This window comes from Acidovorax sp. CCYZU-2555 (assembly GCF_018413525.1).
In the GTDB taxonomy this organism is placed as follows: domain Bacteria; phylum Pseudomonadota; class Gammaproteobacteria; order Burkholderiales; family Burkholderiaceae_C; genus Comamonas.
Genome location: NZ_JAHCDD010000024.1, coordinates 1 through 55,298, shown reverse-complemented (window position 1 = coordinate 55,298; position 55,298 = coordinate 1). Strand labels below are relative to the sequence as shown.

Genomic DNA, 55,298 nt, shown 5'->3' with positions numbered 1-55,298 from the left:
GGGCCAGCACTGCACCTTCTCGGGCGCGACCAGCCGGTACTCGAGCAACTCGGGCGACAACCGCACCTGGCCCGTCGCCTCCACATGGTAGGCAATGATGACCTGGTTCATGCGCAGGAACTCATAGGCACCGATCAGCTGATGCGACTGCACCACCAGACCGGTTTCCTCCAGCACTTCACGCGCAATCCCCTGCTCGGGCGATTCGCCGGCCTCCATGAACCCGGTGATCAGCCCGAAGACTTTCTCGGGCCAGGCCGCATTGCGCGCCAACAGCACCCGGCCCTCATGCTCGACGATGGCCGCGAGCACCGGCGTAGGATTGTTCCAGTGCGTCCAGCCACAGGCCGCGCAGCGCAGACGCTGCACGTCGCCGCCATCTTCAGCGACTGTGAGCCACTGCAGCGGCGTCGCGCAATGGCTGCAAAACCGGGTTTCATACTGCATGCGCAGATCCTTGGACAGAAACGCTGCCAGCGCAGCAAAGACCGGCGCGCGCCCGGATCAGGCCGGGAAGACGCCGGTGGACAGGTAACGATCGCCGCGATCGCAGACCACGAACACGATGGTCGCGTTTTTCTCGCGCTTGGCAATCTCCTGCGCGACCCAGCAGGCACCAGCCGCCGAAATGCCCGCAAAAATACCCTCTTCGCGCGCCAGACGGCGGCACAGGTCTTCGGCGTCGTCCTGGCTCACCGACACCGTCTCATCGACCAGCGAAGCGTCGTAGATCTTGGGCATGTATTCCTCGGGCCACTTGCGAATGCCCGGAATGCGCGAGCCTTCCTGGGGCTGGGCGCCGATGATGCGGATCGCGGGATTCTTTTCCTTGAGGTACTTGGCGACACCGGTGATGGTGCCGGTCGTGCCCATCGCGCTCACGAAGTGGGTGATCTCGCCGCCGGTCTGCTCCCACAGCTCGGGGCCCGTGGTCTCATAGTGGGCGCGCGGATTGTCGGGATTGGCGAACTGGTCCAGGATGCGGCCCTTGCCCTGCAGCACCATCTGGTCGGCCAGATCGCGCGCATATTCCATGCCGCCGCTCTTGGGCGTGAGGATCAACTCGGCGCCATAGGCCTTCATGGTCTGCGCACGCTCGACAGACAGGTCTTCGGGCATGACCAGCACCATGCGGTAGCCCTTGATGGCCGCGGCCATGGCCAGCGCAATACCCGTGTTGCCCGAAGTCGCCTCGATCAGCGTATCGCCGGGCTTGATTTCGCCACGCTCCTCGGCGCGACGGATCATGGACACCGCCGGTCGATCCTTGACCGAACCCGCCGGATTGTTGCCCTCCAGCTTGCCAAGAATCACGTTGCCGCGTTCCTTGTTGTCCTCAGCGCCAATACGTTGCAGCGCAACCAGGGGCGTCTGGCCGATTGCGTCTTCGATGGTCAAATACGTTTTCATAAGCCTCAAATGTGCCATAATTCGCGTCTGCACAAATTCAAGCCCGGGTGGTGAAATTGGTAGACGCAGGGGACTCAAAATCCCCCACCGAAAGGTGTGCCGGTTCGATTCCGGCCCCGGGCACCAAACGCAAAAAGCCGTTAAGTTTCAAGAACTTAACGGCTTTTTTCATGTTCTTTTCTGCCTGCGCAGCAGAGAGATTGAGGCGCACAAACCCCAAATGCCCACCATGGGGGCATGGAAAAACGGGGCCTGCATGAGCCAGCGCGACCTTCGTCAAAGGCCCCCGTCCGTTCGTCAAGCCATGGCAACCAGGTCACGCACGTATCCTGAAGCGAACTGCACTGACCGGAATTCATATCGTTAAAACACTATGAACAAGCGTCTGAGTAAAGCGGGACTCATCGTACCAACGAATGCCGAAGATGCTGCAATCAATAGCGGCATTGCAGTTGACCCGGAAACGATGGAAATCATAGCGGGCCTGGCAGCCAGGATGAAGCCACTCATGCGCCGCGGTCGGCCAACGGCGCAGCGGCCCAAGACCCCCATCACAACGCGCATTGATGCGGATGTACTCGATGGCATGAAGGAAGCGGCAAGGGCTGGCAAACCCGCGTCAAGAGGTTCGGCATGAAGCCGTGAACGAGGGAAAATTCAAGACAGCGATGTAGTCATCAGCGCTGTCCGACGTGCATCGCTGCAACTTGAAAAACGCAAGAAGCCAGTTTTTGTCTGCGAGGCACAGAGCCTTATGGATTTGACCGGCAGACCTTGCCCAAAAACGGCTGGTAAATAACGGCTATGCGTTTGCGACAACCCTGCACAACCTCGAATGTGGCGCTCGCTTGGCTGGCTCGGCAGCCGTGGATTTGATGGTTTTTTCGCAACGGCAGCTTCGCGCTCTGCGGCGATTCCAACGGCAGCACTCCATCCTCAGCGAAATTGCATGTAAAATTTACTTACATAGTTTGCAAAAGTATGCATATCATCGTGCAAAAACTTCAGACGAAACTCGACAAAAACGACAACTTGCACCAGCACAAAGAGGTTCTCATGAGGTGGGTTCTGTTTATCGCAGCATTGCTGTCCTCGAATGCACAAGCCATGGCAATGCTTGGAGTTTCAGAATCGGCATGGAGTGTCCTGGAACCTCAGGAACGCGCGGAAATTCAGCGAACCTATCTCATTGAAGTTTTTCGAAATGATTCATTCGGTCTTTTGATCGATAACCAGGGTGTGGACCGATCAACGCCCGGCTCGGTGGGCGGCACCGTGCTTGGGAGCGCCATAGCAGACGCCGCCTATATAGACAGAGCTTTCAGCGGTGGCAGCTATTCAGCCAAAACCCATTTAGGCGTAGCCTTGCTAGGCGGTCTGATTGGCTCTGCTCTCAATAAACCGGCGCAACAGCGGTATCAATTCCGATATACCATCAGACTGCAGAACGGCAATATCATCAATAGAGATGTATATTCGACCGAGCCCTTTCGCCACACTGCAGGGCTTTGCATAATTCTGCCTGACATCACTGTGGCACCAAGCCAGGAACTTTGTACGCTGACGCCTGAAACCTTGAGAAGTCGCTACCTGGCCCAGACAGCGGTCCAGCACGAAAAACTGATGCCATCCTATCAGGCAGCGAATGGCGTCAAACAGCCTGTGGGGCTTGAAAATCCACAACCGGACGTCACCCAAAGGTCCGACGAAAGCACCGTGAGTTGCAAATTAGGCTCTCTTGCGCCCGTGCAAACCACTTTGAAGAAATGCAACTCCATTAATGGGAAGATTATTCATGAATAAAATGATATGGGCTTTATTGGCGGTCGGCGTTCTTGCTGGATGCGCAAACACCTACAACCTCGACGGTAAAAATTACAAAGGCGAAAAGCGCTTCCAGGCAGCTGTCGAGAAAACAAATTCAGGCACCCTTGCGCAAGTGAGCAAACTGCCGGCACCGTTGACAGAGAAAAAATTGGTGGCCATACTGCCTGGCGAGATGGCGCTATTCGCTGAAAACATAAAGCGTGTCACAGCTGCAAATCGCAACACGCCACCACAGGGTAAATCTGTAGTTCTCATCGAAAATCTGAGCAAGTCGAATTACAAGCTCACACGCGCCATGTTCGAAGGCGTGGAAAAACGTGGAATTTACAAAGAAGTCGAAATTCGGGATGCGTCCAGCATGAATGTTTCCGCAGAGCCATCGCCTGACTACGATGTGCTTTTTTACACCGAACCCGCAGCAAATTCCGGTCAATATTTCTATTCATCGAGCAAGCATGGAAAACAGGTGTTTGCTTATGACCGCTCCGGCATAGGCCCGGCGGAAAAAATAAACGCGTTCATCGAGGCCGTGCAGTCAATGGCCATACGAAACTGAAGCAGGCCACAGCGCTTGGCGAAGGCCGACAGGCTCGCGTTTTTTCGTCAGCCTGCGGGCACTTCAACTCCTGCGAAAGCCGCCTTCGGGTGGCTTTTTTCTTTCACCATTCCCCTGACCGCAGCAGAAAACAAGCTAGTCAACATGGCGACAGTGCTGCTTGGTCCATACGTCCCCCATCGCAGCACAAACAGCCAGCGACCCCGCCCAGCGGCACGACCGCCGGCAACTCCACAGGAGGCAGCGGCCGGCACCAGCTGTATGGCCGAAGAAAAAATGTGCAAGGCAGGGTGTCAACAGTGCGATCGGCGCTCCGTCCAACGCCCCAAAGCCAAGCACACCCGATGCGCCCATGCATTGATATCCGCCAAAGATACGCCACAAATATTTGTCAAATATGCGACATAAATGCAACAAAGACAAATGTAAATAGGTGCAACCGCTGGGTAAGCTTCTGTAGCATTGCGACCGTCTTACCCCCCGTTGAAAACCCATCCATGCCCTCCCTGTCCCTACGCCAGAAACTTCTGGCCCCTCTGGCTTTCTGTCTGCTGGCCCTGCTGACGCTGACGCTTTTCAACGCCTATCAGGCGCGCGACAAGGCCTATGAGGCACGCCAGCAGGCGCTGCGCGATTTCGTCGATTCGGCTGACAGCATGATTGCCGGCATCGCGGCCGAGGCCAAGGCGGGCAAGCTGTCGGAAGAAGACGCCAAGGCCACGGCCATTGTCCGCGTGGGACAGCTGCGCTATGCCGGCGGCAACGGCTACATCACCAACATCACCACGGGCTCGGTGGTGCTGAACAATCCATCCACGCCGAAGTTCAACGGCAAGTTCATGGGCGATTTCCAGGACGCCAAGGGCGGTTACCTGTATCGCACCATTGCCGCCGTGGGCTCCTCGGCCCAGGGCAACGGCATCATCTCGTACTGGTGGCCGCGCCCCGGCGCGAAGGAGCCCAGCGAGAAGATTGCCTATGTCAAGCGCTCCACCTCATGGAACTGGGATCTGGTCGCGGGCGACTATGTGGACGACATACAGCAGGCGTTTGTCGCCTCGCTGATCAAGTCGCTGGTGGTGCTGGCGGTGCTGGCCGCCTTGCTCGCGGTGATCGCCTGGCTGACCATGCGCAGCGTGCTCAACGCGATCGGCGGCGAGCCCGCATTCGCCGCCGAGATCGCCAACCGCATCGCGGGCGGTGACCTGTCGCAGTCTGGCTTGGAAGCAGCATCGCGCGCGCCTGAAGGCAGCGTGATTGCGGCCGTGGAACGCATGAGCGCGCAGCTGCGCCAGCTCGTGACGCGCATCCACGAGACTGCCGGCGTGATCCACCATTCGGCCGGCGAGATTGCCACGGGCGGACTGGACTTGTCGCAGCGCACCGAACAGCAGGCCAGCTCGCTGGAGGAAACCGCTGCGTCCATGGAAGAGCTGACGGCCACCGTGCAACAGAACGCGGAAAACGCGCAGCGCGCCAGCCAGATCGCCACCGGCGCCTGCACGGTCGCCGAGCGCGGCGGCGCGGTGGTGGAGCAAGTGGTCGCGACCATGGGCGAGATCAACACGTCTTCGCGCCGGGTGGTGGACATCATCGGCGTGATCGACGGCATCGCTTTCCAAACCAATATCCTCGCCCTCAATGCCGCGGTGGAAGCCGCGCGTGCGGGTGAAAACGGCCGCGGCTTCGCCGTGGTCGCAGGTGAAGTGCGCACGCTGGCGCAACGCAGCGCCTCGGCGGCGCGCGAGATCAAGACGCTGATCCAGGCATCGGTGGAGCGCGCGGACGCGGGCGCCACGCTGGTCAACCAGGCGGGTCAGACCATGCGCGAAGTGGTTTCCACGGTGCGCAACATCACGGAGATCGTGACGGAAATCGCTTCGGCAAGCCGCGAGCAGAGCAGCGGCATTCAGCAGGTCGGTCAGGCCGTGACCGACATGGACCGCGTGACCCAGCAGAACGCTGCCCTGGTCGAAGAGTCGTCGGCCGCGACCCAGGTCTTGCAGGACGAGTCGGAAAAGCTGTCGCGCCTCACCGCGTCGTTCAAGCTCTAAGCCGTCGTCAAGCGCAAAAAAAGCCCGCCGGCGCAAGGCCAGGCGGGCAAGTGCAGGCAGGAGCCGGCACGGAGACATCGCGAAAGAAAAAGGCGTCAGGGCTGTTTTTTGACGGCTTCTGACGATGGATCGGAATCGACGGCGGCCGAACCCGCGGCAGCGCCGCCCAAGGCGCCCGCCACGCTGCCGACCACGCCCCCAACAACCACGCCCGCCGGCCCGGCGATCGCGGCCCCCACTGCGGCGCCCGCGGCCGCACCCGCCACCAGCCCCCCGCCCATCAGCACGGAACCCGACTCACGCTCGGCGTCTTCAGGCGACAGCCGCACCTGGGCCGCGGGATCGGGGTCCTGCGAAGGCACGCCATGGCCAGGCTTGGCCTGCTCGGCGAGATCAGGGTCGGTGGAATGTTCGGATGGGCGTGGGTTGATCGGTGTGGTCATGCGGCTCTCCTTGGACAAGTGACTGCGGGCTGCGCGCCCGCTGTCACTCGGTTGTACCGCGCGCGCCGCGCGCCGGCCGCCGTCAGGATGGCCGCGACGCTGTCAGCCGATGCCTTGCCCGCAGCCGATACGCGCAGTGACCGCATGCCGCCGCGAACCGGCTGCGGCACACGGCGTTCACTGGCAAGAAGTCTCCCCGCACAACGTTATCTTTGATTCGCAACGGCGTGCCGCGGCCCACCGCGCTGCGCGGCCACCCATCGACCTGTTTCAAGGACTGTGCCATGCCAAAGTCTTGCCCCACCCTCCCCTTGAGCCCCTGGCTGGCACGACTGTGTCTTGGCGGCGCCGTGGTCGCGCTCGCGGCCTGCGGCGGCGGGGGCGGGGGCGGCTTTGAGGAGGTTGGTCCAGGCACGCACCTCGGGCCGCCCGAAACCTCGGGCCCGCCGAGCTTTCCGTCCACTGTCGCGGACTGGGTCGCAGGGCTGTTTCGTCCCACCGCATCCCAGGCCCACCGCTGCGCTGCGCCGCGCACCGGCATAGACCCCTACACCGGAGAGCACTACCCCGACGGCTGGGGCAGCACGCTGGATGAAAACCACTGGCTGCGCTCCTGGACCCACGACAACTACCTCTGGTACAACGAAGTCGAGGACCGCAACCCCGCGCTCCACACCACGCCCGAATACTTCGCGCTGCTCAAGACAACGGCGCTCACACCGTCGGGCGCGCCTAAAGACCAGTTCCACTTCTTCTACCGTACGGAAGAATGGAATGCGGTCTCGATGGCCGGCGCATATCCGGGTTATGGAATGCGATGGGTGGTGCGGCAAAACGCTACGCCCAGGGAATTGGTCGTGGTCTACACCGAGCCCGGCTCACCGGCGGCCGCACCCGGAAACGGCATTGCGCGCGGTGCCAGGGTACTGAAGGTCAATGGCATCGATCTGGTGAACGAGACGCAGCCCGAACGCCTGCAAGCCCTGGTCAAGGCGCTGCAACCCAGAAGCGCAGGCGTGCGCACCGAGTTCACCCTCCTCGACGCCGGCGCGACCGAGCCGCGCACCGTCACAATGGCGTCCGCGCAGGTGACTTCGTCGCCGGTGCAGAACGTCAAGACTTTTGCCGGCCCGAACGGCCGCATGGTCGGCTACCTGCAGTTCAACGCGCATATCCGCACAGCGGAACTGCAGTTGGCGCAGGCCATATATCAACTGCGCGACGAAGGCGCGACAGAACTGATCGTCGACCTGCGCTACAACGGCGGTGGCTACGTATACCTCGCGAGCCAGCTCGCCTACATGATCGCCGGGGAACAGAGCAGCCGAGACAAGGTGTTCGAGCGTGCGATCTTCAATGACAAGATCCAGAAAAGCGGGCGGGGCCTGCCGCCCCTGCCGTTTCTTGCCACGGGCAGCGGCAACGCCTTGCCCACGGGCCTGCCCCTGCCCAGCCTCGACCTGCGCCGTGTCTATGTGCTGACCGGTTCCGACACCTGTTCGGCCAGCGAATCGCTGATCAATGGCTTGCAGGGCATCGACATCGACGTGGTGAGGATAGGTGCCACCACCTGCGGCAAGCCCTACGGATTCTTTCCCGTGGAGAACTGCGGCAACACCTATTTCAGCATCCAGATCCAGACCGAGAACGCCAAGGGATTCGGCGACTATGCCAACGGCATGCCGCCCACTTGCAGCGTGCCCGACGACTTCGAACACGCGCTGGGCGATCCACGCGAGGCCCGCATGGCCGCAGCGCTAAGCTACATTGCGAGCGGGACCTGCCCGGCGGCCGTGGCCGGAACCGAGCCTGCGCGCCACAATGCATCGGAGCAAGCGGGTGCCGTTCCCCTGCTGCGCGAGTCTTATGGGCTGAGCAACCGCATTATGCAGGCGCGTTGAAGACGGGGACGCCCTTGCGCAGGCTGATGCTTTTTTTCCACAGATGCCAAGAACAAAGCTGTGGACAAGCTGTGACCAGCATGTGAAAAAGCGCGCCAAGTCCTTGACTAGATTGCCCACGGGCTATCTTGCCGCAATTTGAGGCATAGGGAGAACCCGCAGGCCGCGGGTGCGTTGTCGCCGCGGTTTGCGTCTCGTGTTCAGTGCGTTGCGCAGGCCAATATATCAGCCCGCGCCCGCATCAATCTTCCTGTCGGCGTATCAGGTCACGTCCCAACGGGGTGATGGACCACTTTTTCGCCGCATCCTGATGGGCCAGCCCAAATTCGAGCAAGCGCTTGGAAATATGTTCGCGCGCCGCGGATTCAAGCGAAATCGCTTCACCCATCTCGAGCTTCTTGAGCGCAGCCAACTCGTCCACGGTAGGCTCGAAATGCAGCAGGTGGTCACTGGTGGTCATGGCACTCTCCTGGCCGCGAACTGGCAGCCGGTTGATAGGGACGCGCTAACAGATGCCAGCGTATTCTCTTGAGCACGGATGCGCAAGCGTCCGCGAGCACTTTCTGCGCCGTCCTGCGATGATCGGGCTGGCCGCGCTGCGACTGCGCGGGCCTTCCTGATCTTTTTTCCTTGCCCATGCTTTACGCCATTACCGCCCTGTTCGCGCTTCAACTGCTGGGAGAAGCCATTGTCCACATCACCCACCTGCCGCTGCCCGGGGCGCTGGTCGGCACACTCCTATTGCTCGCGGCGCTGATCGTCCACGGCCGCACGCCGCAGGCGCTCGAACGCGTGGGCTCGGTGCTGCTGCAGAACATGATGCTGTTGTTCATTCCCGTGATCGCCGGCGTCATGCTCGAGTTCGACAATCTGGCGAGCCAATGGCAGCCGTTCGTGCTGGCCTGCATTCTCGGCGCCGCGCTCACCTTCGTCGCGACGCTGCTGAGCTTTCGCTGGATGCTGCGCTGGCAGGCGCGCAAGGACCAGTCATGAGCGCCTCCATTGGATCCTGGCTCGCGGCTTCGCCCCTGCCCTGGCTGGTGCTGACGCTGGGCTGCTACCTCGCCGCAATGGCGCTGTATCGGCGCAGCGGCTGCCATCCTTTGCTGATTCCGGTGTTCACCGCCGTGATTGTCGTTGTCGGCGTGCTGCTGATCACCGACACGCCCTACGCGACTTACCGCAGCGGCGTCGCGTTCCTGGGCCTGCTCATAGGCCCGGCCACCGTGGCGCTCGCGCTGCCGCTGTATGCGCAGCGCGCGCGCATCCGTGCGCTGTGGCTGCCGCTGACCGTGGCCTTGCTCGTGGGCTGCGTCGTGGCCCTGCTCTCGGCGCTGGGCCTGGGCTGGGTGTTCGGCGCAAACGATGCCACGCTGATGGCGCTGGCTCCCAAGTCGGCCACAATACCGATTGCGCTGCCCATGGCCGAGCGCTATGGCGGCACGGCCTCGCTGGCCGCGGTCGCCGTGGCGATCACCGGCATCGCGGGCGCGATGCTCGCGCCGCTGCTGCTGCGCCTGCTGCGCTCGAGCGACCCGGCCGAGCAAGGCTTTGCGCTGGGCCTGACCGCGCACGCGATAGGCACGGCGCGCGCGCTGCAGATTCATCCGACCATGGGCGCATTCGCCGCCCTGGCCATGGGCTTGAACGGCGTCGCCACCGCGCTGTTGATGCCGCTGTGCCTGGCGCTGCTCGGACGTTGACCGCCACAGGGAGTTATCCCAGCGCCAGGCCCCCAAGCATGTGGACAAGTGCCTCCCTTGCCGGGGATAAGCGACCCAAGTGCTTGTCGGGAAAAGGAAATTCAATGGCTGCCTGATTTTTAGGCAGCCATTGCAAGCCAGGCCTCAGCTTTTCCAGCGCGCGCCGGCCCAGGCGCACCACAGCAGTCCGGCCAGCGCCAGCGCGCCACCCGCCCAGCCTATGTGTTCCAGCGACGCATGCTGGATGACCTGGTTGCCCAGCAGCGCGCCGTCGCCTATGCCGATGTTGTAGATACCCGAGAACATCGCCATGCCCACATCGGTCGCATCCGACGCCTGGCGCAGCACCTGCGACTGCATCGCCAGGCCGAAGCAGATCATGCCTATGCCCCAGAACGACACCACGGCGTACAGACTCAGCGCATGGCTTGCCGCGGGCAGCAGCAGCCACAGACACAGCACCAGCCCGGCACAGGCGCTGAGCAGGAAGCGGCGCGGATAGCGCATGCCCCAGCGGCTGAACAGCAGACTGCCGACCAGGCCCATGCCGCCGAACAGCAGCAGCGCCAGCGTGATGCTTTCGCTGCCCAGGCCCGCGACATCCTGCACGAACGGCTCGATGTAGCTGTAGCCGGTGAACTGCGCGGTGACCACCACGGCCAGCAACACGTACAGCCAGGCCAGCGACCTGCGCCGCAGCAGCATGGGCACGCTGCTCAGCGATCCCGCGTTCTCGCTGGGCAGCAAGGGCAGCAGGCGGAACAGGCACAGCATGGCCAGGGCCGCGACCGCGCCAATCGCCATGAAGGTGGTGCGCCAGCCCAGCAGTTCGCCGACCACGCGGCCCAGCGGAATGCCCAGCACCATGGCCAGCGAAGTGCCGACCGCGAGCAGGCTCAGTGCCTGCGCCTTCTTGCCCGCGGGCGCGAGGCGCACCGCGAGCGACGCCGTGATGGACCAGAAGATCGCGTGCGACAAGGCCACGCCGACGCGGCTGACCAGCAGCAGCGCATAGCTGGTGGCGATGCCCGACAGCATGTGGCTCACGATGAACACCAGCAGCACGCCCATCAGCAGCTTGCGCCGCTCGATGTGGCGCGTCAGCAGCATGCAGGGCAGCGAGGCCAGCGCGACGATCCAGGCGTAAAGCGTCAGCATCAGCCCGACCTGTTCGGCCGGCAGGCCAAAGCTCGCGCCTATGCCGCTGAGCAGGCCTACCGGCACGAATTCACTGGTATTGAAAACAAAGGCTGCAATAGCCAAAGCGACCACCGCCAGCCAGGAGGTGGGTTGTTGAGAAGAAGGAGTGGGCATGGGGAGCGCGCGCTGCACGCATTAGAGACGCAAGGGAGCGTGGACGCCCCCCTGCGCCGGAGGGCTTGTCAACCACGGCCCGGAGCATAGCCGCCCGACCGTACTTGCGCGCCCGCGCAGCGAGTGCCCTTATGCCGCTCCGGGGCAGCCCCGGCCCGGTGTCTCAATGCGCGATCGTGAAACGTGCGCGCACATGCGCTGGGCGCTCGAGTTCGTCGACCACGGCAACCGCCAGATCGGCCGCCGAAATGCTGCCCGGCTGGTCGCCGTTCATCAGCGGCTGGTCCTTGCCCACGCGGTACTTGCCGGTGCGCTCGGTGCCTACACCCGGATGGAAGCCGATGGGCGGGCTCAGGAAAGTCCACTCGAGCTGCTGTTCCTGCTCCTGCAATTCCTTGAGCAGGTCGCGCGCCGCACGCGCGCCGTCGCGGATCGCGGCCGGAAACTCGGGCGTGTCGACGATCTGCACGCCGGGCGCCGCATACAGGCTGCCCGCGCCGCCGACGACGATGTAGCGCTTGATGCCCGCGGCCCTGGTGCCGTCCTGGATCGCATGCGAGCCTTTCATGAAGTCGGCATAGATGTCGGGGTTGGCCCAGCCGGCGTTGAAACCGCTGACCACGGCGTCGCTGCCGGCCACGGCCTGCTGCACCTGCTGTGCGTCCTGCACATCGGCACGCACCACGGTCAGGCCCGCGCGCGGCGTGTATTTCTGCGGATCGCGCGCCAGCGCCACGACCTCATGACCGCGCTGCAGCAACTCGTCCAGAAGCGCCGAACCGACAAAGCCCGTGCCACCAATCAATGCGACTTTCATATCTGTTCCCAAGAAGACTGTGAAGAAGGCCTCAGCTTAAGCCTGGCCGCCGCACCGCGGTAGTCCTGGCCTGCGACAATCACCTTGAAGCTGGGCTTCACAATCAAAGGCGCTAATGGACGATTTCAAACGCATGGCGATCTTCGCCCAGGTGGTCGAGCATGGTTCGATGAGCGGCGCGGCGCGCGCGCTGGGCATGAGCCCGTCGGCCGTGAGCCAGCAGCTGCGCCAGCTCGAACGCGCGGGCGGCGTCACGCTGCTGCACCGCACCACGCGCCAGTTGACGCTGACCGATGCGGGCAGCCGCTTCTATGCCCAATGCGCGGCGATGTGCGCGGCCGCAGCCCAGGCGCGTTTCGAACTCGCGGCCGAGCGCGACGCGCCCAGCGGCGAATTGCGCATCGCCGCGCCCGTGGGTTTTGCGCGCCATATCGCGCCCGCGCTGGGCAGCTGGCTCGCCAGCCATCCGGCGCTGCGCCTGCTGCTGCTGGTCGACGACGCGCCCATCGATCTGGTGCAGGGGCGTGTAGACCTGGCGATACGCTTCGGCGATCTGCGCGACTCGGGCTGGGCCGCGCGCCGTCTGGGCCATATGCCCTGGTGGCTGTGCGCCGCGCCGCAGTGGGTCGCGCAGCATGGCGCGCCCGACCATCCCGCGCAGCTCGCGGGCGCGCGCTGGCTGGGAATGAACGGTCGCCTCGAATGGGAATGCCGCCACCCGACCGAAGCCGCCTACCAGTGGCGGCTGCAGCCGCTGATCGCGAGCAACAACCACTGGTCGCTGCAGCAGATGTGCGAAGCCGGGCTGGGCCCCGCGCTGCTGGCGGCAATGGATGTCAGCGAAGCCATTGCGCAAGGCCGGCTCGCGCGGCTGCTGCCGCAGTGGACGCTGGGCGGGCTCGACATCTGGGCCATGACGCCGCAGCGCGACGCCCAGCCCGCCAAGGTGCGCCAGGCGATCGCCGCGCTGCAGGACTATCTGGCGCAGCTGCCGGGCGTGCAGACGGCCAGCAGGCCGGCGTCTTAACTTTGCGAAAAGCCCGAGCGGCGCAGGGCCGCACCTCGGCGGCCCCCCCAAGCCGCGAGCGCCCCCTCGGGGGGCAGCGGCTACGCGAAGCGAGCAAGCGTGGGGGCCTTGTTACTCCACGCGTTGCAACTGGGCGATGGCGCTCAGGCACGATTGCGCGACTTCGACGCCCTTCTTGACGAAGTGGGCGCGGAAGAACTCGAGGTGATCGGCATGCTCGTGGAAGTCGCGCGGCGTGAGCACGGCCGACAGCACGGGGACGTCGGTGTCGAGTTGCACGCGCATCAGGCCATCGATCACGGCGCTGGAGACGAACTCGTGGCGGTAGATGCCGCCATTGACCACCAGCGCGCAGCCGATGATCGCGTCAAAGCGGCCGCTGAGCGCCAGGCGCTTGGCCATCAAGGGAATCTCGAACGCACCGGGCACGTCGAAATGCGCGATCTGCGTGGCGGGCATGCCATGCTGGGTCAGCTCGCCGACCAGCGCATCGCGGGCCTGGTGCACGACATCGGTGTGCCAGCTCGCGCAGATGACCGCGACGCGGCTGTTGCGCGCCACGCCGGCCCAGGCAGGGGCGGTGGCAACGGCGGAAGAAATGGAGGAAACGACAGCAGTGGAAGTCTGATTCATGACAAGTGGATAAACGTTGACAACATGAATCAGGGCGCGCGCGAAGCTGCGCGGCCACAGGGCCGAAATTCGGGCGCACTGCGGCTGCGAGGAAATGCGCGATCTCTTTCATCCGGACTATGACCGTCGGCCCTGGAGTCTCACCAGGTCTGCTGACCCTGCGGCCTGGACGGCCGCAGGCGCTCGCGGGCTGCTGTGGTCGAGCCACAGATACCGCCGGTGGGGAATTGCACCCCGCCCTGAGAACGCTGGCCCCACGCGGGGGCCGTTGTTGATTCTATCGGCACTTGGCGCGGTCCGTTCGCAAGCCGGGCGCAAAACTGTTCTGCACAACATGGATGATCCAGCTACATCTGGCTACAACCATGGCGGCAAGGCAAAGCTTCTGTGGACGGCCTCTATTCCGTCAACCAAAAGCATAGGCCGCGCGTATAACAAGAAAGCATCGCGGTTCCCACCGCATTGCGCCCAGGCCAGCGACGCAGGGCGCCCACCGCATCCGCGGCGCGCAGCCGCGCTGCCAGGGATGCACCACCTGACGGAGACCTATGCGCACCATTTCCATACGCCTGCTGGCCGCGAGCACCCTGGCCATTCTGGTCACGGGCTGCGTGCTGCCGCCAGAGCCTTATTACGACGGCCCGGGCCCGGTCTACCAAAGTCCAGGCCGGGTTTACAGCGCTCCCGGTACGATTGTGTATGACCAGCCCACGACCATCTACCGCAGCGCGCCGATCTATGTCGTGCCCGACCGGCGCGACGAACGCGCCTGGCGCGAACATGAGCGCCGCGAAATGGAACGCATGCGCATGGACCGCGAACGGGAACGTGACCGTGACCGCATGCAACGCGAGCGCCAGCGCGATCAGTTCGAGCGCCAGCGTGACCAGCAACGCGATCAGCAGCGCGCGCAAGCCGAACGCGAGCGCCACCAGAACGACCGCCAGCAAGCCGAGCGCCAGCGTGATCAGCAACGCGCCCAGGCGGAACGCCAGCGCGATCAGCAGCGCGATCAGCAACGCGCCCAGGCCGAACGCCAGCGTGCGCAGCAGCAGCAGCAGCAGCAGCAGCAGCAGCCACCGCGCGAACGGCCGCAACGCGACCGCGATGACGACCGCCGCGGCCCGCGCGATGGCGATCGCCCCGGCGTGCCGCGCGGTGACCGCGGAAGCTGAGGCTTCTAGGCCATGACGCGGCGCATGCCTGCCCATCACGGCCGCGCTCTGGGCGCGGTCCTGTTCGCGCTATGCCTTGGCGCAGCGTCGGCCCATGGCCAGGTGCTGCGCTGCACCGATGCGCGCACCGGTGCGGTCACCTACACCGACGGCAGCTGCGACAGCGGCCGCCAGGCCGAGCAGGTGCTGCCCGCGCGCAGCCCCGAAGCGCTGGCGCGTGAACGCGAGGAGGCCGCACAGGCCATTGCGCGCAAGGAACAGCGCCTGCGCGAGGAAGCCGCGGCGGCGGCATTGGCTCCCGCACCCGCTGCGCCCGCGGCGCCGGTCTCACCGGCCGAAAGCGCGCGCTGCGCCGATTCACGCCAGCAACTGCAGGACCTGCTCAACCGCCCTGGTCGCGCCACTTCGCCGGCCTATGCCGAACAGCGCGCGGCCGCGCGCCAGCAGATGGAACTCGACTGCCTGGGCCCGAAAGCCTATGGAGAACTCGAACAGTCGCGCGCCCAGTCAGCTGTGCCGTCGGCCCCGGTGATCATCGTGCAGCCGCCGCGCCCGCAACGCCCGCTGCCGCCACAGGTGCAGCCGCCGCGCCCGCAGATCACGCATTGCAACGTGTTCCGCTGCTACGACCGCAACGGCAACATCTATCCGCGTTAACGCACCGGCTGGCCTTGCAGCCCCTGCGCCACCGTGGGGTAGCGCAGCGCGATGCGCAACTCGCGCGCCATGCGCGTGGTGCGCAGCCGGCGCGATTCGCCCATGAAGCTCAGCAAAGTCAGCGGCAGCTCGCCCTGGGCCTGGCTGCGCGAGACGCGCGGCGGCCGCGGCAGGCCGTACAGATCGGCAGCGAAGTCGAAGTAATCGCCCATGTGCATGGCGCTCGCATCGGCGACGTTGTAGACGCGCTGCGCGCTGCCGCGCCACAGCGCCGCCTGGCAGGCACGCGCCAGATCGTCGGCATGGATATGGTTGGTATAGACATCGTCTTCGCGTCGCAGCACCGGCGTGCCGCGCAGCAGCCGCGCGCGCGGCGTGCCGCCCACGCGATCGGGCGCATAGATGCCGGGAATGCGCAGAATGCTCGCACGCAGGCCCTGACGGCCCGCAAAGCGCAGCGTGCGCTCGGCGTTGACGCGGCGCATCGCGCGCCCGGTATGCGCCGCGGGCGGGCGGCTTTCGTCGACCCAGGCGCCGCCGCAGTCGCCATAGACGCCGCTGGTCGAGGCATAGACCAGGGCCTGCGGCAGGGCGCGCCGGCGCAATGCCTGCACCAGCGCTGTGGTGCGCGGATCCAGCCACCAGCGCGGCGTCTCCTCGGATGCGGCCGGCGGCGGCGCGAGGTGCAGCACGCGCGTGCCCAGGCCCGCGAGGCGGCGCAGGCTGCGCGGCTCGTCGAGATTGCCCAGCAGCGGCGTGATGCCTTGCGCGCGCAGTTCAGCGCAGCGCTCGGGCGACGAGGTCAGCGCCAGCAGCCGCACGCCGCGCTGCGCCTTGGCCACGCGCTGGCCCACATCGCCGCAGCCGATGATCAGCAGGCGCTGGCGGCGAAAGCGCGCCGGCCGCGCGCCGAGAGGGTTTTGGTTTGAAGGCAAAATTCACCCTGTTATGCGGGCCGGCCATCCCGGCCCAGAAAAGCTCCTAGGATAACGAGAACATGACCCCGATTGCGAACCCCACCCACCAGATCATCGTGCAGCCCAGCGGCCGCGCCTTTGCGAGCCAGGGCGATGAGACCATTCTGTCCGCCGCCATCCGCGCCGGCGTGGGCATGCCCTACGGCTGCAAGGACGGTGCCTGCGGTTCGTGCAAGTGCAAGAAGCTCAGCGGCAGCGTGGTGCACGGCACGCACCAGGCCAAGGCCTTGACGCCCGAAGACGAGGCCGCGGGCTATGTGCTGACCTGCTGCGCCACGCCGCAAAGCGACGTGGTGCTCGAGTCGCGCCAGGTCACCGATGAAAGCGCGTTCCCGGTCAGGAAGATGCCGGTGCGCGTCGCGGCGCTGGAGAAGATGGCGCACGACGTGATGCAGGTGCGCCTGCAGCTGCCGGCGATGGAAAAATTCCGCTACCACGCGGGCCAGTATGTCGAGTTCATCATGCGCGACGGCGCGCGCCGCGCCTACTCGATGGCCACGCCGCCCCACCTGCAGGAAACCGCGCCGGGCATCGAACTGCATATCCGCCACATGCCCGGCGGCAAGTTCACCGACCATGTGTTCGCGACGCTGAAAGAAAAGGAAATCCTGCGCATCGAAGGCCCGTTCGGCAGCTTCCATCTGCACGAAGACAGCGACAAGCCGGTCATTCTGCTGGCATCGGGCACGGGCTTCGCGCCCATCAAGGCGCTGATCCTGCACATGCAGCACCTGGGCTTCAAGCGCCCCGTCACGCTCTACTGGGGCGGGCGCCGGCCGCAAGACCTGTACCTCGACGGCTGGATTCGCGAACAGGCCGAGAACCTGCCGTTCCTGACCTATGTACCCGTGGTCTCCGACGCCCAGCCCGAAGACGCCTGGACCGGCCGCACGGGCTATGTGCACCAGGCCGTGCTCGATGACTTCGCCGATCTCAGCGGCCACCAGGTCTATGCCTGCGGCGCGCCCATCGTCGTCGATTCGGCCCGCACGGCCTATACGCGCCAGGGCGGTCTGCCCGAAGACGAGTTCTACGCCGACGCGTTCACGTCCGAAGCCGACAAGCACGCACCCGCCTGAACCCTCGCCGACCTCACCGGCCGCGCCGCGCCACGCGCACAAACCCTGAGCCAAGCCACGCTTGGGCTGCCAGCGCGGCCCTAAATTGGCACATTCGCGCAAGAAAACTGCATTTCCTGGTTTGCACTGACGACGGGATGCAGTTTTTTTGCAAGAATGGATAGGCAATGAATCGCCGCAACAGTCTCCTTTCGCTCCTCGCCGCCTCCGCGGCCCTGGCAGCCCCCCTCGCCCAAGCCCAAGAACCCATCCGCCTGATCGTGCCCTATGCGCCGGGTGGACCGCTCGACATCACGTCGCGCGCACTCGCCGAACGCGTGCGCGATACGCTGGGCGTGGTGATCATTGAAAACAAGGCCGGCGCCGGCGGCAACATCGGTGCCGATGCGATTGCCAAGGCGTCGCCCGACGGCCTGACGATCGGCCTCGCGGCCACCGCCACGCACGCCGTGAACCCCTGGCTCTACTCGCGCATGCCTTATGACGCAGGTAAAGACTTCGCGGGCATCACGCAGATGGTGCGCGTGCCCAATGTGCTGGTGGTGAACGCCGATTTCGCCGAACGCAACAAGATCAACAGCATTGCCGACCTGCTGGCCTATGCCAAGAGCCATCCCGGCAAGCTCAACTACGGCAGCGGCGGCAACGGCAGCGCCGGCCACCTGGCCGGTGAAATGCTCAAGCAAAAGGCCGGCATCTTCGCGCTGCACGTGCCCTACCGCGGCGCCAACCCGGCCCAGCTCGCGCTGCTGTCCGGCGAAGTCGACTTCAACATCGACAACCTGGCCGCCGCCGCGCCCAACATCCGTTCGGGCAAGCTCAAGGCCCTGGCCGTAACTTCGCTCGCACCCACCTCGCTGCTGCCCGGCGTGCCCGCGCTTTCCAAGACTTTCCCCGGCTTCTCGATCGACACCTGGTGGGGCCTGGTGGCGCCCGCAGGCACGCCGCAAGCCGTGCTCGACAAGCTCAACAAGGCGTTCACCGACGCGCTCAAGGCACCCGAAACCAAGACGCGTTTCGAAATGCTGATGGCTGAACCCGTGGCCTCCAGCCCCGCGGCCTTCGACCAGTTCATGGCCGCCGAACGCAAGAAGTACCAACAAGTCGTCAAGGCTTCGGGCGCCAAGGTCGACTGATCTGGCGCTCCATGAAAAAACCCCGCTGCAGGCGACTGCGGCGGGGTTTTTTCATGGGCAATCGCGCGCTGCTGGCAAAAATGCCGCTTTCCTTTGAGCCCAGGGCAAACGGGCACAAACCGTTCGTGGTGAGCCCGGCCCGCACTCAAAAACCGTTCAACAGCCCCACCCACTGCGGCCCTTCGACCCGCTCGATACGCTGGTCCTCAACGGCCTTGAGCTGCGCAGAAGCGACGCGCTCCGGCGCAATCTCCGCCAACGGCAGCAGCACAAATGCGCGCTCACCGATGCGCGGATGCGGCAGGGTCAGGCGCTCGGACACCAGTTGCTGATCGGCATAGATCAGCAAATCAAGATCGAGCGTGCGCGGCGCATTGCGGTAGGGGCGCTCGCGCCCGGCCGCCAGTTCGATGGCCTGCAGCGCGTCGAGCAGGGCCAGTGGCGCAAGACCAGTGCGCAGTTCGACCACGGCATTCAAAAAGTCGGGGCCGCCGGCGTCGATGGGCGCACTCGCATACAGACCCGAGACATTCGCCACCCGCGTCTCGGGCATGGCGGCCAGCGCCTGCACCGCGCGGGCCAGGGCTGCGCCGCGGTCGCCGAGGTTGGCGCCCAGGCCCACCCAGGCACGGACTTCTGACATGGACCCCGCCCTCAGTATGGCGATGCGTCGTCGGTGGTATCGCGCGCCGCGCCCTTGTCGGTCGCGGCTGCGCCACCTTCACCGCCGTCCGCGCCTTCGGTAGGCTTGCGGCGGCGACGGCGGCGCTTCTTCGGCGCGGCGCCGTCTTCGGTTTCGGCTTCGGGAAACTCGGCTTCAGCCGCAGGCGCAGGGGCTGCAGCGCTGCCCGCAGCAGCCTTGGGCGCACGGCGTGCGGGCGGCGCAGCGGTCTTGGCGGCAGCCGGCGCAGGTGCTGCGGCAACTGCCTTGGGGCGCTGGCGCTGCTCTTCGCGCGCCTGGGCGATCAGGTCGTCGCGGCGGTCGTCATCGGCCTGCTGGAATTCCTGCCACCAGCTGGCCAGCGACTCCTCGACTTCGCCCACATCGGCGCGCAGTCGCAGGAAGTCGAAGCCCGCGCGAAAGCGCGCCTGCTCGACCAGGCCCAGCGGCGTCACGCCCGAGCGCTTCTCGAAGCGCGGCTGCATGATCCAGATTTCGCGCATGTCGGCGGCGAGCTTGCCGCGGCCCGACACATCACCGATGCGCTGATTGAACACGTCGTCGATCGCGTCCTGCAGCGCAGGGAACGAATGCTGGCGCTGTTGCAGGCGCTGTTCCCAGCCCTGCTTGACGTCCTGCCACAGCACGCAGGCCAGCAGGAAGCTGGGCGCGACCGGCTTGCCTTCGCCCACGCGGCGATCGGTGTCGGCCAAGGCCGCGGTCACGAACGGGTGATCGGCGCGCTCGACAACGACGTCGAGCAGCGGATATATGCCGCGGTCCAGGCCCAGTTCGCGCAGGCGCGAGATCGACGCCAGCGCATGGCCGGTCTGCAGCAGCTTGAGCATTTCGTCGAACAGACGGCTTTGCGGCACTTCACCCAGCAGGTGCTGGCTTGCGATCAGCGGCGCGGCAGTCTTGGGCTCGAGCTTGAAGCCCACGTCGTGCAGCTTGGCGGCGAAACGCACGGCGCGGATGATGCGCACCGGGTCTTCGCGGTAGCGCGTGGCCGGGTCGCCGATCATGCGCAGCACGCGCTTCTTCGCGTCCTGGATGCCCTTGTGGTAGTCGACCACGATCTGCGTCGCCGGATCGTAGTACATGGCGTTGATCGTGAAATCGCGGCGTGTCGCGTCCTGGTCCTGCGGGCCCCAGACGTTGTCGCGCAGCACGCGGCCGCTGGCATCCACCGCATGCTTCATGCCGGCGAGCGCGGCCTTGCTGGTGCGCTCGTTGCCCGACACGCTTTCGGCCAGGCTGTTGTCGAGGAAAGCGCGGAAGGTCGAGACTTCGATCACTTCGTTCTCGCGTCCGCGGCCATAGACCACGTGCACGATGCGAAAGCGCTTGCCGATGATGAACGCGCGGCGGAACAGGCTCTTGACCTGTTCGGGCGTGGCATTGGTGGCCACGTCGAAATCCTTGGGCCGCAGGCCCAGCAGAAGATCGCGCACCGCGCCGCCGACGATATAGGCTTCGAAGCCCGCGTCCTGCAGCGTCTCGACCACATCGATCGCACGGCGGTCGACGAGTTCGAGATTGATGCCATGCACCGAAGCCGGCACTTCCTCGCGCTTGCCGAAACGCAGCTTTTGCGCACGCGCGCCGGCGCTGGGCTTGCCCAGCAATTTATCGATGAAGTTTTTGATCATGGGTGTTCAGTAAACAGGTCCAGTATGCGCCAACCGCGCTCCTGGGCCAGGGCGCGCAGGCGCGCGTCAGGATTGGTCGCGACCGGATGGTCCACTTTTTCGAGCAAGGGCACGTCGTTCATCGAGTCGCTGTAGAACGTGCTTTCGACCTTGCTCCAGTCGAGTCCGCGCTGGTCCAGCCATTGCTGCATGCGCAGTACCTTGCCTTCGCGCATGGTCGGATGACCATCGATCTCGCCCGTGATCCAGCCGCAGGCATCGCGCGCCAGTTGCACCGCCAGCAATTCATCGACACCCAGCGCTTGCGCTATCGGGCGGGTGATGAATTCATTGGTCGCGGTGACGATCACGATCTCGTCGCCGGCCTCACGGTGCGCCTGCAGCAGCGCGCGCGCGGCCGGGCGAATCGCCGGCGTGATGACTTCGCGCATGAACTGCGCATGGGCCTCGTGCGCGGCCTGGGCGCCGCGTTCGCGCACGGCTTCGGTCGCAAAGCGCACGTAGTCATGCACATTGAGCGTGCCCGACTGGTAGTCGGCGAAGAACGCATCGTTGCGGCGCCCGAATTCCTCCGGGTCCGTCCAGCCGATGCGGGTCGTGAACACACCCCACTCGTAGTCCGAGTCCAGGGGCAGCAAAGTATGGTCGAGATCGAACAGCGCGAGCCGCGGGCGGACGTTGGGCGCAGAAGATGATGGCATGGAGTTCCAGAAAAAGAGGCCTCGCAGCTAGCGCGCTACTCGGTCTCCAACATGGTCTTGAGCAGTGGGATGGTGATGGCCCGCTTGTTGCGCAAGGCGAAGCCATCGAGCATGTCGAGCAACTGCATGAGGCTGCCCAGGTCGCGCGAAAAGCGCTTGAGCATGTAATCCATCACGTCGTCGCCGAGAAACACGCCCCGGGCATCGGCCTCCTGGCGCAACACCGCGCGGCGCGCGGGTTCGTCGAGCAGCCGCAGCTGGAACACATGGCCCCAGCCCAGGCGGCTGCGCAAATCCTCGCGCAGCTTCAGGTCGGCAGGAGGCAATTCGCCGGCCGCGAGCACCCAGCGGGGAATGCCTGTAGCCGGGCTGGTCGCATTCACAAACCAGTTGAAAGCCCGCGCCTGCTGCATGGGTGTGTACAGGTGCACGTCATCCATCAGCACGGCCGACCAGCGTTCGTCGAACTCCGGAGGATAGCCTATGGACGCATCCATCCAGCCCACAATGGCCCCTTGATCGCGCAGCGCTTCGCGCACCGACTTGAGCAAGTGGGTCTTGCCCGAGCCCGATTCGCCCCACAGATAGGTAGGCACGGGCGAGCGCGGCATCTGGCTGCGGCCTTCGCCCACCCACAACCGCAAGTGTTGCAACACCGCGATGTTAGGGCCCGCGAAAAAGCGCGACAGCGAGGGACTCGTTGCCAGACCGATATCCAGCGCCATTTGCTTCATGGACGGCATACGGAGCACGCCCTCCCACCTGAGCTCAGGGGGAGCCGTGCGCGACAGGCTGGCAAAAGGAGTTTCGGCAACATTACAAAGGACAGAGCAAAAGGCCCCTGGCGCAGATTTCCGCGGCAGGGCTCGAAAGCGCAACCATGGTTGCGCCACGCTGATTTTAGTCTGCGCGCGCGTGCAAAGCACACAGCTTGCCTGCACAGACCCGGGGAAAAGCCCTTGAAAGCAGCCACACGCCCCCCGCGAACCGGGCCAGGGTCGTAAAATCCCCGAGTTCCGCCCCTGCCGGGCACACCTGCACTGACCATCCAATGAGCTCTTCTGCCACTCCATCCACTCCTATTTCATACAAAGACGCTGGCGTCGACATTGTTGCCGGCGATGCTCTGGTCGAGCGTATCAAGCCGCTCGCAAAGAAAACCATGCGTGAAGGCGTGATGGCCGGCATCGGCGGTTTTGGCGCGCTGTTCGAAGTGCCCAAGCGCTACAAGGAACCTGTGCTGGTCTCGGGCACCGACGGCGTGGGCACCAAGCTGCGCCTGGCTTTCGAATGGAACATGCACGACACCGTCGGCATCGACCTGGTCGCCATGAGCGTCAACGACGTGCTGGTGCAAGGCGCCGAGCCGCTGTTCTTCCTTGACTACTTTGCCTGCGGCAAGCTCGACGTCGACACCGCCGCGGCCGTGGTCGGCGGCATCGCCCGCGGCTGCGAGCTGTCGGGCTGCGCGCTGATCGGCGGCGAAACCGCTGAAATGCCGGGCATGTACCCCGAAGGCGAATACGACCTCGCGGGCTTTGCCGTCGGCGCCGTCGAAAAGTCCAAGATCCTCACGGGCCAGGACGTGCAAGCCGGCGACGTGGTGCTGGGCCTGGCTTCGGCCGGCGTGCACTCCAACGGTTTCAGCCTGGTGCGCAAGTGCATCGAACGCGCCGAAGCCAACGGCACCGTGCCTGCAAACCTCGACGGCAAGCCTTTCAAGCAAGCCATCATGGAACCCACGCGCCTGTACGTGAAAAACGTGCTGGCCGTGCTCGCCGAGCACCCCATCAAGGCCCTGGCCCACATCACCGGCGGCGGCCTGCTGGAAAACATTCCACGCGTGCTGCCCGACGGCCTGGCCGCGCACCTGGACGCCGGCAGCTGGCCGCAGACCGAGCTGTTCGCCTGGCTGCAAGCCACGGCCGGCATCGACGCCGTTGAAATGAACCGCACGTTCAACAACGGCATCGGCATGGTGGTCGTGGTGCCCGCGGAACAAGCCGAAACCATTGCTGCGGCATTGCAAGGCCTGGGCGAAACTGTCTATACCATTGGACGTATCGCCGCGCGCGGTGACGGCCAACCCGTCGAAGTGCGCTGACCCAGCAAGTACCACGACGCGCACAGATGTCAGATTACCTTCCTGTTCCCCGAGAAGATTTCCTCCAGACACCTTCGCGCAGCGTGGTAAACGCCAGCTATCTGCTGATGGCCGGCACCTTGCTGCTGGTCATGTGGCAAGGCCTGCTGCCCGGCCTGCTGAGCGTCTGCGTGGGCTTCATGCTCACGCGCGCCCTCGCCCGGCTGCTGGCCCGGATGCAGCGCCGCAAAATCCGCGGCTATCTGCCCCATTGGGCGCAAGTCGTCGCCGCCGCGGTGGTCATGCTCGCACCGCTGGCACTGCTGACCACGGCCCTGCCCCATACGCGCGGCTACATCGTCGAAGCCCCGCAACAATACAAAGAGCTGCTCGACTATCTTGCACGCACCGTGCTCGAGCTGCGCCACAAGCTGCCGGCCGACATCGCGAGCCAGTTGCCTGACGGCGCGCGCGAAATCCAGACCATGATTGCCTCGTACCTGGGCGCCAAGGCCGGCGTGCTGGCGATCGCCGGCCGCGCCTGGCTTTCGGGCCTGCTGCACGCCTATGTGGGCCTGCTGATCGGCGCGCTCGCCGCCGTGCGCCACATTCCCTTCAAACGTCCGCCGCTGGTCGATGCGCTGTATAGCCGCATCACGCTGTTCGGCGAAGCTTTCGGTCAGATCGTCGCCGCGCAGTTTTGGATCGCCGCGTTCAACACGCTGCTCACGGCCTTCTTCCTGCTGCTGATACTGCCTTACTGGGATCTGGCCCTGCCCTATACGCCCGCGCTGATCACGCTGACCTTTGTCGCCGGCCTGATTCCCATCGTCGGCAATCTGCTGTGCAACGCGGTCATCACGCTGGTGGGCCTGTCGGTGTCGCCCGTGGCCGCCGCCGCCTGCTTGGGCTTTCTGATCCTGATCCACAAGGCCGAGTACGTGATCAACGCCAAGGTCGTGGGCCGGCGCACGCACATGGGCGTGTGGGAACTGCTGTCGGTGATGTTTGTCGCCGAATCGGTGTTCGGCCCCGCGGGCCTGGTGGCCGCGCCGCTGTTCTACGCCTACCTCAAGAAAGAGCTGGAAGCGCGCAAGCTCGTATAACCGGCACTCAGCCTTTGAGTACGGCCAGGCGGTTGGCGATCAGGCCCGCATCGGGCCGGTCGCCCGCATGCAATAGATAAGTCTCCCAATCGGCCACCGCTTCGCGCGTGCGGCCCTGCTCGGCCAGCACCGCGCCCCGGTCGCGGTATTCGGCCCAGTCGTCGGGCAGCAGCACGATCAGGCGATCGAGCGTTGCCGTGAGCAGCGCCCACTGGCTCTGGGCAAAGTAGATTTCCTTGAGATTGCGCAGCAGGCGCTCGAGAATGTCGCGCGCCGTCGCGGCCTGCAGGTGCAGACCCAGCGGAATGGTGTCTTCGCGCCGCCCGCGCCCCAGCCCGAACGGCTCCAGGCGCTGTGCCAGTTCCTGCGCGGAAAACGAGGTGCCCGTGAGCGGGTCCATGACCACCTGGCCTTCAGGCAATCCGACCTTGAGCAGAAAATGGCCGGGAAACCCTATGCCCGCGGCCTGCAGCCCCGCCGTCTGGGCGAGCTCGAGCCAGACCAGGGCCAGGCTCACGGGAATGCCGCGGCGCGTGGCCAGCACCACGGGGATATAGCTGTTCTCGGGCGCGTAGTAGTTGTTGACGTTGCCGCCAAAACCCATTTCGCCAAAGAAGAAATGATTGAGTACCTTGAGCCGCTGCAGCGGCGTATGCACGCCGACCAGATGGCGTGCGAGCCGCACCTGCATCTGGTCGATATCCGCGAGCACGGCCTGGATATCGAGTTCGGGGAATTCGTCTTGCGCAATACAGACGGCCGCCTCCATCAGAGGCAAATGCTCGTCGCTTTGCACCAGGGTGGCAAAGTATTGCAGGGAAGAAGGCGCATCAAAACGCAGTGACATGCTGTCCTTGTACGACCAGGCGCCGACGAGCGCAAGAGGGAAGGCCGTCGGCACTTTATCTGCCGACGACCGCGACCTGCCTACCTTATAACCAAAAACCGATTCATCTCTTATCTGTGCAGCAACTGCCGCAGCTTCAGCCCCGAGGCCCACAGCGCACCGAAATACAGCAGCGCCGATGCCGAGAGGATCAGCGCCAGCCAGCCCATGCGCTGCAGCCCATGTTCCTTGAGGGCTATCCAGTCGAGCGCCTGCGCGCTCCAGCCGAGCAACACGGACAGCAGCACGCTGGCCGCAAGCACCTGCAGCACCAGCTTACCCCATCCCGGCCGAGGGACATAGGTGCCGCGGCGCAACAAGACCACCAACAGCCAGGCGGCATTGACCAGCGCCGCAATGCCGATGGACAGCGCCAGCCCGGTGTGGGCCAGCCAGGGTACGAAAGCCAGATTGAGCAACTGGGTGATGACCAGCACCACCACGGCGATCTTCACCGGCGTGCGGATGTCCTGGCTCGCGTAGTACGCGGGCGCGAGCACCTTGATCGCGACCAGTCCCACGAGACCGGCGCCATAGCCGGCCAGCGCCAGCGCGATCTTGCCGACATCGCGGTCGGTCAGCGCACCGCGGTGAAACAGCGTGGCCACGAGCGGCTCGGCAAACACCAGCAGGGCCACGGCGCAGGGCACGGAAAGCACGACCACCAGGCGCAGACCCCAGTCGAGCATGGCCGAATAGCGCTCGGCGTCGGCCGCGGCCTTGGCGGCGGCCAGCTGTGGGGTCAGCACCACGCCCAGCGCCACGCCCAGCAAGGCCGTGGGAAATTCCATCAGCCGGTCGGCATAGAACAGCCAGGACACGCTGCCGGGCGCGAGATAGGACGCAATCTGCGTATTGATCATCAGCGAGATCTGCGCCACGCCCACGCCCAGCAGCGCCGGCGCCATCAGCGACAGAATGCGGCGCACGCCCGCGTCCTGCCATGCGGCGCGCACCGCGCTCCAGCGCAGGCCTATGCGCGGCAGCAGGCCCAGCCGGCGCAGCGCGGGCAGTTGCACCGCCAGCTGCAGCACGCCACCCAGCATCACGCCGGCCGCCATCGCATAAATGGGCTCGATGCCATGCGCGGCAAAGCGCGGCGCGCCAACCAACGCCGCGCCTATCATGCTCACGTTGAGCAACACCGGCGTGGCCGCGGGCACCACGAAACGCTTCCAGGTATTGAGCACGCCGGCCGACAGCGCGACCAGCGACATGAAGCCGATATACGGGAACATCCAGCGCGTCATCAGCACGGCGGCGTCATAGCTCGCGCCGTTTTGCTGCAGCCCGCTGGCCAGCAGCCAGACCAGCAGCGGCGCGCCCAGCACGCCCAGCACGCAGGTCAGCACCAGCGCCCAGGTGAGCACGGTCGCCACATTGGCAATCAATATGCGCGTCGCCTCTTCGCCCTCCTTCGCCTTGGTCGCGGCCAGCACCGGCACAAAGGCCTGGCTGAACGCCCCTTCGGCGAACAGGCGCCGGAACAGGTTGGGAATGCGGAAGGCGACGTTGAAAGCGTCGGTCAGCGCGTTGGCGCCGAACATGGAGGCCATGAGCAGGTCGCGCAGCAGTCCGGTGACCCGGGAAGCGAGCGTGAGCAGCGAGACGGTGGAGGCGGCTTTGAGCAGTGACACCCGGGCAGTGTATGCGCTGCGCGGGCTTCAAGCCCGCACTTCCCTGAAGGCTGCAACAAGTGATACAATCGCCGGCTTCGCTGACATCATCCTCAGACACTAGGAATTTGAATCATGGCATCTGCTAAACCCAAGAAAAAGAACCCCCGCCTGGCCTCCGGCCGCAAGCGCGCTCGTCAAAACGTTGTACTGAACGCTGCGAACACTTCGCTGCGCTCGAAGTACCGCACCGCTGTCAAGAACGTCGAAAAGGCTGTTCTGGCTGGCGACAAGACCAAGGCATCCGAACTGTTTGCCAAGGCACAATCCGTGCTGGATACCATTGCCGACAAGGGTATCTTCCACAAGAACAAGGCTGCTCGCGATAAGAGCCGTCTGTCCGCCAAGGTCAAGGCCCTGGCACTGGCCGCCTAATCCACAATTAGGCAATCGCACGGATGGCGCAAGCCATCTGCCGTTTGTAACGGGTGCGCTGTTAGCGAACGTAAAGACCGCCTTAGGGCGGTTTTTTCGTTGTGGAAATGGCCCCCACGCTCCCCCACTGCGTGTGGGTCGCTGCCCCCCAAGGGGGCCCTCGCCGCCTTGGGGCGGCCCGGCGGCGGCTCGACTCGCCCACCGCAGACGCCCTGCTCAACCGTACGGCGCCTCCTGCGTCGCTCACCACTAACGAGGTTGACCCATTCGCCCTGAGCTTATCGAAGGGTGAACGTCCTGCCCTCAAAAACGCACAAAAAAGCCGGCATAAAGCCGGCCTGGTCGGATACCTGGGCAGCGCGACTAGGCCTTGCGCGGCGGGTCTGGCAGCAGGCAGGCTTCGGCGATCTGCAGGTCGTTGTCCTTGGCGAAGTTGATCACGAAATCCCAGGCCATGGGCTCGTGCTCGCGCAGGTCGGCATGCAGCACCACGCACTTCGTGCCGTTGAGCGTCGTGGGAATGCACCAGGGCGAATAGCTCAGATGGCTGCCGGAATAGGCTCCCCCGGGGCGGAACTGGCTCATGACGCCGGCCAGGCGTTCTGCCCAGTCGCTGGGCCTAAAGGTTTTTCCATCCCGGGTCGTGCCCTGGATGAACAGTTCTTGTGAGTTGGGGGAAACCATCGATATCGTTGTGCAAAGTGATGTGACCACAGCGGGATCACCGCCGACAGGTCAATGGAAGATTCTAACTCTTATACAAGAGTTAGGCTAAGCAACCGAGCGGTCCATGGGCTCATTGCACGGCTGTAATGCGTATTCCTCAATTTTCATCCTGCCCGGTCCATCTAAAATTGTAGTTCGCTCAACCCCGGGCGTGGACGCAATGTCCATGCCACCCCTGCATTCTTGGGAGATTTTTGCAATGACCGCTTTCATTGAGGCTGCCTCGCCCCACGTGATGAACACCTATGGCCGCGTCCCGATCGCTCTGGAACGAGGCCAAGGCTGCCGCGTCTGGGACGTGAATGGCAAGGAATACCTCGATGCGCTCGGCGGTATTGCCGTGAACACGCTGGGCCACAACCACCCGCGTCTGGTGCCCGCGCTGCAGAAGCAGCTGACCCAGCTGATCCACACGTCGAACTACTACCATGTGCCCGGCCAGGAAACGCTGGCCAAGCTGCTGGTCGAGCGCTCGGCAATGACCAATGTGTTCTTCTGCAACACCGGCCTCGAAGCCAACGAAGCCGCGATCAAGATCGCGCGCAAGTTCGGCGTCGACCAGGGCATTGCCCGTCCCGAAATCGTGGTCTATGACCATGCGTTCCACGGCCGCTCGATCGCCACCATGACCGCCACCGGCAATCCCAAGGTGCGCGAAGGCTTCGGCCCGCTGCTCGAAGGCTTCATCCGCGTCGCACCCAACGACTACGAAGGCCTGCTGGCCGCGACCGAAGGCAATGCCAACATCACGGCCGTGATGATGGAGCCCATCCAGGGCGAAGGCGGCCTGCACCCGATGCGCGTCGAATACCTCAAGCAGGTGCGCGCGCTGTGCGATGAGCGCGGCTGGCTGCTGATTCTTGACGAAGTGCAGGCCGGCATGGGCCGCACCGGCAAGTGGTTCGCCTACCAGTGGGCCGACATCGTGCCCGATGTGATGACGCTGGCCAAGGGCCTGGGCTCGGGCGTGCCCATCGGCGCCGTCGTCGCCCATGGCAAGGCCGCCGAGGTGCTCAAGCCTGGCAACCACGGCTCGACCTTCGGCGGTAACCCGCTGGCCATGTGCGCGGGCATTGAAACCATTCGCATCATGGAAGACGACGGCCTGCTCGCGCACACCGCGAGCGTGGGCGAATACCTGCGCGCCGCGCTGCGCACGCAGCTGGGCGCGCTCGAAGGCGTGGTCGACATCCGCGGCCAGGGCCTGATGATTGGCATAGAGCTGAACAAGCCCTGCGGCCAACTGATCGGCCAGGCCGCGCAAGCCGGCCTGCTGCTGAGCGTCACCGCCGACACCGTGATCCGTCTCGTGCCGCCGCTGATCCTGACCGAGGCCGAAGCCGACGAAATCGTGGCCAAACTGCTGCCGTTGGTGCAAGCTGTGCTGGCTGCCTAAACTGCAAGGAATGAAGACGTATGAAGCATTACCTCCAATTCAGTGATTTCACCGCCGAGGAATACGCTTATCTGTTCGAACGTGCCGCGCTGATCAAGAAGAAATTCAAGAACTACGAAAAGCACCATACGCTGGGCGACCGCACGCTGGCCATGATCTTCGAGAAGGCCAGCACGCGCACGCGCGTGAGCTTCGAGGCCGGCATGTACCAGCTCGGCGGCTCGGTCGTGCATCTGACTTCGGGCGACAGCCAGCTGGGCCGCTCCGAGCCCATAGAAGACAGCGCGCGCGTCATCAGCCGCATGACCGATCTGGTCATGATCCGCACGTTCGGCCAGGAGCGCATCGCGCGCTTTGCCGAGTTCTCGCGCGTTCCGGTCATCAACGGCCTGACCAACGAGTTCCACCCCTGCCAGATCCTCGCCGACATCTTCACCTTCATCGAGCACCGCGGCTCGATCCAGGGCAAGACCGTGGCCTGGGTCGGCGACGGCAACAACATGGCCAACACCTGGCTGCAAGCGGCCGACCTGCTGGGCTTCAAGGTGCACCTGAGCACGCCCGGCGGCTATGAAGTCGACGAGCAGCTGGCGTTCAACGGCAAGGCCGCGAACCCCGGCAGCTACGCGGTGTTCAAGGACCCTCTTGAAGCCTGCGCCGGCGCCGATCTGGTCACGACCGACGTCTGGACCAGCATGGGCTACGAAGCCGAGAACGAAGCGCGCAAGAAGGCCTTTGCCGACTGGTGCGTGGACGCCGAAATGATGGCCGCGGCGCGCGCCGACGCGCTGTTCATGCACTGCCTGCCCGTGCACCGCGGCGAGGAAGTCGAAGCCGAAGTCATCGACGGCCCGCAGTCCGTGGTCTGGGAAGAAGCCGAGAACCGCATGCATGTGCAGAAGGCGCTGATGGAATATCTGCTGCTGGGCAAACAGATAGGCTGATTCGAAGTTGGCCTTTCATCCTTCGACAGGCTCGGGACGAACGTATAAGACCGTTCGCATCGGGCCTGTCGAAGTGCGTTTCAGGGCACGCATTTTTCCCGCAGTCCCTCAGAAAGCTTCCGGCCATGGCCACCTTTGAAGAAATCCAGCAACGCGAGACCGGCCTACAGCAGCACCTGAGCGGCGCGCAGATCGTGATGATCGCGATTGGCGGCGCCATAGGCACGGGCCTGTTCATGGGCAGCGCGTTCGCGATCGGCTTTGCCGGCCCCAGCGTGCTGCTGAGCTATGCGATAGGCGCGCTGATCGCGCTGCTGCTCATGGGCTGCCTGGCTGAGATGACCGTCGCCCACCCCACATCGGGCTCGTTCGGCGCCTATGCCGAACACTACATCGCGCCCTGGGCCGGCTTTCTCGTACGCTACGCCTACTGGGCCGCCGTGGTGCTGGCCGTGGGCATGGAAGTCACGGCCGTGGGCCTCTACATGGGCTACTGGTTTCCCGACTCGCCGCGCTGGCTCTGGGTCGCGGTGTTCTCGGCGGCGCTGGTCGCGGTGAACGCTTCCAGCGTCAAGGCCTTCGGCCAGGTCGAATACGTTTTTTCGATGATCAAGATCGTCGCCATCGTGGCCTTCATCTTGATCGGCGCCTATGTGGTGTTCGGCGCGCAGCGGCCCGACATCGGCTTTCACCATTACACCGCCCAGGGCGGCTTCTTTCCCAACGGCCTGTGGGGCACCTGGGTCGGCGTGATCGTCGCGATCTTCAGCTATCTGAGCCTCGAGGCGATCGCCGTCGCCGCGGGCGAAGCCCAGGACCCGCAAAAAGCCATCACCAGCGCGTTTCGCACCACGGTGCTGCGGCTGGTGCTGTTCTATCTGCTGACGCTGGCCTTGATGCTGGCCATCGTGCCCTGGCACGCGGCCGGCACCGACAAGAGCCCGTTCGTGCAGGTGATGGAAATCATAGGCATTCCCGGCGCCGCGCATGTGCTGAACTTCGTGGTGCTGGTCGCCGCGCTGTCGGCGATGAACAGCCAGCTGTATGTGACGTCGCGCATGATGTTCAGCCTGTCGCGCGGCGGCTATGCGCCCCAGGCGCTGGGCCATCTCAATGCGCGCGGCGTGCCCACGCGGGCGATTGCCGTATCGTGCGCAGGCATTGGCGTGGCCATGGTGCTCAATGTCTGGCAGCCCGAGAAGTCGCTGGTCTGGATGATGTCGATCGCCATGTTCGGCGCGATGTTCACCTGGTTCATGGTGTTCGTCACCCACCTGTTCTTCCGCGCGCGCTGGAAAGCCGAAGGCAGCGCGCCGCTGGCGTTTCGCATGTGGGGCTTCCCGGTGCTGACGCTGCTGGGCGCGGCGCTGATGCTGGGCGTGCTGGTCACGACCTACTTCACCGAAGAATTCCACCTGACGCTGCTGACCGGCGTGCCGTTCCTGGGCGTGCTGCTGCTGGTCTACGCGGTCTGGTTTCGCCGCCGTCTACTGCCTGTGCGCTGACAGCGGCGCGCGGCCAGCGGTTTACAGTTGAATGACCATGCCACAGCAACTCTGGGATATCTCCCCCCCGATCCACGACGCGAGCCCGGTGTTCCCGGGCGACACGCGCTATAGCCAGCAATGGTGCGCGACGATCTCGCCGCAGTGCCCGGTCAATGTCAGCGCCATCACGCTGTCGCCGCATGTCGGCGCGCATGCCGATGCGCCGCTGCATTACGCGCCCGACGGCGCGGCCATAGGCGCGGTCGATCTCGACACCTTTCTCGGCCCCTGCCGCGTGATCCACGCGATTGCGCGCGGCCCGCTGCTGCTGTGGGAGCACCTCGCGCACGCGATCACGCCCGATTTGCCGGCGCGCGTTCTGGTGCGCACCTACGCGCAGGCGCCCACGGGCTGGGACGGCGATCTCGCGGCCTATGCGCCCGAGACCGTGGAGCGGCTCGCGGATCTTGGCGTGCGGCTGATAGGCATAGACACCGCGAGCATCGATCCGGCCAGCAGCAAGACGCTGGACAGCCACCAGGTGATTCGCCGGCGCGGCCTGCGCGTGCTCGAGAATCTGGTGCTCGACGCCGTGCCCGAAGGCGACTACGAACTCATCGCGCTGCCGCTCAAGCTGACGCAAGCCGATGCCTCGCCGGTACGCGCCGTGCTGCGCGCGCTGGCGCCAAACAATTGATGGAGACAAGCGACCTATGACAATCACTTTGCAAGACTGCCGCGAACGCGACGCCCAGGACCCGCTGCGCGCTTTGCGCGATCACTTCACCCTGCCCGCGGGCCAGATCTATCTCGACGGCAATTCGCTGGGCGTGGCGCCCACCGCCGCCGCGGCACGCGTGGCACAGGTGGTGCAGCAGGAATGGGCACAGGACTTGATCACCTCGTGGAACAAGGCCGGCTGGGTCGATCTGCCGCTGCGCCTGGGCAACCAGTTCGCGCCCTGGCTGGGCGCGCACGCCGATGAAGTGGTGTTCACCGACACCACGTCGATCAACCTGTTCAAGGTGCTCACCGCCGCGGCGCGCATCGCGGCCGAAGACGGTCCGGCGCGCAGGAAGCTGCTGACCGAGCGCAGCAACTTTCCCACCGATCTCTACATCGCCGAGTCGATCTGCGCCCAGCATGGACTGCAGTTGGTGCTGCTCGAGCCCGAGGAAATCCTGCACGCGCTCGACGACGATGCGGCCATCCTGCTGCTGACCCACGTGAACTACCGCACGGGCGCGATGCACGACATGGCGAAGATCACGGCAGCGGCCCATGCACGCCGCATCCTTTGCGTCTGGGACCTGTGCCACAGCGCGGGCGCTGTGCCCATCGATCTGCACGCGGCCGATGCCGACTTCGCCGTAGGCTGCGGCTACAAATACCTCAACGGCGGCCCGGGCGCGCCGGCCTTTGTCTGGGCCCACCCGCGCGTCGTGAATCGCTGCGCGCAGCCGCTCGCGGGCTGGTTCGGCCATGCGGCGCCGTTCCAGTTCACGCCCCACTACACGCCGGCCGAAGGCATTCGCCGCTATCTGTGCGGCACCCAGCCCATCCTCAGCCTGTCGGCGCTGCAATGCGGGCTCGACGTGTTCAGCGCCAGCGAAGCGCTGGGCGGCATGGAGGCGCTGCGCGCCAAGTCGCTGGCCCTGACCGACCTGTTCATCGCCCTGGTCGAATCGCGCTGCGCGGGCCATGGGCTGGAACTGGCGACGCCGCGCGCGCATGAAAAGCGCGGCTCGCAGGTGTGCCTGGCGCGCGCCGAAGGCCTGGGAGTGAATGGAGTGGGCAGCGGCGCCTACGCCATCGTCCAGGCGCTGATCGCGCGCGGCGTGATCGGCGACTTCCGCCAGGGCGACGGCGGCGTGGGCGTGCACAAGGACATCCTGCGCTTTGGCTTCACGCCGCTGTATGTCGGTTTCGAGGACGTATGGAATGCGGTGGAGCATCTGCGCCAGGTGCTGGAAACCGGAGAATGGCACGAGCCCCGTTTCCACCAGCGCAACGCAGTGACCTAGTTCATTCAGGCATTGACCGCCTGCATCGCCCACAGGTGCGCGCCCACGAGCGCGCGCCAGGGCGCGAACGGCGCGAGCCAGGCCTGGGCGCGCGGCTGGTCCACATCGGCCTGCAGCAGCCGCGCAATGCCATGGCGCACGACCACATCGCCGTGCAACGAGCCGTCGAGCCAACCGAAACCGCGCAGCAGCGTATAGCTGACCGTCCACGGTCCTATGCCCTTGATCGCCAGCAAGGCCTGGGTTATCTGCTCGGCCGGCAGCTGCGGCGCGGCCGCCCAGGCGTCCAGCGGCAAGGCGCCCGATTGCACGCCCTCGGACACCGCCAGCAGGCTTTGCGCCTTGGACTGCGACAGGCCCGCGGCGCGCAGGCGTTCCAGGCCCAGCGCCAGCACCTGGTCGGCATGCGGATGACAATACAGCCCGCTGGCATGGCGCAGATCGGTCGCGAGAATCAAACGCCGGCGCAGCGATACGGCGGCAGCGACGCTGATCTGCTGGCCCATGATGGCCCAGGCCAGCGCCTCGAACGGCGTGCCCGCGATCGGCACGCGCAGGCCTGATTGCTTTTGCAGCACCGGGCCCAGCAGCGCGTGGTCGGCAAACTGCGCCTCGAATGCCGTGACATCCTGCGCCAGGCCCAGCATGCGTTGCACCAGCGGCAGGATTTCCGCGGCCGCCTGCGCCATCCGCTGCGGGTCGCTGTCGGCCATCTGCCACAGCACCTTGGCCTGACCCGGCGCGAAATCGATCTGCAGACAGACCGGCTCGCCGCGCCACCAGAAACCTTTGCGCAGCGTATCGGGCCCGACCTGCTCGGCCAGCGCCTCCCGGTCGCGCGCATGGAAGGCCAGGATGTCGCTGGCGCGGAAATTCAGCGGCAAGGGCACATGCCATGGCGCTGATGTCTCGGGAACGTGAACCATGCGTAGCTTCCAGAAAAAAGTGCCTGGCGGGAAAGCCATGGCGCCGCCCGCTGCGCGCGCGGCCTATGATGTGATCGACTGTTTATTGTCCCGCCTCCATGACCGCACCCACCCCACCCCTCGCCCCCGAAGCCATCGTGCAGCAAGAGCGCGCACAGCTCGACTTCAGCCAGAGCATGAGCTATGGCGACTACCTGCAGCTCGACCAGATCCTCACGGCGCAAAAGCCGCTGTCGCCCGATCACAACGAGATGCTGTTCATCGTCCAGCACCAGACCAGCGAACTGTGGATGAAGCTGATGCTGCACGAGCTGCGCGCCGCGATCACCCATGTAGCGAACGACGAACTGCCCAAGGCATTCAAGATGCTGGCGCGCGTCTCGCGCATCATGGAGCAGTTGGTCCATGCCTGGGACGTGCTGGCGACGATGACGCCGCCCGAGTACAGCGCGATCCGCCCATACCTCGCGCAGTCCAGCGGCTTTCAGAGCTACCAATACCGCTGCATCGAATTCTCGCTGGGCAACAAGAACGCTGCCATGCTCAAGCCGCATGCCCACCGGCCCGAACTGCTGGCCGAAGTCGAAGCCGCCTACCGCGCGCCCTCGCTCTACGACGAAGCCCTGCGCCTGCTTGCGCGCCGCGGCATTGCCGTGCCGGCCAGCCACCTCGAACGCGACTGGACCCAGCCCTACGCCGCCGATGACGGCGTCGAGCAGGCCTGGCTCGCGGTCTATCGCGACCCCACGACCCACTGGGACCTGTACCAGCTCGGCGAAGAACTCACCGACCTCGAAGACGCGTTCCGGCTCTGGCGTTTCCGCCATGTGACCACGGTCGAACGCGTGATCGGCTTCAAGCGCGGCACGGGCGGCACCGGCGGCGTGAGCTATCTGCGCAAGATGCTCGACGTGGTGCTGTTCCCCGAAATCTGGACGCTGCGCACCGCGCTCTGAATGCCCGCCCCTGGGTTTTTCCTAGGGCCCCCAGCGCCGCTGGCGACACATACCGCCGCCGCCAGAGGCTAGGCTAGGCCATGAGGAAAATTGCGCCGTGAACCCGCCCCAGACATCGACCCTGCCCCCCGCCGCTGGCGCGCACGACGCTGGCGCCCCATCTCAACTGTCTTCGCGCGCGGCCTGGGCCATGCTGCTGGCGCTGATCAGCGGCTTCGCGCTGAGCCAGGCCTATCGCACGGTCACCGCGATCATCGCCGTCGCGCTGCAAGCCGACTTCGGCCTGTCGCCCTCGTCGCTGGGCCTGTTCGCCGGCCTGTTCGCGCTGACTTTCGGCGCGGTGCAGCTGTTCATGGGCGTGGGCATCGATCTCTACGGCCTGCGCCGCACGGTGCTCGTCGCCGCGCCGCTGAGCGTGCTGGGCGCCGCCCTTTCGGCCTGGTCGCCCAGCTACGGCTGGCTGCTCGCCGGCCAGGCATTGATAGGACTGGGCTGCGCGCCGGCCTTCCTGGCCTGCACGGTGTTCATCGCGCGCCACTTCGCGGCCTCGCAGTTCGCCGCCGTCTCGGGCATGAGCCTGGGGCTGGGCGGCATAGGCATGCTGTTCACGGGCTCGCCGCTGGCCTGGCTGGTCGAGCAATATGGCTGGCGCAGCGGCTTTGCGACGCTGGGTCTGCTGTCGGTGCTGTCGTGGCTGCTGATTGCCTGGAAAGTGCATGAGCCCGCGCAAGACGCCAGCGCCGCGCCACGCCAGAGCTGGCTCGCGGCGACGCGCGAATTCGGCGTACTGATGACCCAACCCTACAGCTGGGGCATTCTGGCCATGGCGCTGGTGACCTATGCATCCTTTCTGACGCTGCGCGGTCTCTGGCTCGGGCCCCTGCTGATGGAGCGCCAGGGCTGGTCGCTGGTCGCCAGCGGCCACCTGGCTTTGGTGGTGTCGCTGATCTCGCTGGTGAGCCCCGGGCTTTTCGGCCGTCTGGACCCGGGCCCGCTGCGCCGGCGCCGCTGGCTGGTCACCACGACGTCGATCACCGCACTGCTTTACGCGGCGCTGGGATTGCTGCACACCGGCTGGCTCAACGTGGTGCTGATCATCGTGATCGTCACCGTGTCGGGCGGCGCGGTGCTGCAGTACGCCCATGTGCGCTCGTCCTACCCGCCCGAAGCCACGGGCCGGGCGATGGCGCTGCTCACCATGGCCATGTTCCTCGGCGCCGCGCTGATGCAATGGCTCACGGGACTGATGGCCTCCTGGGCGACGCACCACGGCCTCGACCCGTTTGCCGCGGTGATGCTGGGCATTGCGGCGCTGCTGTGCCTGGGCGCGACCGCGTTCCAGACTCTGCCTGTTTCACCGAGGTTGCGCCAGCAGGTCTAGCTGGTCGGTTTTGCCGCAGGGCCGCCCCAAGGCAAAACGCGGTGGGGGGCTTCGCCCCCCCAGGCAGTCCTTCGACAAGCTCAGGACGAAGCGAGCAAGCGTGGGGGTCATAATGAACTAGCGCTTGAACCATCGCCCCGGTAGAGCCAGGGCAAGTCCATGATGCGTGCGCCCAGCAATTTCAGCGAGGTATCGCGGCCCCAGCGCACCGGGCCGGTGGCGTGGAAAATGCGGCCGTTGCGCTGCGAGCGCGCCTGCACGCGCGCGTTGCGCTGCCAGCGGTTGAGCGCATAGCGGCGCAGCCGCAGCGCCACATCGAGGTCGTGCATCGACAGCGCGCGCTGCAGTTCGGCTGCATCCTCGATCGCCATGCCCGCGCCTTGCGCCAGATAGGGTCGCATAGGATGACTCGCATCGCCCAGCAGGGCCACCAGGCCCTGGGCCATTTCGTCCGGCGAGCGCAGCGGCGGTCGGTCGGCCAGCGGCCACAGCCGCCAGCCCGTGCGCGGCACGCTGCGCACCAGGTCCTGCAGCGCGCTGCAGGTGCCGGCGAGCACCCCTTCCAGATCCTGGGCGTTGGCAGCGTGGTCCCAGCGTTCCATATCCTGGGGCGCGGGACCCTGGGCAATGACCACCAGGTTCTGCAGTTCGCCGCGGCGCACCGGGTACTGGATCACATGCAGCCGCGGGCCCAGCCAGGCGGTCACATCGCTGGTGCGCAAGCGCTGGGGCATCTCGGCCTGGCGCACCATCGCCCGGTAGGCGAGATGGCCCGTGGCGCGCGGCGGCTGGTCGCCGAGCATCTGCATGCGCAGGCGGCTGTGCACGCCATCGGCGCAGATCAGCGCGTCGCCTTCGATCAACTTGTTGGCATCGGTGCGCACCGTCACCACGCCGTCGGCCTCGCGGTATTGCGCGATCGTCTGGGCCAGGTTCAGGTGCACTTCGGCGTAGTCGCGCAGCCCGCCCAGCAGCAACTGGTGCAGATCGGCGCGGTGGATGGTGACATAGGCCGCGCCATAGCGCTCCACCATTCTCTGCCCCAGCGGCATGCGCGCCAGCGCCTGCCCGGTCACGGCACTGCGCACCTGCAAGGCGCCGGGCAGCGCGACCACGGATTGCAGGTCCTTTTGCAGCCCCCAGGCCTGCAGCCTGCGCACCACGTTCGGCCCCAGCTGTATGCCCGCCCCGACTTCGCCGAATTTCTCGGCGCGTTCAAACAACCGCACATCGCAGCCCGCTCTCGCGGCCCCAATACCCGCGGCCAATCCGCCGATTCCACCACCGGCAATCAACACCTGCTTTTTCATATGCCCATTGTGCCCGCGTTCCTCGCTGCGCCAAATCATCCGCATACGGCTTATTTTCGGCGCGACTCAAAGGCGTTCAGACCGCCTGCTATTTCATTGCCGTATCGCAGCAGTGTCGATTGCATGATTCAATTTGTAACCTCTGCACTGAGATCGGCAATGAACCATTACGGTGAAAATTCAGTTCGATAATATCGAACACGACCGTTAAAAAACTTGTCACCCCGACAAATGCCCTATGACACGTTTAGCTTTTTAAATCGTTCTTCTATGTCCAATATTCGACATAAAAGTAGAGCAACAAAAAAGGCCTGCAGAGCAGGCCTTTTCTTGAAGCAAAACGCAATTAGATTGCGAACTTTTCACGCTCTTCGTTCTGAATCCACTTGGGCGCCTTGCCACGGCCGGTCCAGGTCTGGCCGGTGTTGGGGTCGCGGTACTTGGGAGCAACCTTGGCACCCGTGCCCGCGGCGCGCGCGGCGCGTGCAGGAGGAAACACATCTTCAGGCGTCATTTCATACTCGGCGACCAAGGCACGCACACGGGAAACTGCATCCGACAACTCGCGGCTGCGGGCCTCATGAATCTGCTGTTCCAAGGCTTCTTTTTGCTTGAGCAATTCTTTGTAGGAATTCATGGTGTTCGTATCTTATCGATGAGTGGAAAAAGTGTTTGGATATTATAGAAAAATAAAAACCACGTCAGCATAAAAACTATACGTAATTTCCACAACATTTACATTGCTTGATTTTCAAGCACCACTCAAGAAGTCTGCGCTGGTTTCTCCGCAAGAACCTTATCAATGCGTTTTCCATCCAGATCAACGATTTCAAAGATCCATCCGGCACACGCGATTCTCTCGCCAACTGCTGGCAATCGTCCCGTTTCAGCCATCAAAAGCCCCGCAATGGTGTTATAGCGGCCACGCTCCTCATCGGGCAGATCGCGGATATCCAGTCGGGCCTTGAGTTCAGACACCGGCATCAAGCCATCAAGCAACCAGGATCCATCTTCGCGCGGCGTAGCCCAGGCATCGGTATGGGCGCCGGGCTTGAGTTCGCCGGTAATGGCTTCGAGTAAATCACGCGGCGTCATGATGCCTTGCACCACGCCGTATTCATCGACCACGAATACCATTCGACCCGAACGCGCGCGCAACTGGTCGAGCAATTCCATGCCACTGAGCGTTTCAGGCAAAAAGGCCGCGGGCAATGCATGCTCGCCCAGCTTGCCTTGCGTGCCCGCGCCCAGTGCCAGCATGCGGGACACACTGATCACGCCGACCACGTCATCGAGCGAGCCACGGCATACCGGATACCACGAATGGCCGCCTTTTTCCTGGCCGTCGGCCGACAACCGCAAGCCCTCGAGCACCGATAGATCGGCGTCAAGCCACTGCACATCGGAGCGCGGCACCATCAGCGAAGTCAGCGAACGGTCGTCGAGGCGAAAGACGTTCTGCACCATCTGGTGCTCGTGGAATTCGATCACGCCGGCATTGCGACCTTCTTCGAGGCTGGCGACGATTTCCTCTTCCGTGACCGCGCGGCTCGCAGAATCATTGACGCGCAGCAGCGTGAGCACCGCCTGGGTCGACGCCGACAGCAGGCGCACAAACGGCTTGGCCGCGGACGCGACCCAGGTCATGGGGCGCGCAATCAGCCGCGCCACGGTTTCCGGGTACAACTGGCCAATGCGCTTGGGAACGAGCTCGCCAAAGACGATGGTGATGAAAGTAATGACTGCCACGACAATGGCCGTGGCGGAAACGCCCGAAGCGCTTTCGGGTACACCGACATCTCGCAGCCACAGGGCCAGACCGTCACTGAATGCGGCCTCGCCAATGATGCCGTTGAGCATGCCGATGGAAGTAATGCCCACCTGTACCGAGGACAGGAACTGGGTTGGATTTTCAAGCAATACCAAAGCGGCCGCAGCCCCTTTGTCGCCATCTTCCGCCATGCTCGCAAGGCGTGCCTTGCGACTCGACGCCAATGCCAATTCCGACATGGCAAACACACCATTGAGCAGGGTCAAAAGTGCAATCAGCAGAAAATCCATGAATCAATAAGTAGAAAGAACACCATGTCAATGTACTGTATCGGCGATATCCAGGGATGCGATGAAGCCCTTGGTCGGCTGCTCGATGTCATCGATTTCTCGCCGAGCCGCGATACGCTGTATCTGCTGGGCGATCTGGTCAACCGCGGCCCGTCATCGCTCGAAGTGCTGCGCCGCTGCATGGCGCTGGGCGATGCGGTGCGTCCGCTGCTGGGAAACCATGACCTGCATCTGCTCACCGCCGCCCATGGCCTGCGCGGCCCGGGCAAGCGCGACACGCTCCAAGCCATCCTGCAGGCGCCCGACCGCGCCGTGCTGCTCGACTGGTTGCGCCGCCAGCCGCTGACCCGCCTGCACACCACGGCGCGCGGTGAACGGCTGCTGATGCTGCATGCGGGCGTGCTGCCCGCATGGACGGTGGAGCAGACGCTGGCCCTGTCCGCGGAAGTCGAAGCCGTGCTGCGCAGCGACGCGCTGCCGGCCTTCCTGGCCACCATGTACGGCAACCAGCCCGCGGCCTGGAGCGACGATCTCGCGGGCGCCGACCGTCTGCGCGTGATCGTCAACGCGTTGACGCGGCTGCGCTTTTGCACGCCCGAGGGCCGCATGGATTTCGACAGCACCGAAAACGCCAGCGACGCCCCGCCCGGCCTGGTGCCATGGTTCGATGCGCCCGGGCGCCGCAGCACGGACACCGCCATCGCTTTCGGCCACTGGTCGCAGCAGGGACTGGTCGCGCGCCACGACCTGATAGGCCTGGACACCGGCTGCGTATGGGGCGGGTGCCTCAGCGCCATGCGTTTCGGCGACTCTCTGGCCGAGCGCGAACTGTTTCAGGTGCACTGCGAGCAGGCACAACCACCCAAGTGAGCGGGCATAAAAAAACCGGGCCAGGGCCCGGTGTAAAGAGAAGTTGGATAACGCGGGTGCTGGTTTACGCCAGCGTGTAGGCAGTCTTCACGGTGGTGTAGAACTCCTGCGCATAGCGGCCCTGCTCGCGCGGACCGTAGCTCGAACCCTTGCGGCCGCCGAACGGCACGTGGTAGTCGACGCCTGCCGTGGGCAGGTTGACCATCACCATGCCGGCCTGGCTGTGGCGCTTGAAGTGCGTGGCGTACTTCAGGCTGGTCGTGGCAATGCCCGCGGCCAGGCCGAACGGCGTGTCGTTGGCCACGGCCAGCGCTTCTTCGTAGTCACGCACGCGGATCACGCTGGCCACGGGGCCGAACACTTCCTCGCGGTTGATGCGCATCGCGGGCGTGGAGTCGACGAACAGCGCGGGCTGCATGAAGAAGCCGTTCTTGTCGCTGCCCGAATGGCAGGCAACACGCGCGCCGCCCGCGGCCAGCACAGCGCCTTCTGCCTGGGCGATTTCCACATAGCTCAGATCCTGCTCGAGCTGGGCCTGGCTCACCACGGGGCCGATGTCGGTGCCCGCGGCACGCGCATCGCCGACCTTGATCTTGGCCATGCGCGCCTGCAGCGCTTCGATGAAGGCCGGGTAGATCTTGTCGGTGACGATCAGGCGGCTCGACGCGGTGCAGCGCTGGCCGGTGGAGTAGAAGCTGCTTTGCGCCGACAGTTCGACGGCCTGGTTCAGGTCGGCGTCGTCGAGCACGACCTGCGGGTTCTTGCCGCCCATTTCGAGCTGCACCTTCTTGCCGCTGGCCACGCAGGCCGCGGCAATGCCCTTGCCCACGCCGACCGAGCCGGTGAAGCTGATCGCCGCCACATCGTCATGCTGCACCAGCGCTTCACCGATGACGCGGCCGCGGCCCATCACCAGGTTGAACACGCCTGCGGGAATGCCGCTGCGGTGGATGATGTCGGCCAGCGCCCAGGCGCTGCCCGGCACCAGATCGGCGGGCTTGAGCACCACGCAATTGCCGAAGGCCAGCGCGGGCGCGATCTTCCAGGCGGGAATCGCGATGGGGAAGTTCCAGGGCGTGATCAGGCCGACCACACCCACGGGCTCGCGCGTGATTTCCACACCGATGCCGGGACGCACCGAAGGCAGGGTCTCGCCGGCCAGGCGCAGGCATTCGCCCGCGAAGAACTTGAAGATCTGGCCCGCACGTCCGACTTCGCCTATGGCTTCGGGACGCGTCTTGCCTTCTTCACGCGCCAGCAGGTCGCCCAGCTCTTCCTTGCGCGCGAGGATTTCGGTGCCGATCTTGTCGAGCGCATCGTGGCGCGCCTGGATGCCCGACGTGCTCCACGCGGGGAATGCGGCCGCGGCCGCGGCGACGGCGGCATTGACGTCCGCAGCGTCGCCCTGGGCGTACTCGCCGATCACGTCGGCCAGGTCGCTGGGGTTGGCGTTGGGGCTGTAGCTCTTGCCGGCAGTCCACTGGCCGTTGATGAGGTTGTCGAATTGGGTCATTTGCTCGGTTCCTGGATAAAAAGGGGGTTCATGCCGCGCCGTGGGCTTCGACATACAAGGCGTAAAGAGAGTGGCTGCTGGCCATGTACAAGCGGTTGCGCTTGGGGCCGCCGAATTCGAGGTTGGCGCAGCGCTCGGGCAGGCGGATGAATCCGATCGGCTTGCCCTGTGGATTGAAGACCTTGACACCGTCCATCTCCGCCGATTTGCCCAGCGGCAGATGGGCGCGCATGCCGCCGCCGATGTCGCTGGCCTCGGGGCTGAACGCGCCGCTGAAGCCCCAGCCGCACCACAGATTGCCGTCGCGGTCCACGCGCAGGCCGTCGAACGCACCCGGGCCGTCGGCATCGATCAGCCGCGTCTTGTTCGACAGGCTGGTGCCATCGGCGGAAACGTCGTAGCTCCAGACGCCGCGATTGGGATTGCCTTTCCACTCGACCACGTAAAGCTTCTTCTCGTCGGGAGAAAACGCCAGGCCGTTGGGGTTGACGAGATCGGTGACCACGGCGCTGATCTGGCCGTCCTTGCCGATGCGGTAGACATAGGTGCCGGGCTGCTCGGGCGTGGCGCGCGAGCCTTCCCATTCGCCGTTGATGCCGAACAGCGGATCGGTGAACCAGATGCTATCGTCCGACTTCACCACCACGTCGTTGGGCGCATTCAGGCGCTTGCCCTGGTAGCGATCGGCCAGCACCGTGGTGCTGCCGTCGCGCTCGGTGCGCACCACGCGGCGCGTCACTGAATGCTCGCAGGTGATCAAGCGGCCCTGGCGGTCGCGCGCATTGCCGTTGGCGTAGTTGGCGTTTTCCTTGTGCACGGAAAACTTGCCGGTCTTTTCCTCGAACTTCATCAGTCGGTTGTTGGGAATGTCGCTCAGGATCAGCGTTCCCGTTTCCGGGAAATAGGCCGGGCCTTCGGCCCAGCGCATGCCCGTGCCCAGCTGCTCGATGGTGCTGCTGTAGATGCGGTACTTGGCAAAGCTGGGGTCGAGAATGAAGACCGCGGGATCGGGGTAGCGCTGATGGGGCGAGAACCCGAACGATTGCGCGCCGGCGGCGGCGCCCCAGGCGCCCAGGGCGGTGGCGCTGAAAGTCTTCAACAGCTTGCGACGGTTCATATGAATATGTCCTATTGAATGGCGGGAGAGTCGACGCACCCTGCGCGAACGCTTCGGTGCGAAGCGCCCATCAGCCCGCAGGTGCCGGGAAAAAACAGGCTCAGCGCGCCGCCGACCAGGGCACTTCGGCCGCGGGCTCGCCGGTGGCGATGAACTGCTGCAGGTTCTGCAGCACCAGGTCGGCCATGGCGCGGCGGGTATCGTGCGTGCCGCTGGCGATATGCGGCGCGAGCACCGCGTTCTCCAGCGTCAGCAGATCGGCCAGCGGACGCGGCTCGTCCTCGAACACATCGAGGCCCGCGCCCGCGATGCGACCGCTGCGCAGCGCTTCGACCAGTGCCGCCTCATCGACCACGCTGCCGCGCGCCACGTTGACCAGAAAGCCCTCGGGGCCCAGCGCGTCGAGCACTTCGGTGCTCACGAGGTGGCGCGTGTGGTCGCCGCCCGCGGCGGTGATGATCAGAAAGTCGGACCAGCGCGCCAGCTCCAGCAGCGACGCGAGGTACTGATGGGGCGAGCCGTCGATGGGGCGGCGATTGTGATATGCCACTTCCATGTCGAAGCCCGCGCCGCGGCGCGCCACGGCGCTGCCGATGCGGCCCATGCCGAAGATGCCCAGGCGCTTGCCCGAGACCCGCGTTGCGAGACCGAAGCGCTGGCGGCTCCAGTCGCCGCGGCGCACGAAGCGGTCGGAGGCGCTCACGCCGCGCGCGGCGTCGAGCAGCAGCGCCCAGGCCATGTCGGCCACGCAGTCGTCGAGCACGCCCGGCGTATAGCCCACGCGCGCGCCGCGGCGCAGCAGCGCGTCCTTGTCGAGCGCGTCGAAGCCCACGCCGAAGCTGCTGACAAATTTGAGTTCGGGCAGCGCGTCGACGACGCGCGCCGGCAGGCCCATGGCCGCCGACGTCACCACATACGGAAACTGCGCGCCCTGCTCCGCCAGGAAGCGCTCGGGATCGGCTTGCTCCGAGAGGATTTGCACATCGTAGGCTTGCGCCAGTTCAGCATCCAGCTGGGGCAGCGGCATCTTGCCGTATTGGAGAACGCGGGGTCGGGAAAGCGCCATGCCGGGAGGTCCTTGGGTCGTTCAATGGGAAGGAATGAAACCGCATACCGCCGCGCAAAGGCCTGGTGCCCCTGTGGTGCAGCGGGGGCACATTGCACAGGGGCAGCGTCTGCCTCTGTGCAATGTGCCCCGGAGCGGACGATCGCTCGTCCGATCCGGGGCGCTGGCTTTATTGCTCCACGAGCTTCATCAAAGCGGCCAGTTCTTCGACTTCGTTGGGCTTGAGGTCAGCCAACGGTGCACGCACGGGGCCTGCGTCGTAACCAGCGATCTTGGCGCCGGCCTTGACGATCGAGACGGCATAACCGGCGCTGCGGTTGCGGATCTCGAGGTAAGGCATGAAGAAGGTCTTGAGCAGGTGGTGCTGCGTCGCGTGGTCGTCGTTCTTCACCGCTTCGTAGAAACGGATGGCCGTCTTGGGGATGAAGTTGAAGACAGCGGACGAGTACACGGGCGTGCCCAGCGCCTTGTAGGCAGCGGCATAGACTTCAGCCGTGGGCAGGCCGCCCAGATAGGCCAGGCGATCGCCCATGGTCAGGAACATGGCCGACATGGCTTCGATGTCGCCCACGCCGTCCTTGAAACCGACCAGGTTGGGGTTGCGTTCGCACAGCTTGGCAACGGTTTCGGGCGTGAAGCGGCTGATGCCACGGTTGTAGATGATCACGCCGAACTTGACGCTCTTGCAGACGGCTTCGACGTGCGCGGCCAGGCCTTCCTGGCTGGCTTCGGTCAGGTAGTGAGGCAGCAGCAGGACGCCGTGCGCGCCGGCCTTTTCGGCTTCCTGGGCGCACTGGATGGCGAAACGCGTAGGGCCGCCGGCGCCGGCGATGATTGGCACTTTGCCCTTGCAAGTGTCCACAGCGGTCTTGATGATCGCGGGATACTCTTCAGCCGTCAGCGAGAAGAACTCGCCCGTGCCGCCGGCGGCGAACAGCGCGGTGGCGCCGAACGGCGCCAGCCACTCGAGGCGTTCGGCATAGCTCTTGGCATTGAAGTTACCTTGGCTGTCGAAGTCGGTCACGGGGAACGACAACAGACCGGAACTCATCACGCTTTTGACTTCTTGGGGGCTCATGGCAATCCTTTAGGAACAGAATGAAAAAATAGGCTGGACTTCAGTCCAGTTGCAGATTGGAGGTCTGCACCACGGTACGCCAGCGCGCGCGCTCGGCGTTGAAGAACTTGTCGGTTTCGGCGGGCGTCATGGTGACCAGTTCGGCACCCTGCACCGTCAGACGCGCACGCACGTCAGGCGAACGGATGGCGGAGACCAGCGCCTTGTTCACACGCTGGACAATGGCCTCCGGGGTCTTGGCCGGCAACACCACGCCTTGCCAGGTACCCGAGGCAAAGCCCTTGGCGCCCTGCTCGGCCAGCGTCGGCACATCGGCAATCAGCGGCATGCGGGTTTCCTTGGAAATACCCAGCAGCTTGAGCTTGCCGCTTTGCACATGCGGGTAGGTGGCCAGCATGCCGTTCATCAGCACCTGGGTCTGGCCGGCGACGGTGTCCTGCACCGATTGCACGCCGCCCTTGTAAGGCACATAGACCCACTTCGCACCCGTCAGGCGGGCCAGTTCCACGCCGGCCAGATGCGGCGCGCTGCCCGTGGCCGTCACGGCGAAATTCAGATCCTGCTGCTTCGACAGCTCCACCAGCTCCTTCAAGTTATTGGCCTTCACGCTGGGATTCACCACCAGCATGTGGGGCGAGTAGGCCAGCATGGCCGCGCCGCGCAGGTCCTTGGAGGGGTCGAAGCTGAGCTTGGTGTAGACCGAAGGCGAAATCGCCAGCGCACCCAGGTCGGCCAGCAGCCAGGTGTAGCCATCGGGAGCGGCGCGGGTCACGAACTCCGCGCCCAGATTTCCGTTGGCACCGGGCTTGTTCTCGATGATCACCGTCTGCTTGAGTTCCTGCGAGATCACTTGACCGATGGAGCGGGCAATGATGTCGGAGCTGCCACCTGGAGGATAAGGAACCACCAGACGGATGGGTTTGCTGGGCCAGGGATCCGCCGCGAAAGCGGGAGCGGAAAGCAGGCTGACACCGGCGAGAGCCAAGGCTGAGCACAGAAAGCGTGAGCGGGAAAGCATTTGAAGTGTCTCCGTATAGTGGTCAGTCATCATACAACTAGACTTCTAGAAACTCACGCAAAAAATCCTAGGGGTAAACACGAACAGGAAAAAGCAATGGATGCGCGCCCCGCTCCCGTACACCGGGAACGCGGGCTCAGACCTCGATCAGGCAGGCAAAACGGGCTCGGGAAGTTGGCTCAGACGCTGAGCCAGGCGCAGGCGTTCACGCGAATTGGTCAGGTGAATGCGCATTGCCGCACGCGCGGAGTCGGCATCCTGGCGCTCGATGGCCGCATAGATCTCTTCGTGCTCGCGGTTGACGCGGCGCAGGTAGTCGGGGTCGCGCGCCGGCGTATGGATGGACGCGATGCGGTTGCGCGGAATCAGCATGGTGCCGAAGTGCTGCAGGATGTCCTGGAAGTACCGATTGCCCGTGGCCTGGGCAATGCTCAGGTGGAACGTCAAGTCATGGCTCACGGTCTCGTTGCCCAGCGCGAAGTTGTGCTCGAACGCCTGCAATGCCTCGCGCATGGCGCGCAGATGACTGGCTTCACGCCGCTGCGCCGCCAGGCCCGCGGCTTCGGTCTCCAGGCTGATGCGCAGCTCCAGCACGGCCAGCACGTCGACCGACTCGCTGAGTTCATGCGCATTGAGTTGCATGCCCGGGCTTTGCCGCGTGGGCAGCACGAAAGTGCCTATGCCATGGCGGGTTTCAACCAGGCCGGAAGCCTGCAGCTTGGAGAGCGCTTCACGCACCACGGTGCGGCTGACGTCGTAGCTGCGCACCAACTCGGACTCGGTCGGCAGCTTGTCGCCCTCGTGCAGCAAGCCCTGGCGTATCTTGTGGTCGAACTCTTCCGACAGGAGGTTGGCCAGGCTGCGGCTGCCGCGGCTGGTCTTGCTGCGCAATGCAGAGCCCTCCGCAGGCAATAAAAATGCGGCAGATTGGGGTAATTCCGATGTCGGGATGCTCATGGCTCTGATGATAATTGGTTTTAGTTGTACGACAACATATCACTGATAATGGTTTAGTGCAGTACTTGGGTGACAAATTGGCGCCATTGAACGGGGCGTCTCAAAGTAAGCAGTCACCTTTTTACCGCGCCACCCGCGTGATGTGCTTTGGAATGGTTGCCGTGGACGCACGGCAAGACGCTCCAGAGGTGTCGTGATGAATTCAAAAATTGAAAGTAGCCGATGAGCAGCCCTCTTTATATCCGTATGCATGCTGCCGACAACGTGGCCATCGTGGCCAACGATGGCGGCCTTCCTGCGGGCACGGTGTTTCCCGATGGATTGCGTCTGGTAGACAACATCCCCCAAGGCCACAAGGTCGCGCTCGAAGACCTGGCCGAAGGCGCGGTGGTGCGCCGCTACAACGTGGTCATAGGCTATGCGCTGCAGGCCCTGCCGCGCGGCAGCTGGATCAACGAGCGCACGCTGCGCATGCCCGCGGCGCCGGAATTGGAAGGCCTGCCCATGGCCACGGTGAAGCCGCCCGCGTTGGCGCCGCTCACGGGCCATACCTTCGAAGGCTACCGCAACGCCGATGGCTCGGTGGGCACGCGCAACATCCTGGCGATCACCACCACCGTGCAATGCGTGGCGGGCGTGGTCGATACGGCCGTGCAACGCATCAAGAGCGAGCTGCTGCCCCGTTACCCGAATGTCGACGACGTCGTGGGCCTGGAGCACAGCTACGGCTGCGGCGTGGCCATCGACGCGCCCGACGCCATCATTCCCATCCGCACGCTGCGCAACATCAGCCGCAACCCCAATTTCGGCGGTGAAGTGATGGTCGTGAGCCTGGGCTGCGAAAAGCTGCAGCCCGAGCGCCTGCTGCCAGCGGAGGCGCCGCTGCTGCCGATGCAGCGCCTGGGCACGGCCCCTGCCCTGCCTGCGGCCGACAGCGCGCTCGACGTGGTCTGTCTGCAGGCCGAGGAGCATGTGGGCTTCATGAGCATGATCGACTCGATCGTGCGCCAGGCCGATGTGCATCTGCAGCGCCTGAACCAGCGCCGGCGCGAGACCGTGCCGGTCAGCGAACTGGTGGTGGGCGTGCAATGCGGCGGCAGCGACGCATTCAGCGGCGTCACGGCCAACCCGGCCGTGGGCTACGCCACCGACCTGCTGGTGCGCGCCGGCGCCAGCGTGATGTTCTCGGAAGTCACCGAAGTGCGCGACGGCATCGACCAGCTGACTTCACGTGCCAGCACGCCCGAAGTCGCCCAGGCGATGATCGACCAGATGGCCTGGTATGACGCCTACCTCGCGCGCGGCCTGGCCGATCGCAGCGCCAACACCACGCCGGGCAACAAGAAAGGCGGGCTCTCCAACATTGTCGAGAAAGCCATGGGCTCCATCGTCAAGTCGGGCTCGACGCCGATCACGGGCGTGCTCGCTCCGGGCGAGAAGCTCAAGGAAAAAGGCCTGATCTACGCGGCCACGCCGGCCTCCGACTTCATCTGCGGCACGCTGCAGCTCGCGGCCGGCATGAACCTGCACATTTTCACCACCGGCCGCGGCACGCCCTACGGCCTCGCCGCCTGCCCCGTGATCAAGGTGGCGACGCGCAGCGACCTCGCGCGCCGCTGGCACGACCTGATGGACGTGAACGCCGGGCGCATCGCCGACGGCGACGCGACGATCGAAGACATGGGCTGGGAGCTGTTCCATCTGATGATAGAGATCGCCAGCGGCCGCAAGAAGACCTGGGCCGAGCACTGGAAGCTGCACAACTCCCTTGTGCTCTTCAACCCAGCCCCAGTGACCTGATAAAGACACCCCTGCACGCCTGAGCCTACAGGCGGCATTTCATTTCAACCAGGAGACAAATCTATGCAACGTCGACAACTACTCAAGGCCGCGGCCGCCCCGCTGGCCCTGGCCTGCATGCCTGCAGCAGTCATGGCACAGAGCAACTGGCCCAAGGCCAAGGTCATCACCTATACCGTGCCTTTCGCCGCAGGCGGCACCACGGACCAGCTGGGACGGCTGATTGCCCAGCAACTGGGCCCCGCTCTGGGCACGTCGGTGATCGTCGAAAACAAGGCCGGCGCCGGCGGCAGCGTGGGCTCCGAACTCGCGTCGCGCACCGCGCCCGATGGCTTCACCATCCTGGGCGGCACGATCAGCTCGCACGCCATCAATGTGAGCCTGTACCCCAAGCTGGGCTACGACCCGATCAAATCGTTCACGCCGATCACGCTGATCGGCACCAACCCGCTGGTGCTGGTCGTTCCGGCCAACAGCCCGTACAAGAGCCTCAAGGATGTGCTCGAAGCCTCGCAGAAGAAGTCGGGCGGCCTGTCGTCGGCCTCGGCCGGCGCGGGCACGTCGCAGCATCTGGCGCTGGAAATGCTGGCCTGGAAGTCGGGCGTCAAGTTCACCCACGTGCCGTACAAGGGCAGCGGCCCGGCCATCCAGGACGTGATGGGCGGTCAGGTCGACATGATGTTCGACACCACCGTGGTCGCGGCGCCGCACATCCAGAGCGGCAAGTTGCGCGCGCTGGCGGTGACTTCCAAGCAGCGCATCGACTCGCTCAAGGACGTGCCCACCGTGGCCGAATCGGGCCTCAAGGGCCTGGGCGACTTCGAAGTCACGTCGTGGCAGGCGATTTTCGCGCCGACCAACACGCCCGATGCCATCGTCCAGCGTCTGCACCAGGAAATCGCCAAGATCCTGGCCACGCCAGACATGCAGGGCCGCCTGAAGACCATGGGCATGGAGCCGTCGACGCTGTCGACGACCCAGGTCGCCGCATTCCAGAAGGCCGAAGTGTCCAAGTGGGCGACCGTGATCAAGGAAGCGAACGTGAAAGTGGATGGTTGAATGCCAACCCTGCCTTGCCCACAAGCAAAAAAAAGCGCCTCACGGCGCTTTTTTTTATGGGCCCGTCATTCAGGACTGAGCGAGCTCGGGTGCGCGGAACAGGGCCGCGACCTTGCGCTTGGACTTGATCGATGGGCGTGCCGCGGGCTGGCGCGTATCGTCCCAGGTCGCGGCGGGGGCCGCGGCCGAAGCCACGTAAGGCCGGTCGAAGAACGGATCGGCCGCAGGGCGCGAGGCCGGGCGTGTGGAACGCGGGGCCGGAGCCGGACGACCGACGACGCCACGCGCCGAGTCTTCGCCTTCACCACGCCAGGCGCGGCGGCCGTCGTTCATGCGGCCTTGCTGACGCGGCTGCTCGAGTTGCAGCGCCTCGATGTCGATCTTCTTCTTGATCAGCTTTTCGATTTCGCCGACCTGGCGCGCGTCGCGCGAGGACACCAGCGTCACCGCCAGGCCCGATGCGCCCGCGCGGCCGGTGCGGCCTATGCGGTGCACGTAGTCTTCGGCGTTGAACGGCACGTCGTAGTTGAACACCGCGGGAACGTCCTTGATGTCCAGGCCGCGCGCGGCGACGTCGGTGCAGACCAGCAGGTCGACATTGCCGGCCTTGAAGGCGTCGAGCGCCTTGAGGCGTTCGTCCTGGCTCTTGTCGCCGTGCAGCGCCGTGGCGCGCAGGCCGTCACGCTCGAGCGTGCGCGTGAGCCGTGCGCAGCCCAGCTTGCTGTTCGAGAAAATGAAGGCCTGGCGAATGCCGCGTTCCTTGAGGATCTTGTGAATGGCCAGGCGCTTCTCGTCTTCGTCGGCGGCGCTGAAGAAGCGCTGCTCCACGGTCGACGCGGTTTCGTTGGGCCGTGCCACTTCGATGGTCACCGGGTCCTGCAGATAGCTGCTCGCCAGGCGCTTGATTTCAGGCGAGAAGGTCGCGCTGAACAGCAAGGTGGTGCGGGTCTTGGGCAGATAGGACAGGATGCGCTGCAGATCGGGCAGGAAACCGATGTCGAGCATGCGGTCGGCTTCGTCGAGTACCACGTATTCCACCTGATTCAGGATGGCGTTCTTGGCTTCGATGTGGTCCAGCAGACGACCGGGCGTGGCCACCAAGACTTCGACGCCCTTCTTGAGCTCCAGCGTCTGGGGCTTCATGTCCATGCCGCCGAACACCACCATGCTGCGCAGCTTGGTGTGCTTGGCGTACAGCGCGATTTGCTGGGCGACCTGGTCAGCGAGCTCTCGCGTCGGCAACAGCACCAGCGCACGCACCGGATGGCGCGCGGGCGAGGTGGAACTGTTTTCGTGCTTGAGCAGACGCTGCAGCAGCGGCAGCGAGAAAGCCGCCGTCTTGCCGGTACCCGTTTGGGCGGCGCCCATCACGTCCTTGCCGGTCAAGACAACGGGAATGGCCTGCGCCTGAATGGGCGTCATGGACTCATAGCCCATCTCGGCAACAGCACGGGCCAGGGGTTCCGACAGGGATAAATTGGAAAAAGAACTTGTCATTTAGCCTACTATTGTCGCACCTAGCGGCGAACCCACCTATTTGCCCGGGCGATTCAAGGGCTTCATGCGCTGCTTATGTGCGACAAACGCCTGCAAGAAGGCGTGTCTGGCGTCACAGTTGGCGGGCGCTGAACGTGTCGCAACCCTTGAGTTCTCCGCGCTGCAGACCGCTCTGGAACCAGCGCTGACGCTGCGCACTCGTGCCATGCGTGAAGCTGTCGGGCACGACAGCGCCGCCCGCGGCGCGTTGCAAGGCATCGTCGCCGATCTTCGCCGCGGCGTTCATCGCCTCTTCCACATCGCCCTGCTCCAGTATCTGGCGCGCATCCTGCGCATGGTGGGCCCAGACGCCGGCCAGGCAATCTGCCTGCAGTTCGAGCCGCACCGACAACTGGTTTTGTTCGGCCTTGCTGACGCGTCCGCGCATGCTGTCGACCTTGTCGGTGATGCCCAGCAGATGCTGCACATGGTGGCCGACTTCGTGTGCGATCACATAGGCCTGGGCGAAATCGCCGGGCGCGCCCAACTGGTTCTTGAGCGTCTGGTAGAAGCCCAGGTCGATATAGACCTTTTGGTCAGCAGGGCAATAGAACGGCCCCATCGCGGCCTGGCCCGTGCCGCAGGCGGTCTGGGTCGCGCCGCGAAACAGCACCAGGCGGGGTTGCTGGTAGTTGCCGCCATTCTTGCGGAACAGGTCGCCCCAGACGTCTTCCGTGTCGGCCAGCACGGTCGATACAAAGCGCGCCATGGTGTCGTCGGCCGGCGCCCGGCCCGCAGGCGCGGGCTGCTGCACGGCCACGGGGCTGCCGCCGCCGCTGAGCATGCCCAGCAGCGTCAGCGGGTTGATGCCCAGCACCCAGCCGCCGATCAGTGCCACGACGATGGTGCCTATGCCTATGCTGCGCCCGCCGAAGATCGGCGAGCCGCCGCCCTGGCCGCGTCTGTCTTCGATATTTTCCGATTCACGGTTGCCGTCCCAGCGCATAAGAACTCCTTTGGCGCCGGCATGCGCGGCGCGATCAACGGCATATTACGTCGCCGCAGGCCGCCGCGCTGCGGTCCCTGTCCGAAATGCCCGCAAGCAGGCCGACGCTCCTACAAGCACGCGCGACTTGACCTGTGTACATTCGAGGCCATGCACCACCTCACTGCCAGTCGCGCAGCGCTGCTGCGGATGATTCCGCTTGAACGTCATGGGGCCTTCACCCGCGCGCGCCTGGCTGCGGTGATCGGGGTGCGCGCATGAAGCCGTCACCGCCGCTGCCCGACCGCCCGCCGCCCCTGCCCGAACACCGCCCCTGGAGCCTGCGCACGCAGATCGCCGTGGTCTTCGGCAGCCTGGCCGCACTGGTCGCCGTGCTGCTGTCGCTGGCCTTTGGCGAGCTGCTCAAATGGCGCATACAGCAGGAGGCCGCGGCATCGCTGCACATGGTCGCCCACAATGCGGCCAAGGTGCTGGCAGAAGGTCTGTTCGAGCGCAGCCGGCTGATGCAGGTGCTGGGCTCGTCCCAGGACCTCTGGGAAAAAGGCATAGATGCACCGGAAGTCCTGCCGCTGCTGCAACGCATGCATTCAAGCCGGCCTTACAGCCGCTGGATAGGCGTGGCCGATGTGCGCGGCAACGTCGCGACCGATTCCAACAACATCATGCAGGGCAAGAGCGTCGCCGACCAACCCTGGTTCCAGGCCGGGCTCAAGGACTTGTACGTGGGCGATGTCCATGCTTTTCCCGGGCTGGCTGACAGGCTGCCGCCGAGCAGCAATGGCGAGCCGCAGCGCTTTCTCGATTTTTCCGCGCCCATCTACCGCAATGGCGAGACCGTGGGCGTGCTGGGCCTGCATCTGAGCTGGGACTGGGCCCGCGATACGCTCGAAGAGCTGCGTCCGACCTATGCCGACCATGCGCAGATCGAGCTGTTCGTGTTCGACGGCGCTGGCGAAATCATCTATGGGCCCGACGGCCGCATCGCCCCCTATGTGGCGCTGGGCCAGAAGCTGCCGCGCACCGAACAGCCGTCGGCGAGCAGACGGGACAGCATGAAAGCCCCGGGCCTCGCGGGCCTGGCGCACTGGCAGGACGCCAGGACGCCGTTCCTCACGGCGGTAACGCGGCTGCCGGCGCGCAATCTCGCCAGCGACCTGGGCTGGCATGTGGTCGTGCGCCAGCCCACGGCAACGGCTTTCGTCGGCGCCGACACCGCGGTGCTGCAGGCGCTGGGCGGCGGCATCGCGGCCGCGCTGCTGGCCGCGCTGATCGCGTCGC

53 protein-coding genes, 1 tRNA gene and 1 riboswitch (1 of these 55 running past the window's edge) are annotated in these 55,298 nt (G+C 64.9%); of the genes, 27 read left to right on the top strand and 27 right to left on the bottom strand.

All coding sequences use genetic code 11. From position 1 onward, the window contains the following. Positions 1-447 carry the 5' portion of an NUDIX hydrolase gene (locus KHY18_RS10700; protein ID WP_213299165.1) on the bottom strand. The gene continues 102 nt to the left of window position 1, outside the view, so 447 of the gene's 549 nt are visible here — the first part of the coding sequence; the start codon lies at positions 445-447; its stop codon lies beyond the left edge, outside the window. Positions 448-504: 57 nt separating this feature from the next. Then, complete coding sequence (cysM, locus tag KHY18_RS10695; RefSeq protein ID WP_213299162.1) at positions 505-1,410, bottom strand: cysteine synthase CysM; 906 nt, start codon at positions 1,408-1,410, stop codon at positions 505-507. A 41-nt stretch (positions 1,411-1,451) separates the two neighbouring features. Here cysM and KHY18_RS10690 point away from each other — a divergent pair. The 5 genes from KHY18_RS10690 (at position 1,452) to KHY18_RS10670 (ending at position 5,847) form a co-directional block, all read left to right on the top strand. Further along, a tRNA-Leu gene (locus KHY18_RS10690) sits at positions 1,452-1,536 on the top strand. 247 nt (positions 1,537-1,783) lie between these two features. Beyond that, complete coding sequence (locus tag KHY18_RS10685; RefSeq protein ID WP_249729039.1) at positions 1,784-2,047, top strand: BrnA antitoxin family protein; 264 nt, start codon at positions 1,784-1,786, stop codon at positions 2,045-2,047. Positions 2,048-2,391: 344 nt separating this feature from the next. Next, entirely contained in the window at positions 2,392-3,213 is an 822-nt protein-coding gene (locus KHY18_RS10680; protein ID WP_213299159.1) for a hypothetical protein, read from the top strand. After that, entirely contained in the window at positions 3,206-3,793 is a 588-nt protein-coding gene (locus KHY18_RS10675) for a hypothetical protein (protein ID WP_213299157.1), read from the top strand. The genes KHY18_RS10680 and KHY18_RS10675 overlap by 8 nt, the downstream gene beginning before the upstream one ends. 497 nt (positions 3,794-4,290) lie before the next feature. After that, on the top strand, positions 4,291-5,847 hold the full coding sequence (locus KHY18_RS10670; protein ID WP_213299155.1) for a methyl-accepting chemotaxis protein: 1,557 nt from the start codon (positions 4,291-4,293) through the stop codon (positions 5,845-5,847). 95 nt (positions 5,848-5,942) lie between these two features. Here KHY18_RS10670 and KHY18_RS10665 read toward each other — a convergent pair whose 3' ends face one another. Then, the gene (locus KHY18_RS10665) at positions 5,943-6,290 is read right to left on the bottom strand and encodes a bacteriocin (protein WP_213299153.1); all 348 of its coding nucleotides are present in this window, start codon (positions 6,288-6,290) and stop codon (positions 5,943-5,945) included. A gap of 284 nt (positions 6,291-6,574) precedes the next feature. On the opposite strand from KHY18_RS10665, the gene KHY18_RS10660 reads away from it, so the two are divergent. Beyond that, positions 6,575-8,191, top strand: coding sequence for a S41 family peptidase (locus KHY18_RS10660; RefSeq protein ID WP_213299151.1), 1,617 nt, complete (start codon positions 6,575-6,577; stop codon positions 8,189-8,191). 241 nt (positions 8,192-8,432) lie between these two features. Here the strand turns inward: KHY18_RS10660 and KHY18_RS10655 are convergent, their stop codons facing one another. Continuing rightward, positions 8,433-8,651, bottom strand: coding sequence for a hypothetical protein (locus KHY18_RS10655; protein WP_213299149.1), 219 nt, complete (start codon positions 8,649-8,651; stop codon positions 8,433-8,435). Positions 8,652-8,827: 176 nt separating this feature from the next. Between KHY18_RS10655 and KHY18_RS10650 the strand changes: the two genes are divergently transcribed. Together KHY18_RS10650 and KHY18_RS10645 are read left to right on the top strand one after the other, a co-directional pair. After that, entirely contained in the window at positions 8,828-9,184 is a 357-nt protein-coding gene (locus KHY18_RS10650) for a CidA/LrgA family protein (protein ID WP_213299146.1), read from the top strand. After that, positions 9,181-9,894, top strand: coding sequence for an LrgB family protein (locus tag KHY18_RS10645; RefSeq protein WP_213299143.1), 714 nt, complete (start codon positions 9,181-9,183; stop codon positions 9,892-9,894). Before KHY18_RS10650 ends, KHY18_RS10645 begins: the two co-directional genes overlap by 4 nt. Before the next feature lie 144 nt (positions 9,895-10,038). On the opposite strand, the gene KHY18_RS10640 is transcribed toward KHY18_RS10645, so the two are convergent. After that, a complete protein-coding gene (locus KHY18_RS10640) occupies positions 10,039-11,208 on the bottom strand; it encodes a sugar transporter (RefSeq protein WP_213299140.1) in 1,170 nt (389 codons plus the stop codon). A gap of 163 nt (positions 11,209-11,371) precedes the next feature. After that, a complete protein-coding gene (locus tag KHY18_RS10635) occupies positions 11,372-12,025 on the bottom strand; it encodes an NAD(P)-dependent oxidoreductase (protein ID WP_213299137.1) in 654 nt (217 codons plus the stop codon). Between the two features lie 115 nt (positions 12,026-12,140). On the opposite strand from KHY18_RS10635, the gene KHY18_RS10630 reads away from it, so the two are divergent. Then, positions 12,141-13,052, top strand: coding sequence for a LysR family transcriptional regulator (locus KHY18_RS10630; RefSeq protein WP_213299135.1), 912 nt, complete (start codon positions 12,141-12,143; stop codon positions 13,050-13,052). A gap of 111 nt (positions 13,053-13,163) precedes the next feature. Here KHY18_RS10630 and KHY18_RS10625 read toward each other — a convergent pair whose 3' ends face one another. Beyond that, positions 13,164-13,685 carry a 6,7-dimethyl-8-ribityllumazine synthase gene (locus tag KHY18_RS10625; RefSeq protein WP_213299132.1) on the bottom strand — a complete coding sequence of 174 codons (522 nt, stop codon included), beginning with the start codon at positions 13,683-13,685 and terminating at the stop codon, positions 13,164-13,166. A gap of 96 nt (positions 13,686-13,781) precedes the next feature. Then, positions 13,782-13,936: riboswitch (FMN riboswitch) on the bottom strand. 297 nt (positions 13,937-14,233) lie between these two features. Between KHY18_RS10625 and KHY18_RS10620 the strand changes: the two genes are divergently transcribed. Together KHY18_RS10620 and KHY18_RS10615 are read left to right on the top strand one after the other, a co-directional pair. Further along, entirely contained in the window at positions 14,234-14,860 is a 627-nt protein-coding gene (locus tag KHY18_RS10620) for a flagellar basal body L-ring protein FlgH (RefSeq protein WP_213299129.1), read from the top strand. Positions 14,861-14,884: 24 nt separating this feature from the next. Further along, positions 14,885-15,517: a DUF4124 domain-containing protein gene (locus tag KHY18_RS10615; RefSeq protein WP_213299126.1), complete on the top strand. Its 633-nt coding sequence runs from the start codon at positions 14,885-14,887 to the stop codon at positions 15,515-15,517. On the opposite strand, the gene KHY18_RS10610 is transcribed toward KHY18_RS10615, so the two are convergent. Next, positions 15,514-16,452, bottom strand: coding sequence for an SDR family oxidoreductase (locus KHY18_RS10610; protein WP_213299123.1), 939 nt, complete (start codon positions 16,450-16,452; stop codon positions 15,514-15,516). The genes KHY18_RS10615 and KHY18_RS10610 overlap by 4 nt on opposite strands. A gap of 62 nt (positions 16,453-16,514) precedes the next feature. Here KHY18_RS10610 and KHY18_RS10605 point away from each other — a divergent pair, with 62 nt between their 5' ends. Then, on the top strand, positions 16,515-17,573 hold the full coding sequence (locus KHY18_RS10605) for a CDP-6-deoxy-delta-3,4-glucoseen reductase (RefSeq protein ID WP_213299120.1): 1,059 nt from the start codon (positions 16,515-16,517) through the stop codon (positions 17,571-17,573). A 167-nt stretch (positions 17,574-17,740) separates the two neighbouring features. Further along, on the top strand, positions 17,741-18,709 hold the full coding sequence (locus KHY18_RS10600) for a Bug family tripartite tricarboxylate transporter substrate binding protein (protein WP_213299117.1): 969 nt from the start codon (positions 17,741-17,743) through the stop codon (positions 18,707-18,709). Positions 18,710-18,854: 145 nt separating this feature from the next. Here the strand turns inward: KHY18_RS10600 and folK are convergent, their stop codons facing one another. Genes folK through hda form a run of 4 tightly spaced genes read right to left on the bottom strand, consistent with a single transcriptional unit; the run spans position 18,855 to position 22,457 of the window. After that, entirely contained in the window at positions 18,855-19,352 is a 498-nt protein-coding gene (gene folK / locus KHY18_RS10595) for a 2-amino-4-hydroxy-6-hydroxymethyldihydropteridine diphosphokinase (RefSeq protein ID WP_213299114.1), read from the bottom strand. Positions 19,353-19,363: 11 nt separating this feature from the next. Then, complete coding sequence (pcnB, locus tag KHY18_RS10590; RefSeq protein ID WP_213299111.1) at positions 19,364-21,022, bottom strand: polynucleotide adenylyltransferase PcnB; 1,659 nt, start codon at positions 21,020-21,022, stop codon at positions 19,364-19,366. Beyond that, on the bottom strand, positions 21,019-21,723 hold the full coding sequence (locus tag KHY18_RS10585; RefSeq protein ID WP_213299108.1) for a histidinol-phosphatase: 705 nt from the start codon (positions 21,721-21,723) through the stop codon (positions 21,019-21,021). The genes pcnB and KHY18_RS10585 overlap by 4 nt, the downstream gene beginning before the upstream one ends. Before the next feature lie 35 nt (positions 21,724-21,758). Beyond that, on the bottom strand, positions 21,759-22,457 hold the full coding sequence (gene hda / locus KHY18_RS10580) for a DnaA regulatory inactivator Hda (protein WP_200843953.1): 699 nt from the start codon (positions 22,455-22,457) through the stop codon (positions 21,759-21,761). A gap of 317 nt (positions 22,458-22,774) precedes the next feature. On the opposite strand from hda, the gene purM reads away from it, so the two are divergent. Together purM and KHY18_RS10570 are read left to right on the top strand one after the other, a co-directional pair. After that, positions 22,775-23,827 (top strand): phosphoribosylformylglycinamidine cyclo-ligase, encoded by a 1,053-nt coding sequence (gene purM / locus KHY18_RS10575; protein WP_213299105.1) that lies wholly within the window; start codon positions 22,775-22,777, stop codon positions 23,825-23,827. A 26-nt stretch (positions 23,828-23,853) separates the two neighbouring features. Continuing rightward, complete coding sequence (locus KHY18_RS10570; protein WP_213299102.1) at positions 23,854-24,912, top strand: AI-2E family transporter; 1,059 nt, start codon at positions 23,854-23,856, stop codon at positions 24,910-24,912. Between the two features lie 7 nt (positions 24,913-24,919). Here KHY18_RS10570 and KHY18_RS10565 read toward each other — a convergent pair whose 3' ends face one another. Both KHY18_RS10565 and murJ read right to left on the bottom strand, forming a co-directional pair. Continuing rightward, on the bottom strand, positions 24,920-25,759 hold the full coding sequence (locus KHY18_RS10565) for a SirB1 family protein (RefSeq protein ID WP_213299099.1): 840 nt from the start codon (positions 25,757-25,759) through the stop codon (positions 24,920-24,922). Positions 25,760-25,869: 110 nt separating this feature from the next. Continuing rightward, positions 25,870-27,435 carry a murein biosynthesis integral membrane protein MurJ gene (murJ, locus tag KHY18_RS10560; protein ID WP_213299098.1) on the bottom strand — a complete coding sequence of 522 codons (1,566 nt, stop codon included), beginning with the start codon at positions 27,433-27,435 and terminating at the stop codon, positions 25,870-25,872. Positions 27,436-27,549: 114 nt separating this feature from the next. Here murJ and rpsT point away from each other — a divergent pair, with 114 nt between their 5' ends. Beyond that, the gene (rpsT, locus tag KHY18_RS10555) at positions 27,550-27,849 is read left to right on the top strand and encodes a 30S ribosomal protein S20 (RefSeq protein WP_159917413.1); all 300 of its coding nucleotides are present in this window, start codon (positions 27,550-27,552) and stop codon (positions 27,847-27,849) included. Between the two features lie 363 nt (positions 27,850-28,212). On the opposite strand, the gene KHY18_RS10550 is transcribed toward rpsT, so the two are convergent. Further along, positions 28,213-28,533: a DUF3579 domain-containing protein gene (locus tag KHY18_RS10550; protein ID WP_213299096.1), complete on the bottom strand. Its 321-nt coding sequence runs from the start codon at positions 28,531-28,533 to the stop codon at positions 28,213-28,215. A 241-nt stretch (positions 28,534-28,774) separates the two neighbouring features. Between KHY18_RS10550 and KHY18_RS10545 the strand changes: the two genes are divergently transcribed. From KHY18_RS10545 to kynU, 5 genes are all read left to right on the top strand, one after another. Beyond that, entirely contained in the window at positions 28,775-29,971 is a 1,197-nt protein-coding gene (locus KHY18_RS10545; protein WP_213299093.1) for an aspartate aminotransferase family protein, read from the top strand. A gap of 20 nt (positions 29,972-29,991) precedes the next feature. Further along, positions 29,992-30,915: an ornithine carbamoyltransferase gene (argF, locus tag KHY18_RS10540; protein WP_213299090.1), complete on the top strand. Its 924-nt coding sequence runs from the start codon at positions 29,992-29,994 to the stop codon at positions 30,913-30,915. 125 nt (positions 30,916-31,040) lie between these two features. Then, positions 31,041-32,420, top strand: coding sequence for an amino acid permease (locus tag KHY18_RS10535; protein WP_213299087.1), 1,380 nt, complete (start codon positions 31,041-31,043; stop codon positions 32,418-32,420). A gap of 37 nt (positions 32,421-32,457) precedes the next feature. After that, positions 32,458-33,099, top strand: coding sequence for an arylformamidase (gene kynB / locus KHY18_RS10530; protein ID WP_283771308.1), 642 nt, complete (start codon positions 32,458-32,460; stop codon positions 33,097-33,099). A 16-nt stretch (positions 33,100-33,115) separates the two neighbouring features. Then, positions 33,116-34,426, top strand: a complete 1,311-nt coding sequence (gene kynU, locus KHY18_RS10525) for a kynureninase (protein ID WP_213299081.1) — start codon at positions 33,116-33,118, stop codon at positions 34,424-34,426. A gap of 5 nt (positions 34,427-34,431) precedes the next feature. On the opposite strand, the gene KHY18_RS10520 is transcribed toward kynU, so the two are convergent. After that, the gene (locus tag KHY18_RS10520) at positions 34,432-35,352 is read right to left on the bottom strand and encodes a DNA-3-methyladenine glycosylase family protein (RefSeq protein WP_213299078.1); all 921 of its coding nucleotides are present in this window, start codon (positions 35,350-35,352) and stop codon (positions 34,432-34,434) included. A 98-nt stretch (positions 35,353-35,450) separates the two neighbouring features. Here KHY18_RS10520 and kynA point away from each other — a divergent pair, with 98 nt between their 5' ends. Both kynA and KHY18_RS10510 read left to right on the top strand, forming a co-directional pair. Continuing rightward, positions 35,451-36,308 carry a tryptophan 2,3-dioxygenase gene (gene kynA, locus KHY18_RS10515; RefSeq protein ID WP_213299075.1) on the top strand — a complete coding sequence of 286 codons (858 nt, stop codon included), beginning with the start codon at positions 35,451-35,453 and terminating at the stop codon, positions 36,306-36,308. Positions 36,309-36,405: 97 nt separating this feature from the next. Next, on the top strand, positions 36,406-37,689 hold the full coding sequence (locus KHY18_RS10510; protein ID WP_502768680.1) for an MFS transporter: 1,284 nt from the start codon (positions 36,406-36,408) through the stop codon (positions 37,687-37,689). 107 nt (positions 37,690-37,796) lie between these two features. On the opposite strand, the gene KHY18_RS10505 is transcribed toward KHY18_RS10510, so the two are convergent. The 3 genes from KHY18_RS10505 to KHY18_RS10495 all read right to left on the bottom strand — a co-directional run bounded on the left by KHY18_RS10505 (position 37,797) and on the right by KHY18_RS10495 (position 41,060). Beyond that, positions 37,797-38,999 (bottom strand): FAD-dependent monooxygenase, encoded by a 1,203-nt coding sequence (locus KHY18_RS10505; protein WP_213299072.1) that lies wholly within the window; start codon positions 38,997-38,999, stop codon positions 37,797-37,799. 346 nt (positions 39,000-39,345) lie between these two features. After that, entirely contained in the window at positions 39,346-39,636 is a 291-nt protein-coding gene (locus KHY18_RS10500; RefSeq protein WP_213299069.1) for an H-NS histone family protein, read from the bottom strand. A gap of 125 nt (positions 39,637-39,761) precedes the next feature. After that, positions 39,762-41,060 (bottom strand): hemolysin family protein, encoded by a 1,299-nt coding sequence (locus KHY18_RS10495; protein ID WP_213299066.1) that lies wholly within the window; start codon positions 41,058-41,060, stop codon positions 39,762-39,764. A gap of 24 nt (positions 41,061-41,084) precedes the next feature. Here KHY18_RS10495 and KHY18_RS10490 point away from each other — a divergent pair, with 24 nt between their 5' ends. Beyond that, the gene (locus KHY18_RS10490; protein WP_213299063.1) at positions 41,085-41,930 is read left to right on the top strand and encodes a symmetrical bis(5'-nucleosyl)-tetraphosphatase; all 846 of its coding nucleotides are present in this window, start codon (positions 41,085-41,087) and stop codon (positions 41,928-41,930) included. A 64-nt stretch (positions 41,931-41,994) separates the two neighbouring features. Here the strand turns inward: KHY18_RS10490 and KHY18_RS10485 are convergent, their stop codons facing one another. The 6 genes from KHY18_RS10485 to KHY18_RS10460 form a co-directional block, all read right to left on the bottom strand. Beyond that, a complete protein-coding gene (locus tag KHY18_RS10485; RefSeq protein WP_213299060.1) occupies positions 41,995-43,443 on the bottom strand; it encodes an aldehyde dehydrogenase family protein in 1,449 nt (482 codons plus the stop codon). A gap of 28 nt (positions 43,444-43,471) precedes the next feature. Then, positions 43,472-44,560, bottom strand: coding sequence for an SMP-30/gluconolactonase/LRE family protein (locus tag KHY18_RS10480; protein ID WP_213299057.1), 1,089 nt, complete (start codon positions 44,558-44,560; stop codon positions 43,472-43,474). Positions 44,561-44,660: 100 nt separating this feature from the next. After that, a complete protein-coding gene (locus KHY18_RS10475; RefSeq protein ID WP_213299054.1) occupies positions 44,661-45,626 on the bottom strand; it encodes a 2-hydroxyacid dehydrogenase in 966 nt (321 codons plus the stop codon). A gap of 169 nt (positions 45,627-45,795) precedes the next feature. Then, positions 45,796-46,704: a 5-dehydro-4-deoxyglucarate dehydratase gene (kdgD, locus tag KHY18_RS10470; RefSeq protein ID WP_213299051.1), complete on the bottom strand. Its 909-nt coding sequence runs from the start codon at positions 46,702-46,704 to the stop codon at positions 45,796-45,798. A 40-nt stretch (positions 46,705-46,744) separates the two neighbouring features. Then, positions 46,745-47,722: a Bug family tripartite tricarboxylate transporter substrate binding protein gene (locus tag KHY18_RS10465; RefSeq protein ID WP_213299047.1), complete on the bottom strand. Its 978-nt coding sequence runs from the start codon at positions 47,720-47,722 to the stop codon at positions 46,745-46,747. Positions 47,723-47,869: 147 nt separating this feature from the next. Continuing rightward, the gene (locus tag KHY18_RS10460; RefSeq protein WP_213299044.1) at positions 47,870-48,679 is read right to left on the bottom strand and encodes a FadR/GntR family transcriptional regulator; all 810 of its coding nucleotides are present in this window, start codon (positions 48,677-48,679) and stop codon (positions 47,870-47,872) included. Between the two features lie 222 nt (positions 48,680-48,901). Between KHY18_RS10460 and garD the strand changes: the two genes are divergently transcribed. Beyond that, positions 48,902-50,479: a galactarate dehydratase gene (garD, locus tag KHY18_RS10455; RefSeq protein WP_213299041.1), complete on the top strand. Its 1,578-nt coding sequence runs from the start codon at positions 48,902-48,904 to the stop codon at positions 50,477-50,479. A 63-nt stretch (positions 50,480-50,542) separates the two neighbouring features. Continuing rightward, positions 50,543-51,538: a Bug family tripartite tricarboxylate transporter substrate binding protein gene (locus tag KHY18_RS10450; protein ID WP_213299038.1), complete on the top strand. Its 996-nt coding sequence runs from the start codon at positions 50,543-50,545 to the stop codon at positions 51,536-51,538. Positions 51,539-51,607: 69 nt separating this feature from the next. On the opposite strand, the gene KHY18_RS10445 is transcribed toward KHY18_RS10450, so the two are convergent. Continuing rightward, a complete protein-coding gene (locus KHY18_RS10445; RefSeq protein ID WP_213299035.1) occupies positions 51,608-53,035 on the bottom strand; it encodes a DEAD/DEAH box helicase in 1,428 nt (475 codons plus the stop codon). Positions 53,036-53,147: 112 nt separating this feature from the next. Next, a complete protein-coding gene (gene ypfJ, locus KHY18_RS10440) occupies positions 53,148-54,020 on the bottom strand; it encodes a KPN_02809 family neutral zinc metallopeptidase (protein ID WP_213299032.1) in 873 nt (290 codons plus the stop codon). 257 nt (positions 54,021-54,277) lie between these two features. Here ypfJ and KHY18_RS10435 point away from each other — a divergent pair. Continuing rightward, on the top strand, positions 54,278-55,298 hold a 1,021-nt coding region (locus tag KHY18_RS10435), incomplete at its 3' end, for a cache domain-containing protein (RefSeq protein ID WP_249729037.1).

What these genes read in the sequence shown, in the direction of transcription:
- cysM (WP_213299162.1), bottom strand. Translation starts at nt 1,410, where the DNA reads ATGAAAACGTATTTGACCATCGAAGACGCAATCGGCCAGACGCCCCTG.
- KHY18_RS10685 (WP_249729039.1), top strand. Translation starts at nt 1,784, where the DNA reads ATGAACAAGCGTCTGAGTAAAGCGGGACTCATCGTACCAACGAATGCC.
- KHY18_RS10680 (WP_213299159.1), top strand. Translation starts at nt 2,392, where the DNA reads ATGCATATCATCGTGCAAAAACTTCAGACGAAACTCGACAAAAACGAC.
- KHY18_RS10675 (WP_213299157.1), top strand. Translation starts at nt 3,206, where the DNA reads ATGAATAAAATGATATGGGCTTTATTGGCGGTCGGCGTTCTTGCTGGA.
- KHY18_RS10670 (WP_213299155.1), top strand. Translation starts at nt 4,291, where the DNA reads ATGCCCTCCCTGTCCCTACGCCAGAAACTTCTGGCCCCTCTGGCTTTC.
- KHY18_RS10665 (WP_213299153.1), bottom strand. Translation starts at nt 6,290, where the DNA reads ATGACCACACCGATCAACCCACGCCCATCCGAACATTCCACCGACCCT.
- KHY18_RS10660 (WP_213299151.1), top strand. Translation starts at nt 6,575, where the DNA reads ATGCCAAAGTCTTGCCCCACCCTCCCCTTGAGCCCCTGGCTGGCACGA.
- KHY18_RS10655 (WP_213299149.1), bottom strand. Translation starts at nt 8,651, where the DNA reads ATGACCACCAGTGACCACCTGCTGCATTTCGAGCCTACCGTGGACGAG.
- KHY18_RS10650 (WP_213299146.1), top strand. Translation starts at nt 8,828, where the DNA reads ATGCTTTACGCCATTACCGCCCTGTTCGCGCTTCAACTGCTGGGAGAA.
- KHY18_RS10645 (WP_213299143.1), top strand. Translation starts at nt 9,181, where the DNA reads ATGAGCGCCTCCATTGGATCCTGGCTCGCGGCTTCGCCCCTGCCCTGG.
- KHY18_RS10640 (WP_213299140.1), bottom strand. Translation starts at nt 11,208, where the DNA reads ATGCCCACTCCTTCTTCTCAACAACCCACCTCCTGGCTGGCGGTGGTC.
- KHY18_RS10635 (WP_213299137.1), bottom strand. Translation starts at nt 12,025, where the DNA reads ATGAAAGTCGCATTGATTGGTGGCACGGGCTTTGTCGGTTCGGCGCTT.
- KHY18_RS10630 (WP_213299135.1), top strand. Translation starts at nt 12,141, where the DNA reads ATGGACGATTTCAAACGCATGGCGATCTTCGCCCAGGTGGTCGAGCAT.
- KHY18_RS10625 (WP_213299132.1), bottom strand. Translation starts at nt 13,685, where the DNA reads ATGAATCAGACTTCCACTGCTGTCGTTTCCTCCATTTCTTCCGCCGTT.
- KHY18_RS10620 (WP_213299129.1), top strand. Translation starts at nt 14,234, where the DNA reads ATGCGCACCATTTCCATACGCCTGCTGGCCGCGAGCACCCTGGCCATT.
- KHY18_RS10615 (WP_213299126.1), top strand. Translation starts at nt 14,885, where the DNA reads ATGCCTGCCCATCACGGCCGCGCTCTGGGCGCGGTCCTGTTCGCGCTA.
- KHY18_RS10605 (WP_213299120.1), top strand. Translation starts at nt 16,515, where the DNA reads ATGACCCCGATTGCGAACCCCACCCACCAGATCATCGTGCAGCCCAGC.
- KHY18_RS10600 (WP_213299117.1), top strand. Translation starts at nt 17,741, where the DNA reads ATGAATCGCCGCAACAGTCTCCTTTCGCTCCTCGCCGCCTCCGCGGCC.
- folK (WP_213299114.1), bottom strand. Translation starts at nt 19,352, where the DNA reads ATGTCAGAAGTCCGTGCCTGGGTGGGCCTGGGCGCCAACCTCGGCGAC.
- pcnB (WP_213299111.1), bottom strand. Translation starts at nt 21,022, where the DNA reads ATGATCAAAAACTTCATCGATAAATTGCTGGGCAAGCCCAGCGCCGGC.
- KHY18_RS10585 (WP_213299108.1), bottom strand. Translation starts at nt 21,723, where the DNA reads ATGCCATCATCTTCTGCGCCCAACGTCCGCCCGCGGCTCGCGCTGTTC.
- hda (WP_200843953.1), bottom strand. Translation starts at nt 22,457, where the DNA reads ATGAAGCAAATGGCGCTGGATATCGGTCTGGCAACGAGTCCCTCGCTG.
- purM (WP_213299105.1), top strand. Translation starts at nt 22,775, where the DNA reads ATGAGCTCTTCTGCCACTCCATCCACTCCTATTTCATACAAAGACGCT.
- KHY18_RS10570 (WP_213299102.1), top strand. Translation starts at nt 23,854, where the DNA reads ATGTCAGATTACCTTCCTGTTCCCCGAGAAGATTTCCTCCAGACACCT.
- KHY18_RS10565 (WP_213299099.1), bottom strand. Translation starts at nt 25,759, where the DNA reads ATGTCACTGCGTTTTGATGCGCCTTCTTCCCTGCAATACTTTGCCACC.
- rpsT (WP_159917413.1), top strand. Translation starts at nt 27,550, where the DNA reads ATGGCATCTGCTAAACCCAAGAAAAAGAACCCCCGCCTGGCCTCCGGC.
- KHY18_RS10550 (WP_213299096.1), bottom strand. Translation starts at nt 28,533, where the DNA reads ATGGTTTCCCCCAACTCACAAGAACTGTTCATCCAGGGCACGACCCGG.
- KHY18_RS10545 (WP_213299093.1), top strand. Translation starts at nt 28,775, where the DNA reads ATGACCGCTTTCATTGAGGCTGCCTCGCCCCACGTGATGAACACCTAT.
- argF (WP_213299090.1), top strand. Translation starts at nt 29,992, where the DNA reads ATGAAGCATTACCTCCAATTCAGTGATTTCACCGCCGAGGAATACGCT.
- KHY18_RS10535 (WP_213299087.1), top strand. Translation starts at nt 31,041, where the DNA reads ATGGCCACCTTTGAAGAAATCCAGCAACGCGAGACCGGCCTACAGCAG.
- kynB (WP_283771308.1), top strand. Translation starts at nt 32,458, where the DNA reads ATGCCACAGCAACTCTGGGATATCTCCCCCCCGATCCACGACGCGAGC.
- kynU (WP_213299081.1), top strand. Translation starts at nt 33,116, where the DNA reads ATGACAATCACTTTGCAAGACTGCCGCGAACGCGACGCCCAGGACCCG.
- KHY18_RS10520 (WP_213299078.1), bottom strand. Translation starts at nt 35,352, where the DNA reads ATGGTTCACGTTCCCGAGACATCAGCGCCATGGCATGTGCCCTTGCCG.
- kynA (WP_213299075.1), top strand. Translation starts at nt 35,451, where the DNA reads ATGACCGCACCCACCCCACCCCTCGCCCCCGAAGCCATCGTGCAGCAA.
- KHY18_RS10505 (WP_213299072.1), bottom strand. Translation starts at nt 38,999, where the DNA reads ATGAAAAAGCAGGTGTTGATTGCCGGTGGTGGAATCGGCGGATTGGCC.
- KHY18_RS10500 (WP_213299069.1), bottom strand. Translation starts at nt 39,636, where the DNA reads ATGAATTCCTACAAAGAATTGCTCAAGCAAAAAGAAGCCTTGGAACAG.
- KHY18_RS10495 (WP_213299066.1), bottom strand. Translation starts at nt 41,060, where the DNA reads ATGGATTTTCTGCTGATTGCACTTTTGACCCTGCTCAATGGTGTGTTT.
- KHY18_RS10490 (WP_213299063.1), top strand. Translation starts at nt 41,085, where the DNA reads ATGTCAATGTACTGTATCGGCGATATCCAGGGATGCGATGAAGCCCTT.
- KHY18_RS10485 (WP_213299060.1), bottom strand. Translation starts at nt 43,443, where the DNA reads ATGACCCAATTCGACAACCTCATCAACGGCCAGTGGACTGCCGGCAAG.
- KHY18_RS10480 (WP_213299057.1), bottom strand. Translation starts at nt 44,560, where the DNA reads ATGAACCGTCGCAAGCTGTTGAAGACTTTCAGCGCCACCGCCCTGGGC.
- KHY18_RS10475 (WP_213299054.1), bottom strand. Translation starts at nt 45,626, where the DNA reads ATGGCGCTTTCCCGACCCCGCGTTCTCCAATACGGCAAGATGCCGCTG.
- kdgD (WP_213299051.1), bottom strand. Translation starts at nt 46,704, where the DNA reads ATGAGCCCCCAAGAAGTCAAAAGCGTGATGAGTTCCGGTCTGTTGTCG.
- KHY18_RS10465 (WP_213299047.1), bottom strand. Translation starts at nt 47,722, where the DNA reads ATGCTTTCCCGCTCACGCTTTCTGTGCTCAGCCTTGGCTCTCGCCGGT.
- KHY18_RS10460 (WP_213299044.1), bottom strand. Translation starts at nt 48,679, where the DNA reads ATGAGCATCCCGACATCGGAATTACCCCAATCTGCCGCATTTTTATTG.
- garD (WP_213299041.1), top strand. Translation starts at nt 48,902, where the DNA reads ATGAGCAGCCCTCTTTATATCCGTATGCATGCTGCCGACAACGTGGCC.
- KHY18_RS10450 (WP_213299038.1), top strand. Translation starts at nt 50,543, where the DNA reads ATGCAACGTCGACAACTACTCAAGGCCGCGGCCGCCCCGCTGGCCCTG.
- KHY18_RS10445 (WP_213299035.1), bottom strand. Translation starts at nt 53,035, where the DNA reads ATGACAAGTTCTTTTTCCAATTTATCCCTGTCGGAACCCCTGGCCCGT.
- ypfJ (WP_213299032.1), bottom strand. Translation starts at nt 54,020, where the DNA reads ATGCGCTGGGACGGCAACCGTGAATCGGAAAATATCGAAGACAGACGC.